The sequence below is a fragment of the Falsiroseomonas sp. genome, from assembly GCF_051860665.1.
In the GTDB taxonomy this organism is placed as follows: domain Bacteria; phylum Pseudomonadota; class Alphaproteobacteria; order Acetobacterales; family Acetobacteraceae; genus Falsiroseomonas.
On record NZ_JBHYDM010000038.1, the window covers coordinates 1 to 43,510 of the forward strand.

Sequence of the window (43,510 nt, forward strand, 5' to 3'; positions counted from 1 at the left end):
GGACGCCTATGAATCACACTGACGACCCGTGCCGGAATCCCCAATCCGATTCCGGCTGAGGTGAAAACGCTCTAGCACGCCCGTGCGCCGATCGCCCGGGCGGGGCGCCATGCGGCGGCGAAACCTGTGGAGCGGCCCCGGGGTATGGTCCGGAAGGCACGGTGAGGCGAGCCGATACGCGATGACCGGCCCAGAATGCTTATTCGTGTAACGATGAGTCAAAGCCCAGGCGGCGTTGGTCACGGCGTTGTCAGAATTGTGTCCAGGGCAAGAAAAAAAAGAGGCGGACCCTGCGGTCCGCCTCCCTTCTTCGGCAAAATCCTGCTCGTCGCCGATGCCTGGCGGGGTTGCCCCCGCCCGGCACCGAAACGGATCAGAAGTCCATGTCGCCGCCCATGCCGCCCATGCCGCCGCCACCGCCGGCCGGGGCCGCGGCCTTCGCCGGACGCTCGGCCACCATCGCCTCGGTGGTGATCAGCAGGGAGGCGACGGAAGCCGCATCCTGCAGCGCCGTGCGCACGACCTTGGTCGGGTCGATGATGCCGGCCTGGACCAGGTCCTTGTACTCGTCCTTCTGGGCGTCGTAGCCGAAGGTGTAGGTATCGGTGCGCAGCACCTCACCGGCCACCACGGCGCCGTCCTTGCCGGCGTTCTCGGCGATCTGCTTGACCGGCGCCTGGATCGCGCGGCGCACGATCTCGATGCCGACCTGCTCGTCGCTGTTCGCGCCCTTCAGGCCGCCCAGATTGGTGGAGGCGCGCAGCAGCGCCGTGCCGCCGCCCGGCACGATGCCTTCCTGCACCGCGGCGCGGGTCGCATGCAGCGCGTCGTCCACGCGGTCCTTGCGCTCCTTCACCTCGACCTCGGTCGAGCCACCGACGCGGATGACGGCGACGCCACCGGCCAGCTTCGCCAGGCGCTCCTGCAGCTTCTCGCGGTCGTAGTCCGAGGTGGTCTCCTCGATCTGCGCCTTGATCTGCTCGCAGCGGCCCTGGATCTCGGTCTTCTCGCCGGCGCCGTCGACGATCGTGGTGTTCTCCTTCTCGATCTTCACCAGCTTGGCGCGGCCCAGCATGTTCAGGGTCACGTTCTCAAGCTTGATGCCGAGGTCCTCGGAGATCACCTGGCCACCGGTCAGGATCGCGATGTCTTCCAGCATCGCCTTGCGGCGATCACCGAAGCCCGGCGCCTTGACGGCGGCGATCTTCAGGCCACCACGCAGCTTGTTCACGACCAGGGTGGCCAGCGCCTCGCCCTCGACGTCCTCGGCCACGATCACCAGCGGGCGGCCGGACTGCACCACGGCCTCGAGCAGCGGCAGCATCGGCTGCAGCTGGGAGAGCTTCTTCTCGAAGATGAGGAGGTAGGGGTTCTCCATCTCCGCGATCATCTTCTCCGCATTCGTGATGAAATACGGGGAGACGTAGCCGCGGTCGAACTGCATGCCCTCGACGACGTCGAGCTCGGTCTGGATGGACTTGGCTTCCTCGACGGTGATGACACCCTCGTTGCCGACCTTCTCCATCGCCTTGGCGATCATCTCGCCGATCTCGGACTCGCCGTTGGCCGACAGCGTGCCGACCTGCGCCACTTCGGCGGAGGTGGTGATCTTCTTCGTCTTGGCCTCGAGCTCGGCCACGACATGCGTCACGGCCTTGTCGATGCCGCGCTTCAGGTCCATCGGGTTCATGCCGGCGGCCACCGCCTTGGCACCCTCGCGGACGATCGCCTGCGCCAGGACGGTCGCGGTGGTCGTGCCGTCGCCGGCCGTGTCATTGGTCTTCGAGGCCACTTCGCGCACCATCTGCGCGCCCATGTTCTCGAACTTGTCGGCCAGCTCGATCTCCTTGGCGACAGTCACGCCGTCCTTGGTGATGCGCGGGGCGCCGAAGCTCTTGTCGATGACGACGTTGCGGCCCTTGGGGCCCAGCGTCACCTTCACGGCGTCGGCCAGAATGTCCACGCCGCGGATCATGCGCTCGCGCGCGGAGGCGCCGAACTTAACGTCTTTAGCTGCCATGGTGAGTAATCCCGTTCAATCCGTTGAGGAAACCAGGCGAAGATGCGGCCGAGCGGCCGGAATGGGCGCGCGCTGCGCGCCCCGTTCCGCCGTCGTCAGGCCGCCTTCGCCACGGAAGGGTTGTCGAGGATGCCCATGATGTCGGACTCCTTCATGATGAGGAGCTCCTCGCCATCGAGCTTCACCTCGGTGCCCGACCACTTGCCGAACAGGATGCGATCGCCGGCCTTCACGTCGAGCGCGCGGAGCTCGCCCTTGTCGTTCAGGGTGCCGGAGCCGACGGCGATCACTTCGCCTTCCTGCGGCTTTTCCTTGGCGGTGTCGGGGATGATGATGCCGCCCTTGCTCTTCTCCTCGGCCGTGACGCGGCGGACGAGAACGCGGTCGTGCAGTGGACGAAAGCCCATGGACTTCTCCTGTCGCTTCCAGTGATTGGCAAGCTCTTCCGGAGATAACAGCGGCCAGCGGCCCCGGTCTTCGGCACCCGCTAGCACTCCCCCCAGAGGAGTGCCAGCGATGTAGGACAAGGGGCAGGAAAGGTCAAGGCTCGGCAGCACTCTCAGAGTGCGAGTGCTAACACCTTGTTTGCGCAGGATTTTCCTTGCAAAGCCTTCACACCTCCATGGCAAGCTTCCCCCGCCCCGCGGCACTGAGGACCGCGGGACCATTCGGGAAAAGGGCCCGGAACGGGCCGGAAAGGAGCAGGATGACCCCGCTTGCCGATCTCACTGGCCTCGAACGCTTCGCCCGCCTCGCCGCCGTGCCGGACTGGCACCTGACCACCGCGGAAATCCTCTATCACATGCCGGACCATCCCGGCCTGCTGCAGACCTTCATCTGGCAGAAGCACGACCTGGCGCCGAGCTTCCCCGCGCTCGGCAAGTTCCTGGCCTTCTGGCAGCGCGAGATCGAGGGGCCGCTGCATTCCGTCCGCGTCGCCTCCACCGCGCTGATCAAGCCGGCCGAGCTGCGCTACGCCAACGGGCAGTTCATCCTGCACTGAGCGCGTCAGACCCGGAAGATCGGCGGCCCGGGTCCAGCGCGGGTCAGGCCCTGGGACCGGGCACCCCCGGCCGGTCCGCCGGCTGCGGGGCGGCCCCCAGCTCCGGCAGCGCCGCGGCCAGCCTGGCCACGAACTCGCTGGCCCGGCCGCGCCCCAGCGCGGTGTTGTAATGCGCCTTCCAATAGGCGCCCATCGCCGCCACGTCGCCCGCCGCCGGCAGCGCCCCCGGTGCGCGGCGGTAGCGCAGCCGGGCCATCACGGCCGCGTAGAGGTGGTTCTGCACCAGCAGCTCCGCCTTCGGCTGCGGGCTGCCGGGTGCCAGCCCCGCCACCGCCAGCACCCGTGCCGCCAGCGGCTTCCGGAAGGCCAGATACGTCGCCCAGATATCGTCATGCGTCGCGGGCTCCATCTGGAAATAGCCCAGCGCCGGGCCGCGGGAGCCGTCCCGGTTGGCCAATTGCCGCAGATGCTTCAGCCCGCTTTCCTGCAAGGCGGTGCCCAGCAGCAGCAACCGCACCCCGGCCCGCCCCTCCGGCTCATCCAGGCCCAGCGCCGCCAGCGCCGGGTCGATCACCTTCTCCAGGAAAGTCCCCGCCGTCCAAACGGCCTCCGACATGGCACGCCTCCCTGCGACAGGAGAGCGACCTATCTCGGATTAGGAAAATAATCAAGAAAACGTTTCAGGCCTGCGACGCCGCCGGCGCATCCATCAGCCGCGAGACGATCGCCCGCCTGACCGGCGCCAGCAGGGACCCGGCGCCGAGCAGGGCCGCGCGCGCCAGCCGCGCCGGGCCGCGATCGTCCGAATAGAGCCGCGCCACCGCATTGGTCGCCAGGAACAGCGGCAGGGTCGCAGCACGGTGCTGGCTGGCATAGCGGAACAGCCCCGCCACCGCCCCCGGATCCTCCCCCCGCCCCAATTCGCGGGCCAGGACCTCGGCGCCCGAAAGGCCGAAGTTGAAGCCATGCGCCGTCACCGGATGCATCCCCACCGCCGCATCCCCCAGCAGCGCGAAGCGCCGCCCGACGAAGCGATGCGCGTAGCTGGCGACCAGCGGATAGAGGTGCCGCGTCCCCGCCAGCGTCATGCGCCCCAGCCGCCCCTGGTAGCGCCGGGTCACCGCCGCCCCGAAAGCCTCGGGCGGCATTGCCATGGCGTCCTGCGCCTCCGCCGGCGGCAGGGTCAGCACGACGGAGGACATGGCCCCGTTCAGCGGCAGCATGGCGATGGTCTGGCCATGGCCGAACCATTCGGTCGCCACCCCCTCATGCGCGCCTTCATGCGCGACGCGCGCCACGATCATGCTGCGGCCGAAATCCAGCATGGCGGCGCCGATCCCGGCCAGGCGCCGGGCCTCGGAGAAGCGCGAATCGGCGGCCACCACCAGCCGGGCGCGCACCGTCTCGCCGCCCTCCAGCCTCACCACCGCACCCTGGGCGCCCAGCTCCAGCCCGACCACCGCCCGGCCCGCAACCAGCTTCGCCTCGGTCGTCGCCACCGTCTCGAACAGCGCCCGGCGGATCAGCTGGTTCGGCACCAGCCGGCCCAGCGGCTCCCCGGCCCCGCCCGGGGCGAAGCGCAGCGCCAGGGGGTTGGCGCCGTTCAGCACCTTCGCCTCCCGCAGCGGCGCCGTCTCGGCGGCCGGGATGCGGTCCCAGGCGCCGATCTCCCGCAGGATGGCCTGGGAGCGATGGGTGAGCGCGATCTCCCGCCCATCGAAGGCGGGATCCGCGATCGCGGCCTCGGGCGCGCGCTCCAGAAGGGTGACCCGCTGCCCGCTGCCGGCCAGCGCCGCGGCCAGGGCCAGGCCGGCGGGGCCGGCGCCGATGATGGCGATATCCGTGTTCATGATCGCTCCTTGCCCCGGGGCATGTCGGGCGTCCTTGATCCGGCGCAAGCCGCGGATCAGTCCTCCCCCGCGGCGCCAGCCGCGATCTAATCCTCGCCCTGCAAGGCCCTGCCCGCCCGGTGCCGGCGCAGCAGCAGCAGCCCCAGCCCGGCCGAGACCGCGAAGAGCGCCACCCCCAGCCCGAGCTGCCAGGCCCCCTCGACCCGAATCCCCTTGCCCAGCAGGGCAAAGACCACCGTCTGCGGCAGGTAGCCCAGCGCCGATCCGGCCAGGAAGGGTCCCGCCGCCAGCCCCGCCATGCCCCCCAGCAGGTTCAGCGCCAGGTTGTTGCCCACCGGCAGCAGCCGCAGCGCCAGCGTCGCCTCGAAGGGATTCGCGCGCAGCGCATCGCGCAGCGGCCGCAGCCGGTGGCCGAAGCGCCCCGCAATCCGCCGCTCCGCCCAGCTTCGCCCCAGCAGCCGTGCCCAGAAATAGCCCGCCGCGCAGCCCAGCAGCTGCGCCGCCAGGGCCAGCGCGGTGCCCAGCACCGTGCCGAAGCCATAGCCGCCCAGGAAGGCGATGCTCTGCCGCGGCACCCCCACCGCCGTCAGCGCCGCGCCGACGAGGACAAAGACCAGCTCGCCGCGCAGCCCGTCGCCCAGGATCTCCCGATCCATCCAGCCGGTGCCGGGCACGCCGCCCATCTGCCGCAGCAGCGCCCCGCCGGCCAGCAGGCCGGCCGCCAGCACCAGCAGCTTTGCCAATGACTTCCAGCGCTCGGGCATGGCTCAGCCTTCCGGCGGGGGTGCGACCCGCTGGGCCACCGGCCGCTTCCAGCGGCGCTGCAGCCAGATCACGCCCAGCATGTCCGAGATGCTGACAGCCAGCCGGTCCAGCGTGCCGTAGTTGGATTTTCCGCGCAGCCGCGGCCGGTGGTTCACCGGCTCGCTCACCACCCGCCCGCCGGCGCGCAGCACCAGGGCGGGCAGGTAGCGGTGCATATGGTCGAAGCGCGGCAGCTCCAGGAACAGGGCGCGGGGAAAGACCTTCAGCCCGCAGCCGGTATCGGGCGTCGCATCGCCCAGCAGTTTCGCGCGGATCGCGTTCGCCAGCCGGCTGGTCACCCGCTTCACGCCGCTGTCCTTGCGGCTGACGCGATGGCCGGCCACCAGCAGGTCGGCCGCCCCCTCCGCCTGGGCCCGCCGCCACAGCGCGGGGATATCCGCCGGGTCGTTCTGCCCGTCGCCATCCAGGGTGGCGATCCAGGGCGCCCGCGCCGCCAGCACGCCGCTGACCACCCCGGCCGATTGCCCGCAGGAGGTGGCATGGCGCAGCACCACCACGGGGTGGCGCGCCGCCGCCTCCAGCAGCCGGGCGCCGGTCTCGTCGGTGGAGCCATCATCGACGCAGAGGATCTCGAAGGCCTGGCCGGCCAGGGCCTGCCCGATCTCCTCGATCAGCGGCAGCACATTCGGCCCCTCGTTCCGCATCGGGATGACGACGGAAATCGCGGGGGCGATCGTCAGGCTGGAGGGGGTCGGGTCGGCGGGGCTGGGCCGGTCCGGCCTCGGGGACAGGTCGGGGGCCATGGGCGGCGGGGGTAGCAGGGGGCGGGGCGGGCGGCAAGCTGGCGGGGCGGCCGCGTCATCTGCGTGCAATCGGCACGGCACATGCTGCATCATGCCGCATCGCCTTATATAACGCCGCATGCCCTTCGATCCGCCCCCGCCCAGCAGCACCGCAACCCTGCGCCGCGATGCGCGCGCCGTCGCTTTCTGGCTGCTCGGCGTGGCGGGGCTGGTCTGGATCATGGTGGCCATCGGCGGCGCCACGCGGCTCACCGGCTCGGGCCTGTCCATCATGGAATGGGCGCCGCTTTCCGGCACCCTGCCGCCGCTCAGCGAGGCCGAGTGGCAGCGGCTTTATGACCTGTACCGCACCATCCCGCAGTACCAGCTGGTCAACCAGGGTTTCGGGATCGAGGGCTTCAAGCAGATCTTCTGGCTGGAATGGCTGCACCGCCTCTGGGGCCGGCTGATCGGCCTGGCCTATGCGGCGGGCCTCGCCTGGTTCTGGCTGCGCGGCCGCATCCCCGCCGGCAGCAAGCCGCGGCTGCTTGGCCTGCTGGCGCTTGGCGGGCTGCAGGGCGCGGTCGGCTGGTACATGGTCGCCTCCGGCTTCGAGGCCGATCGCACCGCCGTCTCCCCCTACCGGCTGGTGATCCATCTGGGCCTGGCGCTGCTGATCTTCTCCGCCCTGCTCTGGACCGCGCTCGGCCTGTTGCGGCCCGAGGGCTCGGCGCCGGCCGAGGCACGGCCGGTGCGGCGGATGCTGAAGGTGGCGGCCTGGACCCTGGTGGCCGCCATGCTGGCCGGCGGCTTCGTCGCCGGCACCCGCGCCGGGCTCAGCTTCAACACCTTCCCGCTGATGGATGGCCAGCTGGTGCCGGATGGCTACTGGCTGCTCTCGCCCGCCTGGACCAACCTGACCGCGAATATCGCCGCCGTGCAGTTCAATCACCGCCTGCTGGCCACGCTCACCGCGCTGTTTGCCGCGGGCGCCGTCTGGGCCGCGCTGCGGCGGCTGCCGGATGGCGGGGCGCGGCGCGCCGTGCTCGGCTTCGGCGCGTCGGTGGCGCTGCAATATGCGCTGGGCGTGGCCACGCTGCTGCATGTGGTCCCCGTGTCGCTCGGCACGCTGCACCAGGCCGTCGCGGTGCTGGTGCTGGCCAGCGCGCTGGTCGCCCTTCATGCGCTGCGGCCCGCGCGGCCGCCCGAGACGGTGCGGCCGGCGTGACCGAGGCGCCGGCCGCGACCAACGACCTGCTGCCGGCGCTGCTCGCCGCGCTGCCGGTCGGGATCGCGGTCTTCGGCGCGGATCATCGCCTGCTCGCCTGCAGCGCGACGAACCTCGCCTGGCACGGCATGGCCGCGGACAGCCTGCCGCCAGGCACCAGCCTGCCCGAGGTGATCCGCCTGCTGGCCTGGAACGGCGCCTTCGGCCCCGGCGACCCGGAGCCGCTGGCACAGGCCATGCTGGCACTGGACCGCACCCGCCCGAGCAGCCGCCTGGTCCGCAGCCGTGCCGACCGGGTCTTCCTGATCGAGACCCGGCCGCTGCCCATGGGCGGCTTCCTGACCTGCGCCACCGATGTCACCGCGCAAAGCCGGGCGGAGGCCGAATCCGCCGCCCATGCCAGGCTGCTGGAGACGGTGCTGGCCCGGCTGCAATCGGGGGTGGCGGTCTTCGACGGCGATCTGCGCCTCGCCCTCTCCAACCCGGCCTATGAGGGGCTGATCGGCCTGTCCGGCGGCAGCATCCGCCCCGGCATGAGGCATGGCGAGATCCTCGGCCTGCTGGCCGCACGCGGCGAGATGGACCCCGAGGAAGTGCGCGAGATCACGGAGCAGGTGACGAATGGCAGCTTCCGCTCCGGCACCCGCCAGCGGATCCGCCCCACCGGCCATGTGCTGCGCGTCGGCAGCCAGCCCCTGCCGCCCGGCGGCTTCATGATCGAGGTCGACGACGTCACGGAGCTGCGGCGCGCCCAGGACGAGGCCAGCCGCCGCGCCGCCCTGCTGGATGGCGTGCTGGAGGCGCTGCCGCATGGCGTCTGCGTCTTCGGCCCGGACCGCCGGGTGGCGCTGTTCAACCGCGCCTATGGCCGCATCATGGCCGGCTCGCCGATCCAGATCGGCGACCTGCTGGACGATCTTGTGGCCCGGCGGCAGGCGGAGGGCGAATTCACCGCCGACGAGGCCGCGCTGGTCCGCCGCCGCCCGACCGATGCCGGCAGCGACGGGCTGCTGCGGCATATCCGGCCCAATGGCACGGCGGTGGAAAGCCGCGTCGCGCGCCTGGCCGATGGCGGCCATATCAGCGTGCTGACCGATGTCACCGCCCTGCACCGCGCCGAATCCGAGGCGAGCCATCGCGCGGCGATGCTGGAGGCGATGCAGAACGCGATCCGCCACGGCATCTGCATGTATGGGCCGGACCACCGGCTGATCGCCACCAGCAGCCGCACCGCGCCGATGATCGGCCTGCCGCAGGACTTCCTGGTCCCAGGCCTCTATGTGAACGACCTGCTGGATGAGCAGGTGCGCCGTGGCGAGATCCCGGCGGAGGCCGCCGCCCGCGCCAAGGCGAATGATCGCACCAAGCCCTACCGCTACCATCGCACCAGCAGCGACGGCCGAATGATCGAGGTGGCCTCCGACCCCACCCCGGATGGCGGCTTCGTCATGACCTTCAGCGACGTGACGGAGGACTACCGGATCCGCGCGGAGCTGGAGCGCGCGCGGGTGGCCGCCGAGGCGGCCTCCGAGGCCAAGTCCCGCTTCCTGGCGACGATGAGCCATGAGCTGCGCACGCCGCTGAATGCGGTGATCGGCTATTCCGAGGCCTTGGCGAGCGAGCGCGACCCGGCCCGGCGCGACGACTACAGCCGCTGGATCAACGAGGCCGGTCGCCACCTGCTGCTGCTGATCGACGATATCCTGGACGTGGCGCGCAGCCAGACCGGCCGGCTGGAGCTGAACGAGACGCCGGTCGCGCTCGGCCCGCTGCTGCAGGGGGCGGGCGATGCGGTGGCGGAGGCCGCCCGCCAGGCTGGCCTGACCCTGACGCTGGAGGTGCCGCCCGGCCTGCCGCGGCTGCGCAGCGATGCCGGCCGGCTGCACCAGCTGCTGGTGAACCTGCTCTCCAATGCCGCCAAGTTCACCCCATCCGGCGGCCGGATCACGCTTTCGGCCAAGGTCACGGCCGAGGGGCTGGCGATCCGCGTCGCCGATACCGGCATCGGCATCGCGCCGGAGGACCGGGAAAGGGTCTTCGAGCCCTTCACCCAGGTGGACAATTCCCTGTCGCGCCGCTTCCAGGGCTCCGGCCTCGGCCTCTTCATGGCCCGCAACCTGGCCGAGGCGCTGGGCGGCAAGGTCGGGCTGGAGGCGCCGGCCGGGCCCGGCACCGTGGCCGTGCTGCGCTTCCCCCCCGAGCGGCTGATCCATCCCGCCGAGCCGGAGCCCGGCGATTTTCCCGGCGATCCGCCGGGGGCGACCCCATATTCCAACCGCTGACCGCCCGCCCGTGAAGGAATTGCCGTGACCGACGCCCTGGCCGCCACCGATGCGCTGTTCTTCACGAAGCTCGACCGCGCCGCGGCGGAGCGCCTGACCCGCGGCGCGACCCAGGGCGCGGAGGATGGCGAGCTGTTCCTGGAGCACCGCGAATCCGAGGCGATCAGCCTGGAGGATGGCCGCATCCGCTCCGCCAGCTTCGACGTGACCAGCGGCTTCGGCCTGCGCTCCGTGGCCGGGGAGGCGGCGGGCTATGCCCATGCGGCCGAGATCTCCGAAGCCGCGCTGGGCCGGGCGGCGGAGACGGTGAAGGCGGTGGCCGCCGGCCATTCCGGCACGCTGGATGTCGCGCCGCGCGCCACCAACACCCAGCTCTATTCCGAGCTGAACCCGCTCTCCGCCATGGCATTCGCCGCCAAGACGGAAATGCTGGCGGAGATCGACGCCTATGCCCGCGCCCGCGACCCGCGGGTGCGCCAGGTGATGGCCTCCATCTTCGGCGAATGGCAGGCGGTGCAGATCCTGCGCCCGGATGGCTCGCGCGTCGCCGACCTGCGCCCGCTGGTGCGGCTGAACGTCTCGGTGGTGGTGGAGAGCAATGGGCGGCGGGAGACCGGCAGCACCGGCACCGGCGGCCGCTTCGCCTATGAGCGCGTGCTGAACCCCGCCACCTGGAAGGCCTCGGTGGAGGAGGCGCTGCGCCAGGCGCTGCTGAACCTCGACAGCGTCCCGGCGCCGGCCGGGGAGATGGAGGTGGTGCTGGGCCCGGGCTGGCCCGGCATCCTGCTGCACGAAGCCATCGGCCATGGGCTGGAGGGCGACTTCAACCGCAAGAAGACCAGCGCCTTCGCGGGTCTGCTCGGCCAGCGCATCGCCTCCCCGGGCGTGACGGTGGTGGATGACGGCACCCTGCCGGACCGCCGCGGCTCGCTTTCCGTCGATGACGAGGGCACCCCCTCCGGCCGCACCACGCTGATCGAGGACGGGATCTTGGTCGGCTTCCTGCAGGACCGGCAGAATGCCCGGCTGATGGGCGTGGCGCCGACCGGCAACGGCCGCCGTCAGTCCCACGCCCATATCCCGATGCCGCGCATGACGAACACCGTGATGCTGAACGGCGACCGCGACCCGGGCGAGATCATGGCCAGCGTGAAGCGCGGCATCTATGCGGTGAACTTCGGCGGCGGCCAGGTGGACATCACCTCCGGCAAATTCGTGTTCTCGGCCAGCGAGGCCTACCTCATCGAGGACGGCAGGATCGGCGCGCCGGTGAAGGGTGCGACGCTGATCGGCAACGGGCCGGATGCGCTGACCAAGGTGGCGATGGTCGGCAACGACATGGCGCTGGACGCCGGCATCGGCACCTGCGGCAAGCAGGGCCAGGGCGTGCCGGTCGGCGTCGGCCAGCCGACGCTGAAGATGACCGGGCTGACCATCGGCGGCACCGCCGTCTGATCAGCCCGCCGCGTCAGGCGCCGCCGGGCAGCGGCGCCTGCGGGTGCACCAGCCCCGCCTGGCGCAGATCGCGCCAGAAATCGACCGGCACCGTCTCCTCCATCGCCGCCCGGTCCTCCGCGATCCGGGACGGCCGGCTGGCCCCCGGAATCACCGCGGCCACCGCCGGATTGGCGAGCGAGAATTGCAGCCCCGCCGCCTTCATGCTCACGCCATGCCGATCCGCGATCGCCTTGATCCGCGCCACCTTGTCCAGGATGGCGGGCGGCGCCGGTGCGTATTCGAAGTTCGGGCCACCAACCAGGGCGCCCGAGCTGTAGGGACCGCCGACCACGATGCCGAGGCCGCGTTCCGCCACCTTTGGCATCAGCCGCTGCAGCGCCAGCTCGTGGTCGAGCAGCGTGTAGCGCCCGGCGAGCAGCGACCCATCCGGCCGCGCCTGCTCCAGCCCCAGCAGCAGTTCCACCGCCTCCACCCGGTTCACACCGAGCCCCCAGGCCTTGATCACCCCCTCGTCCCGCAGCCGGTCGAGCACCTTGAAGGCGCCGGTACGCGCCTCCTCGAACCTGCCGATCCAGGCGTCGCCATAGAAATCCTGGGCCACGTCATGCACCCAGACGATGTCGATATGGTCCGTCCGCAGGCGCTTCAGGCTGTCCTCGATCGAGCGCAGCGTGGCATCGGCGGAGTAGTCGTTGACCACGCGGTTCGGGCGGCCGTGCTTGAAGACCTCGCTTTTCTCGCCCTGGTCCCGCGCGCTGACATCCTCGACCTCATCGAGGATGACGCGGCCGACCTTGGTGCTGATGACGTAGTCCGCGCGCGGCTTGCCCGCGAGGGCCTGCCCCATGCGCAGCTCCGCCAGGCCGGCGCCGTAGAAGGGCGCATTGTCGAAGTAGCGGATGCCGTCGGCCCAGGCGGCCTCGACGGTGGCCAGCGCCTCCTCCTCCGGGATGGCACGGAACATGTTGCCGAGCGGGGCCGCGCCGAAGCCGAGTTTCGTGGGAAGGATCTTGGTCAGTTTCACGGGGGATTTCCTTGCTGTCAGCAGGGGCAACGCCGCGAGCCGCGGGAGTTGCAATCCGCGCGCGGGAAGTGATCCGGTCAGGCCAGTTCGATCCCAAAGGCCTGGCGCAGCCCCGCCTCCCCGGCCCGGGTCACCAGCACGGTGCGGGAGGCCGGCACGCGCTTCACCCAGCCGAGTTCGAAGCAGCGCGTGCAGAGCGCGGCGCCGAGCCCGCCGGCCAGGTGGTGGCGCCGCTCGCTCCAGTCCAGGCAGGGCTTGCAGAAGGCGCGGCGCGTGCCGGGCTGGGGGCGGATGCCCAGGGATTCGAGGAAGTCCTCACCCGCCGGCGTCACCGCCCCGCCATCCGGCGCCAGCTCCAGCTGGCCGCGCGCGACCATGGCCTCCGCGATCGCAACCCCCAATCGGCCGGCCAGATGGTCGTAGCAGGTGCGGGCCCGGCGCATCGCCGCATCCGCCGGGCCGATGCGGGGCGGCCGCGCGGGCGGTGGGGCGGCCCCGGCCACCGTCATGATCGCCTCCAGCATCCGCGCCACGGCGGGCGTCGCCAGGCGGTGGTAGCGGTGGCGCCCCTGGCGCTCCATCGCCAGCAGCCCGGCGGCGGCAAGCCGTGCCAGATGGCCGCTGGCGGTCTGCGCGGTGATGCCGGCCACGCCCGCCAGCTCCCCGGCCGTCAGGGCGCGGCCATCCATCAGCGCGTTCAGCATGGCGGCGCGGGCCGGGTCGCCGACCAGCGCGGCGGTCTCGGCCATGGCGGCATTGGTGGACATGGCGGGGCTCCTTTGCGCGCAGGCTAGGCCGGTTGCTCACAGCCGCCAGCAGGGTTTTGCGACTTCCCGCGCCACCTCGGCCTCGGTCACGCCGAGGTCACGGGTCACGCCGCAGATGCGGCGACAGCTCGGCCAGGTCCTGGCGGCTGTGGTGCCGGGCGAGGCATCCCGAAAGCCAGTCCAGCGCCCTGCGCCAGGGGCGCAGTCGGGGAAGGGCGAGGCGAAGCGGTTGCACGAGGGCAGGCATGGCGGGGCTCCGATACGACCCCGCCAGAATGCCGCCGCGCCGGCGCGCCTTGCTTCGGGCGGCACCGAAGCGCCGTCAGGTCACATGCCGCTCCAGCGCCGCGGTCCATTGCGCGGAATCGCCGTCATGCGCGCTGTCATCCGGCTCCAGCACCGCCAGCGGAAAGCCGGCCTGGTGCGCATCCGGCGTCAGACGATCCGCATAGGCGACGAACAGGAAGCTGTTGCCCGCCGGCCCGAACACCTCCGCCACCGCCGCTGCCACATCCCGCATCCGCTGCGCCGTCAGCCGGAAATCCATCGGCTGTGGCGCACCCTGCGAGACGCCGGGCAGGTTGTTCTGGGTATTGGAGAGGATGAAGACCCGCCTTCGCAGCGCCCGCAGCGCCAGCAGCCGGTCCCAGCGCCGGGCGAGGCGCCCCGCCAGCGCGGTGAAATCCGCCGCCTGCTCCGTCGGATCGTGCCACAGCCAGACGCCATGCCGCGCCCAGAAGGGACGCTCCGCCGGGATCAGCTCGGCCGGCGCGGGCGGCACCCGCACCGGCCCACGCAGCCAGCGCGCCGCGGCGCCGGGCGGCGCCAGCACCCAGTCGAAGGGAAGCGTCCGCCATACCAGGCTCGGGTCCAGCCGCGCCCGCAGCAAGGGCACGTTCAGGCTGATATGCCGCGCGGTCTGGCAGGAGGCGCCAAGGCTGATCACCGCCGCGCTTTCGCCGATCAGGGACATGCATCACCCACTGGCTGTGGCTTCCCTTTTCGCCAGTTTGCGCGGAGAAGGAAAGCGGGGGCGCAGACCCCGGGGAGAGCAGGCAAGATGACACCGCGCGGCCGCCACTTCTTCGCCAATCCGGGCCCCACCAATATCCCGGACAGCATCCTGCAGGCCGTGAGCCACCATACGGTGGATTTCAACGGCCCCGACTTCCTGGAGGTCTACGACGCCTGCCTCGCCGGGCTGAAGCGCGTGCTGCGCACCGAACAGCATCTCTTCATGTACACCGGCACGGGCCACGCGGCCTGGGAAGCCACGCTGGTGAACCTGCTCTCGCCCGGCGACCGTATCCTGGTGATCGAGACCGGGCATTTCTCCGAGGCCTGGGGCCGCATGGCCGCCGATCTCGGCATCGCGGTGCAGACGCTGGCCGCCGATTGGCGCCGCGGGGTGGATTACGCCGAACTTGCCGCGGCGCTGGCCGCCGATACCGGCCAGGCCATCAAGGCGGTCTGTGCCGTGCACAACGAGACCTCCACCGGCATGACGCTGGACCTGCCGCGCATCCGCGCCACGCTGGACGATGCGAAGCATCCGGCGCTGCTGCTGGCCGATATCATCTCCTCCCTCGGCTCCATCGAGTTCCGCTTCGACGACTGGGGCATCGATGCCGCGGTGGGCGGCAGCCAGAAGGGGCTGATGCTGCCAGTGGGCTTTTCCTTCAGCGGCGTCTCGGAAAAGGGGCTGGCCGCGCACAAGGCCAGCACCTTCCCGAAACACTACTTCAACTGGACGACGATGCTGACGCGCCGCCACCGCAGCTTCATCGGCACCGTACCCATCGCGCTGATCTACGGGCTGCGGGAGGCGCTGCGCCTGATCGAGGAGGAGGGCCTCGACCAGGTCCTGGCCCGCCACACGCGCCTAGCGGAAGCCACGCGCCGCTGCGTGCGGCACTGGGCGGGCAATGACGGGCCGCAGCTGTTCTGCCTGTCGCCCGAACGGGTTTCCGATTCCGTCACCTCCGTGCTGATGCCGGAGGGGCATGATGCGGAGGCGCTGCGCCGCCGCGTCGGCACGCTGAACGTCGCGCTCGGCACCGGCCTGTCCCGCCTCAACGGCAAGGTCTTTCGCATCGGCCATCTGGGCGACCTGAACGAGCCGATGCTGCTGGGCACGCTGGCCTCGACCGAGATCGGCCTGCGGCTGCAAGGCGTGCCGCATGCCGGCGGCGGCGTGGAGGCCGCCATCGCCTATCTGGCGGAGACGGCGCCCTGATCCGCCGCGCCACCCTGGCGGAGGCGCCGGCACTGGCCGCCCTGGTGGAGCGCGCCTATGCGCCCTGGCTGCCGGTGACCGGTGCCCGGCCGGCCCCGATGGATGACGACTACGCCGCGCATTGCGAGGCGGGCCGGGCCTTCGTGCTGGAGAAGGACGGGGCCCTGGCCGGGTTGATCGTGCTGATGGATTTCCCGGACCATCTCTGGATCGACAATGTCGCGGTGGAACCCGCCTTGAAGGGCCAGGGCCTCGGCCGGGTTCTGATGGATTTCGCGGAAGCCGAGGCGCGCCGCCGCGGGTTGCCGGAGCTGCGCCTGCTGACCAATGCGCTGATGGCGGCCAATATCGCGATGTACCGCCGCCTCGGCTTCAACGAGACGGAGCGCCGCACGGAAGCGGGCCGCACCCGCGTCTATATGACGAAGCCGCTCTCGGGCTGAAGCGCCACGCCGAGGCTGGCCAGGTCACGCCAGTAATCCGGATAGGTCTTCGCGACGCAGCCGGGATCGAGGACCGTCACGCCGGGCACAAGCAGACCCACCAGCGCCATGCTCATGGCAATCCGATGGTCGCCATAGGTCTCGATCAGCGCCGGCCGAAACGCCTCCCGCGGCTGCGGCGTCACCACCAGGTCGTCGCCGTCTTCCACCGCCAGGCCGGGGGCGACTCGGGAAAGTTCGGTGGCCATGGCGGCGACGCGGTCGCATTCCTTCACGCGCAGATTGGCGATGCCGGTGAAGCGCACCGGCGTCGCATTGAAGGCCGCGAGGGCGGCCAGCGTCGGCACCGCATCCTGCATCTGCGAGCCCTCGATTTCCGGCGGCAAATGCGGGAACTGCCGGATCAGCGCCTGCGCCTGCGCATCCGGCTGGGTGAAGTTCTGCGTACCCAGGTCGATGGCACCGCCCGTCAGCACCTCCGCCGCCCAGAGATAGGTCGCGGCCGAGGCATCCGGCTCCACATGCAGATCGGCCGCGCGATAGCCGCCCGGCTGCACAAGCCAGGCCGCCGCACTCTCCTGCGTCACCACCGCGCCGAAATGGCGCATGGCGGCCACCGTCAGATCGATATAGCCGCGCGCGCCGATCGCATCACCCGCCAGCGAGACCCGCACCGGCTTCGCGCCGCAGGCCGCCAGCATCAGCAGGGCGGAGACGTACTGGCTGGACAGGCCGGCATCCACCGTCACCGCCGTACCGTCAAAGCCGCCGCGGCCCTGCACCGTCACCGGCGGGCAGCCCGTGGGCGCCGAGGCCTCCACGCCAAGCGCGGCCAGCGCCGCCACCAGCGGCGCGATGGGCCGCTTCTGCATATGCGCATCGCCGGTCAGCACCACCGGCCCATCGGCCAGCGCCGCCGCCGCGGCCAGGAAGCGCGTCGCCGTGCCGGCATTGCCGAGGAAGAGCGGCGCGGCCGGCGCGCGCAGCGCCCCGCTGCCGGTCACCACGAAGCTGGTCGCATCCGGCTCCGCCACCGTCACGCCCATGGCGCGCAGGGCCTCGGCCATGTGCCGCGTGTCGTCGCTCTTCAGTGCGCCGGTGATGCGGCTGGTCCCCCGCGCCAGTGCCGCCAGCAGCAGCGCCCGGTTGGTGATGGATTTCGACCCCGGCGGCGCCACGCGCCCGCACAGCGGATTCGCGGGCGGGGTGATGGTCAGCGCGGCCATGGTCAGGCCTCGGCTTCCGCGAAGATGCGGGAGACGTCGCCGCCCCAGGCACCTTCCCAGCGCTGCAGCCAGCGCTCCGCCTGGGTGAGGCCCGATTCCGCGATCTCGGCCAGCGGCGCCAGATAGACCTCCTCGCCCAGCCCGCGCGCCTTCAACCCCTCGCGCGCAATCGCCACCGCATCGCGGGCGATCGCCTGCAGCGTGCGCCCGCGGATCGTCGCCGCCAGCGCCTGCTGCGGCACCGCGTTGCGCAGCAGCTTCATCTCCTCCACCGTCCAGCCGCGGATCAGCCCGGCGGCCGCCTTCTGGGCGGCATCGTCATACAGCAGCCCCGTCCAGAAGGCGGGCTTGGCCATCAGCATCGCCGGGCTGCCGGCATCCGCCCCGCGCATCTCGAGAAAACGCTTCAGCCGGACATCGGTGAAGACGGTGGTGACGTGGTCCGCCCAGTCCCCCATCGTCGCCTCATGCCCCGCCAGCTTCTCCGCACGCCCCTCCAGAAAGGCGCGGAAGGACACGCCCGCGGCGTCGATGTACTGGCCGTCGCGCATGATGAAATACATCGGCACGTCGAGCACGAACTGGGCGAAGCGTTCGAAGCCGAACCCCTCCTCGAAGACCACGCCGGGGATTCCCGTGCGATCCGGGTCGGTATCCGTCCAGACCCGCCCGCGCAGCGTCAGCAGGCCGGAGGGCTTGCCCTCCAGGAAGGGCGAATTGGCAAACAGCGCCGTGGCCAGCGGCTGCAGCGCCAGCGACACGCGCAGCTTCTCCACCATGTCGGCCTCGTCGCCGAAATCGAGGTTCACCTGCACCGTGCAGGTGCGCAGCATCATGTCGAGGCCCATGCCGCCGACCATCGGCATGTAGCGCCGCATGATGGCGTAGCGGCCCTTGGGCATCCAGGGCATCTCCTCCCGCTTCGCCAGCGGGTGGAAGCCCAGCGGCGCGAAGCCCAGGCCGAGCGGCCCGGCCACCTCATGCACCTCCCGCAGATGCTCGGCCAGTTCCACGCGCCCGGCATGCAGATCCTCGACCGGCGCACCCGAGAGCTCGAACTGCCCGCCCGGCTCCAGGCTGACGGAGCCGCCGCCGCGCTTCAGGCCGATGACATTCCCGGCGTCCAGGATCGGCTCCCAGCCCCTGCCCTGCAGCCCTTCCAGCATCGCCTTGATGCCGACCGGCTCATAGGGCGGCGGCGCGAAGCCAGACCGGGCGAAGCCGAACTTCTCGTGCTCGGTGCCGATCCGCCAGGCCGCGCGGGGCTTGGAGCCTTGGGCAAACCACTCGGCCAATTGGCGCGTGGAGGTGATCGGCGTCAGGTCGGCCTCGCCGGGATTCGACATGGATGCGTTCTCTTCCTGGCGTTCCGCCGGGGCAGGTGCCCCGACCGATCAGGCCCAATCGCCCATCAGCGCCTGCAGCGCCGCGAGCCCGGCCACGGCCGCGGTCTCGGCCCGGAGAATCCGGGGCCCGAGTGCGGCCGGCACTACAAAGGGCCGCCGGCGCAGGTCGTCAAGTTCCGCCTCCATGAAGCCCCCCTCCGGCCCCACCAGCAGGGCCAGCGGCACGCCCGGCGGCAGGGCCAGTTCGCGCAGCGGGCGCGCCAGGCTGCGCTCCATCGCCACCACCAGCGGCGCGCCGTCCCAGGCCTCCAGCACCCGGTGCAGCGGCACGGCCTCCGCCACCTCCGGCACCGACAGCCGCTCGCATTGCTCCGCCGCGCCGCGGGCGATGGCGGAGAGCCGCGCGGCATTGGCGCGCTCGGCCACGGTGCGGCGGGTCAGCACCGGCTGGACGAGCGTGGCGCCGAGCTCCGTCGCCTTCTCCACCACCCAGTCCATCGCATCCCGCTTCAGGGCGGCGACCAGCAGGCGGCATTCCGGCTCGGCCGCCGGCGGGCGCGCCTGGGCGCCGATGGCAAACCGGGCGCGGTCCTTGCGGATCTGCTCGATGGTCGCGTTCCATTCCCCGTCGCGGGCATTGAACAGCCGCACCGCATCGCCCGGACCGCGCCGCAGCACCGTGCCGATGTGATGCGCCTGGCCCGGCGCGGCCTCCAGCACCTCGCCCTCGGCCAGGGGCTGATCGATGAAAAGACGGGGGATGGACATCCGGAACCTCCGCGGACAGGTATAGGACCATGACCGGCTGGACCGATATCCGGGCCTCCGGCTGGGTGGCCCGCCTGCCGCCCGGCTGGCGGCCCTATGCCCTGCTCGGCCGCTTCGACCGGCCGATCGGCGCCTGGCTGCTGCTGCTGCCGGGTTTCTGGGCTTTTGCGATGGTGGCGCCGGGATGGGGCGAAGGCCTGCGGCTGGCGCTGCTCTTCACCATCGGCGCCTTCGCCATGCGCGCGGCCGGCTGCGTGGTGAACGACCTCTGGGACCGCGACCTGGATCGCCAGGTGGAGCGCACGCGCGGCAGGCCACTCGCCGCGGGCATGGTCACGCCCTTCCAGGCGCTGGTCTTCCTGGCAGCGCTCTGCCTGGTGGGGCTGCTGGTGCTGGTGCAGCTGCCGCTGGCGGCGATCTTCGTCGGCCTCGGCTCGCTGGTCCTGATCGCGCTCTATCCGCTGGCGAAGCGGGTGACGGACTGGCCGCAGGCGGTGCTGGGCCTCGTCTTCTCCTGGGCCGCGCCCACCGGCTATGCGGCGGCCACCGGCGGGCTCGCCTGGCCCGCTTTGCTGCTCTGGGCCGCCGGCTTCTTCTGGATCCTGGGCTATGACACGATCTACGCGCATCAGGACCGGCTGGACGATGCCAAGGTCGGGGTGCGCAGCACGGCACTGCGGCTGGGGGCCGGCACGGGGCGGTTCCTGATCCTTTGCTACGCCGCCATGCTGGCGCTGCTGGTGGCCGCCGGGCTGCTGGCCGGGCTGCACTGGCTGTTCCTGCCGGCCCTGCTGCCGGCTGCGGCGCTGCTGGCGCGGCAGGTGGTGACGCTCGACATCGACGACCCCGAACGCTGCCTGATGCTGTTCCGCTCGAACCGCGAGGTCGGCTTCGCCATCGCGCTGGCCTTCCTGGCCGGCCGGCTGTGAGCGACCCGGCAGGCTTCATCCTCGCCCATACCGCCATCGCCAGGCCTTCCCTGGTGCCGGAGCTGCGCCTGCACCTGGCCACCGAGATCACGCCCATCTGGCAGGCGACCGAGGCCTGGCTCGCCCAGGAAGGCATCGAGCCCCCCTTCTGGGCCTTCGCCTGGCCCGGCGGCCAGGCCCTGGCCCGCACGGTGCTGGACCAGCCGGCGCTGGTCGCCGGCAGGCGCGTGCTGGACTTCGCCGCCGGCTGCGGCATCGGCGCCATCGCCGCGGCGCTGGCCGGCGCGTCCCCGGTGGAGGCCGCCGAGATCGACCCCCTGGCGCTGGCCGCCACCCGCCTGAACGCCGCGCTGAACGGCGTGGCGGTGGCAACGCCGGAGGGCGATGTGGTGGGCAGCCCCTGCCGCTGGGACCTGATCCTGGCCGGGGACGTCTGCTACGAGGCGCCGATGACGGCCCATATCCTGCCCTGGCTGCGCGCCATGGCCGGCGCCGGTGCGGAGGTCTGGATCGCCGATCCCGGCCGCGCCTATCTGCCGCGCGACGGCATGGCGCTGCTCTCCACCCATCTGGTGCCGACGACGCGGGAGCTGGAGGACCGGGAGACCCGCCAGGTCACCATCCACCGCCTGCTGCCGTGATTCTCGCCGCCGCGCGGCGCTTCCTCGAAACCGTCTGGCCGGCCTGGCATGCCGAGCGCGGCCGCCCCTTGCCCGCCATTCCCTCCACCGGCACCTGCGGCCGCTCCGCCACCTTCCTCCAGCGCGTGCTTGCCGAGGCCGGGCAATCGGCAGAAATCCGCCATGGCTGGTTCCTGGCCCCCGGCCAGCCGCCTTCGCGCCATGCCTGGGTGGAATCCGAGGGGCTGATCCTCGACCTGACCGCCGACCAGTTCGGCGCGCCGCCGATCCTGGCCTGCCCGGCGCCGGATGCCCGCTACCGCCCCGGGCCGGATACCGCCGACCCCGCCTTCCAGGCGGCCCGCGCGATGGCCGTCGCGGCAGTCTGGCCGCGCTGGCAGGCCGCGACATTTCTTCAATCCGGGGACCGCCCGCCCGCCTAGCCTGGGACCACCGAAACCAGGAGGTCCCTCATGCTCTGCCCCTGCCTGCGCTACCAGGACGCCCCGGCGGCGCTGGATTGGCTGGAACGCGCCTTCGGCTTCCGCCGCGGCCTCGTCGTGCCCGACGGCACGGGCGGCATCGCCCATGCGGAGCTGCATTGGGGAGAGGCCGGGCTGGTCATGCTGGGCTCGGTGCGGGAGGACCCGCTCGGCCGCGCCCCCGGCCAGCTCGGCGGCATCACCGGCAGCATCTATCTCCGCACGGCCGATGCCGATGCCGCCCATGCCCGGGCCATGGCGGCGGGGGCGGAGCTGGTGCGGCCGCTGCAGGACACCGACCATGGCAGCCGCCACTTCACGGTGCGCGACCCGGAAGGCCATGTCTGGTCCTTCGGCACCTACTGGCCGGAGCCGCCCGTGTGAAGGTTTCGTTGCACCTGTGCGGGCGGTCTTGCCGCGGCCGGGGCCGCCATGCGACCCGGCGCCGCCACAGCCCAGGGGGCAAGCATCCGATGCGCCTTACCTTCCGCAGCCTGCTGCTCGCCAGCCTCTGTGCCAGCCCGGCCTGGTCCCAGCAGGCGCCGGTCTTCAACCGGGTCGCGACCATCGAGGCGGTGCGCATGCTGCCCGCGGATCGCGACCGCGCCGGCCGCTCGATCGCCGAGATCGTCACCGCCTCCGCCGATGGCCAGACCCTGATTTATGTCGATGGCGGCCAGCATGCGCTGGGCTTCGTCGATATCGCGGATCCGGCGGCGCCGCGCCCCGCGGGCTTCCTGCCGCTCGGCGGCGACCCCACCTCCGTCGCCAGCCGCGGCGCCCACGCCTATGCGGTGCTCGACACCTCGCCCAGCAAGGTCGCGCCCAGCGGCCAGGTGGTGGTGGTGGACATCGCCGCCCGACGGATCACCCAGCGCTGCGAGCTGGGCGGCCAGCCGGACGCCACCGCGATCAGCCGGGATGGCCGCACCCTGGCCATCGTCATCGAGAATGAGCGCGATGAGCAGCGCGACCGCGGCCGCATCCCGCAACTGCCGCCCGGCAACCTCACCCTGGTTCCGATCACCGATGCCGGGCTGGATTGCGAGGCGTTGCGGCGCGTCGACCTCACCGGCCTCGCCGCCGTGGCGCCCAGCGACCCGGAGCCCGAATTCGTCGACATCAACAGCCGCGGCGAGGCCGTGGTGACGCTGCAGGAGAACAACCACATCGCCATCGTCAACCTGGCCGAGGGCCGCGTCGTGGCGCATTTCAGCGCCGGCACGGTCGATCTCGACCAGGTCGATGGCCGCCGCGACAATCTCATCCGCCCGACCCAGCGCCTGGAAGGCCTGGTGCGGGAGCCCGATGCGGTGCGCTGGCTGGATGACGAGCGCTTCGTCACCGCCAATGAGGGCGACATGGTCACCGGCTCCCGCGGCTTCACCATCTTCCGGCGCGACGGCAGCGTGGAATGGGATTCCGGCCATCTGCTGGACCATCTCGCGATCCGCCTGGGCCACTATCCCGAGGCGCGCTCCGCCGCCCGCGGCAATGAGCCGGAGGGCGTGGAGGTCGCCACCTTCGGCGATCGCCGCCTGATCTTCGTGGGCTCCGAAAGGGCGTCGCTCATCAGCGTGTGGCAGGATCGCGGCCCGGGACAGGCGCCGGTCTTCCTGCAGGCGCTGCCCAGCGGCGTGGCGCCGGAAGGGCTGCTGGCGATCCCGGCGCGCAACCTGCTGGTGGTGGCCGGAGAGGGCGACAATGCCGAGATCGGCCTGCGCTCCACCCTCACCCTCTACCGCCTCGGCGAAGGCCCTGCCGCCTATCCGACCCTGGTCTCGGACAATGGCCCCGAGGGCACGCCGATCCCCTGGGGGGCACTCTCGGGCCTCGCCGCCGACCGCAGCCGCCCCGGCCAGCTCTTCGCAGTGACGGACAGCGCCTATGCCGAGGCGCAGATCCTGGCGATCGACGCCACCGCGACGCCGGCCCGCATCACCCGCAGCCTGACCGTGACGCGCAACGGCGCCCCGGCCGCGAACCTGGATATCGAGGGCATCGCCCAGCGCGCCGATGGCAGCTTCTGGCTGGCCTCCGAAGGCAATCCGGAGCGCGCCCAGAACCGCACCGCGAACCTGCTGCTGCGGGTTTCCCCCGGCGGCGCGATCGAGGAGGAGATCGCCCTGCCGGAGGCGCTGGCCGCCACCGCCAGCCGCTTCGGCTTCGAAGGGGTGACCGTGACCGGCGAGGGCGCCGAGGAGGCGGTGTGGATCGCCGTGCAACGCCCCTGGCAGGGCGCCCCGGCCGACCATGCCATGATCCTGCGCTACCAGCCCGCCAGCCGCGCCTGGGGCGTGCTGCATCTCCCGCTGCAGCGGTCCGCCGCCGGCTGGATGGGCCTGTCCGAGATCACCGCGGTGGGGCCCGACCGCTTCGTGGTGATCGAGCGCAACAACCAATGGGGCGAGGCCGCGATCAAGCGCCTGGTGCTGGTCTCGACCGCCGGCCTGACCCCGGCCGCGCCCGGCGCGGCCCAGGTGCCGGTCGTCACCCGCCGCCTGCTGCGCGACATGGTGCCGGACCTGGCGGCCGCGCGCGGCGTGGTGCAAGAGAAGCTGGAGGGTTTCGCCATCGACGCCGCCGGCAATGCCTTCGCGGTGACCGATAATGACGGCGTGCAGGGCACCGCGGGCGAGACGCAGTTCCTGCGGCTGGGGCGCCTACCGCTGGAGTGAGATCGGCGCGCGGTCGATGCGGCTCAGCACCTCGTTCACGCCGCGATAGGTCGCCTCGATCTCCGTCACGCCCCGCGCCGCGAGGCGCCGCGCATGCATGGCGTGATAGGCCTCGGCTGCGGCACGCGTCTCGAAAAGATAGACACCGCCCGCGCGGCCAGCCTCCGGCTCCTCCGTCCAGATCTTCCACAGCAGGCCGTGCTGGCCGGCGATGTCTTCCGCCAAGGGCTTCAGCGCCTCGGTCCGGTCGGGACCGAAGGCGCTGTTGGGGAAGTCGAAGATCAGGACGGTGGCGGCCATGCGGCTTCAGCCCGCCGGCGGGGCCGCCGGGGCGTTGAGGTCGAGGAACTTCAGGGGACGCCAGCCGGAGACGTTGTTCGCCTCGAAGCTCAGCTTCCAGGACCGGCCATTGGCGCTGTCCACCAGCACCACGAACATGCCCGTGCCCACCGGGCAGGCGACGATCTGGTAGCGGCCCTTGTCAGTCTCTTCCGACATCATTTGTCTCCAAATTGCTTCACGCTCCGTAAGCTACCGTATTCTGCACCTGCTCGCCCAGCCCCTGAATCGACAAACGTATCGATTGGCCCGGCTTCAGGAAGACCGGCGGCTTCTTGCCGAGGCCCACGCCCGGCGGGGTGCCGGTGGAGATCACGTCGCCCGGATGCAGCGTGATGAAGTGGGAGACGTAGGAGACCAGGTGCCGCACGCCGAAGATCATGGTGCGGGTGGAGCCGTCCTGCATCCGCACCCCGTCCACATCCAGCGTCATCGCCAGGTCCTGCGGGTCCGCCACCTCATCCCTGGTGACCAGCCAGGGGCCGAGGGGGCCGAAGGTGTCGCAGCCCTTGCCCTTGTCCCAGCTGCCGCCGCGCTCGATCTGCCATTCGCGCTCGGAGACGTCGTTGCAGATGGCATAGCCCGCCACATGCTCCATCGCCGTCTCCTCGGGCACGCATTTCGCGGTGCTGCCGATGATGATGGCGAGCTCGACCTCCCAATCCGTCTTCACCGAATTCTTCGGGATGATGACGTCGTCATTCGGCCCGCAGACCGCGCCGAGCGATTTCAGGAAGACGATCGGCTCCTTCGGGATGGCCGCACCTGTCTCCGCCGCATGGTCGGCGTAGTTCAGGCCGATGCAGACGAAGTTCTTCATGCCTGCGACGCAGGGGCCGAGGCGCGGGCTGCCCGTCACGGCCGGCAGGCTGGCGGGGTCGAGGGATGCGATCTGCGCCAGGCCGGCGGCGGAAAGCGCGACCCCCGCCAGGTCCGGGATCACGCCCGAGAGGTCGCGAATGGTGCCGGAGCTGTCCAGCAGGCCGGGCTTTTCCTGGCCCGCGGGGCCGTAGCGAAGGAGTTTCATGCAGATGCCTATACCCGTGTTGGGGGGGTCGCGGAACTTAAAGGGTCCAGCCGCCATCGATGACAATGGCCTGGCCGGTGACGAAGGCGCTTTCGTCGCTGGCGAGATAGACGGCGAGCGCCGCCATCTCCTCGGCCGTGGCCAGCCTTCCCATCGCCTGGCGGGCGACGAAGGCGGCGCGCGCCGCCGCCTCGCTGCCCGCAGCGGCGGCATTGGCGGCGATCCGCTCGCCGAGGCTCGGCGTATCCACCGTGCCCGGGCAGATGGCATTGCAGCGGATGCCCTGGGCCACGTAGTCGGTGGCCACCGACTTGGTCAGCCCGATCACCGCCGCCTTGGTGGTGCCATAGAGAAAGCGGTTCGGCGCGCCTTTGATCGAGGAGCAGGCCGAGGACATGTTCACGATGGTGCCGCGCCGGCGTTCCAGCATGCCCGGCAGCACCGCCTGCACCATCTTCCACATGGCGCGGACGTTCAGCGCGAAGCCGAAATCCCACTCGTCGTCGGTCGCCGTCAGCACCGTGTTCTGGTGCACGAAGCCGGCGCAGTTGAACAGGATGTCGATCTCGCCGGCATCGGCCACCGCCTCGGCGATCGCCGCGCCGTCGAGCACATCGAGGCCGCGCGTCGTGAGCCCCGGCGCCGCGAGGTCCGCGAGCTTCGCCAGATCGCGGTCGGTGGCGATCACCTGCGCGCCCTCGGCGGCGAAGGCCAGGGCCGTGGCGCGCCCGATGCCCTGCGCCGCCGCCGTCACCAGGCAGCGCTTGCCCGCCAGGCGGTTCGACATTCTTGTCCCTCCCATCGCTTCGCCGCGAAGGTTGGACAGCGCCATCCCCGGCGTCAATGCGGCGGCAAGTGCCAGAGCCGGGCGAAGTGCCGATGCATGCCCGCGAAGGGCTGGCGGCTGGCCTGGAGCCGCCGCACCTCCCGCTCCGCGATGGCCCGCGCCGCGGCGGGAAGCCCGGCCGCGCCAAGGATCTGCCGGAAGGCGTCGAGCAGCAGGTAGTGGGCATGGCGTTCCCGCCGCAGCTCTTCGCGATTGATGCCGAGGCAGTCATCCGCCGCCTGCACGGCCCGGTCCGCCCGCGCCCCGCCGGCGGAGCGCAGCCAGACCTCCTCATTCACCGGATCGACCTCATAGGCGACCAGCGGCTCCGGATCCTCCAGATAGGGGTGGACCAGATGCGCCTCCTCCGCGCCCCAAAGCCGGTGCAGATCGGCATCGGTGACCCGCGTGGAATCGAGGACGAGCAGCGCCACCAGCGCATCCAGCGCCGCGCCCTCCGGCAGGCTCGGCGGCATGGAAGGGGGCGGCAAGGCCGCCGCGCCGATCGGGAACTTGTTGCCCTTGTGGCTCTGGTTGCAGATCTGGCAGGCGAAGACGAAGTTGTCGTAGCTGTGGGCCAGCCACCAGTAGCTGTCCTTGGGGCGGAAATGCTCCACATCGCCATGCGCGACGATCGAGGTGGGTGCGTCGCAATAGGCGCATTTGCCGAAACTGTCCCGCTTCAGCCGGGTCTTCGCCGCCTTCCAGGCGGAGGATTTGAAGGCGAAGGGCCCGGCCGGCGGCGCCGCGAAATAGATGCCGATCAGGTCCCGGGCGAGCCTGGTGAGCCTCTGCCCCTGGAAGGCGGCGGGGATATCACCCGTCCCCCTGCCCCGGGCCAGGCCGATCATCTCAGGCCTTGCGGGTCTTGGCGGCGCGGCGGGGCGCCTCGCCGGCCGCGCCCATCACCTCCGCGATGCGCTCCAGCGCCGCATTGGTGCGGGCCAGATAGGGCTGCGATGCGCGCCAGCTGGGCACATCGCCAAGCTCCTTCTGCAGCGTGCGGATGCGGGCCCGTTCCGCCTTGCTCGGCGCGCCCTCGCTGCGGCCGATCCGCTGCAGGTCGCGCAACTCGTCGCGCGCCGCCTCCACCTGCGGCGAGTCCAGCGTCTCCAGCCCGAAGATCGGGCTTTGCAGAAGCTGATGCAGCATCAGCCGGTTGGGCGCGCCGTCATAGGCCTGCAGCGTGGCGCCGGCCAGAGCATCCCGGCGCAGCACGAAAAGCTCGCCGGCGCCGGCCTGGTGGATCGTCAGCGGCGAATGCGTGGTCACCACCACCTGCACATTCGGCAGGGTCTGCTTGATGAAATCCACCAGGCGGCGCTGCCAGACCGGGTGCAGGTGCAGGTCGATCTCATCCACCAGCAGCAGGCCCCGCGCGGCCAGCGGATTGCTGTAGTCCTGGAAGTTCTCGGTGATCTGCCACAGCAGGTCGCCGCACCAGGCGGCCATCGCCTGATAGCCATCGGAGAGCGCCGACAGGGGCAGGTCGCCATCCGGCGTGGCGAAGATCAGGCGGCGGCCCTCGCGGTCGATGCCGCGGAAGCGCACATCGGGCAGCAGCTTGTCGAGCGCGCTGCGCACCGCGCCCATCCCGGCCTCGCCCTGGCGGTAGTCGAGGTCCATCGCCCATTGCTCCAGCGGCACGAGCGGGACATCGGGGTTGAACAGGGTGGCGGTGGCGCGGCTGCGCGGTGAGCGCGAACGGCCCTGTGCCACGGTGGCCCAGGCAGGGCCCGCGCCGGGCCGCCGCGCCACGCCATAGCCCACGACGAAGTAGTTGCGTTCCGACTTGGCGATGGCGGCGTCGATCTGCTTCAGCGCGGCGCGATTGGTCGCGCCGAATTCGGCCACGCCCATGCCACGGCGCAGCACCAGCCCCGCCTGCCGCGGCGCGCCACGGGCGGTGGCGAATTCGATCTCGATCGAGGCTTCGCTCTCGCCCAGCCGGATCCAGTCATCGGGGCTGCCGACCAGCTCCAGCGCCGCATCGCTGCCGGCAAGGGCGAGTGCGATCGCCCGCAGGACGGAGCTCTTGCCCGTCCCATTCTCGCCCAGAAGATAGGTCCAGGCGCGCCCCTGGCCGGTCGCGGTGCCGAAATCCAGCCGCAGGGAGGCGATGGACCGGAGGTTCCGCAATGCAAGGCGGCGCAGATACACCGGACGTCACCCCTGGGCGGAAGGCTGCGCGGCGAGCCTGCCGCGTCAGTGGTTATGCCGGCTTTCGCCGCGCGTCTCCAGGATATTGAGGAAGAGCGTCGCCGGCTCCAGGCAGCCGCCGGTGCCGAGCTGGCCGACCATGCTGCGGTAGATCTCCTCCCAGGGCGTCTTGTGCAGCAGCACGGGCGCGGTCCAGGCGGCGCGGCGGGCTGCCATCTCCTCCGCCGGGATCAGCACATCGACGCGCCGCGCCTTCAGGTCGATGCGGATCGGGTCGCCATGCTTCAGCAGCGCGAGTCCGCCGCCCACCGCCGCCTCCGGCGTCACATTCAGGATCGAGGGGCTGGCGGAGGTGCCGGATTGTCGCCCGTCGCCCATGGTCGGCAGCGCCATGACCCCGCGCTTGATGAGGGCGGCCGGCGGCTGCATGTTCACCACCTCCGCCGCCCCCGGATAGCCGACGGCGCCGCAGTTGCGCACCACCAGCACGGTGTGCTCGTCGATGCCGAGATCGGGGTCCTCGATGCGCGCATGATAATCCTCCGGCCCCTCGAAGACCGCGACCTTGCCCTCGAAGACATCGGGGTTCTCGGTCAGGAAGCGTTCCCGGAACGCCTTGTCGATGACGCTGATCTTCATCACCGCGCTGTCGAAGAGATTGCCGGTCAGCACGACGAAGCCGGCATGTTCCTTCATCGGGCGGGACAGCGGGCGGATCACCTCCCGATCCGGCTCGGCCAGGCCTTCCAGGTTCTCCGCCACCGTCCTGCCGGTCGCGGTCATGACATCGCCATGCAGCAGCCCGGCCTGCAGCAGCTCGCGCATCACCGCGGGCACCCCGCCGGCGCGATAGAAGGCCTCGCCCAGGAAGCGGCCGGCAGGCTGGCAATCGACCAGCAGCGGGATCTCCGCGCCGACGCGCTGCCAATCGGCCAGGTCGTGCTCCACGCCCATGTGGCGGGCGATGGCGATCATGTGGATCGGGCAGTTGCTCGAAGCGCCGATGGCCGAGGCCACCATCACGGCGTTCTCGAAGGCCTTCTTGGTCATGATGTCGGAGGGGCGGAGATTGGCCTTCACCATCTCCACCGCCCGCACGCCGGTCATATAGGCCATCTGCGCCCGCTGCCGGTAAGGCCCGGGAATGGCGGCGGACCCGGTCAGCGTCATGCCCACCGCCTCGGCCAGCGAGTTCATCGACAGCGCCGTCCCCATGGTCGAGCAATGCCCGACGCTGGTGGAGGACGCCGCCACCATCTCGATAAAACCCTCGTAGTCAATCTCGCCGGCGGCCAACTTCTTCCGCGCTTCCCAGACGATGGTGCCGGAGCCCGCCAGCCGCCCATGCCACCAGCCATCCAGCATCGGCCCGCCCGGCAGGGCGACGGCGGGGATGTTCATGGTGGCCGCGCCCATCAGCATGGCGGGCGTCGTCTTGTCGCAGCCGGTGGTCAGCACGACGCCATCGATCGGATAGCCGTGCAGGATTTCCACCAACGACAGGTACTGAAGATTGCGGTCCAGCGAGGCGGTGGGGCGCTTCAGCGTTTCCTGGATCGGGTGGACGGGGAATTCCAGCGGCACGCCGCCGGCATCCCGGATGCCCGCCTTCACCCGCTCGGCGAGCGCGATGTGGTGGCGGTTGCAGGGGGAGATGTCGGAGCCGGTCTGCGCGATGCCGATCATCGGCCGGCCCGACTGCAGTTCCGCCCGCGTCATCCCGAAATTCAGCTGCCGCTCGATATAGAGCGAGGTCATGCCCGGGTCCTGGGGATCGTCGAACCAGCGCTGGCTGCGGAGCCGGAAGGGCTTCTTGGTCTGGTCGTGGTCGTCCATGGCGGTTCCCCCATCGGCCTTTGCCGTTCGGGGGAGTGAGGCGCCGCACCGCGGTTTCGTCAACCTCTCCCGTCCCCGGCGGGCTTCGCCTTGCGCCGCGCGACGCGCTCCAGCCACTGCCGGGACAGCAGGGACCAGAGCGTGGGTTCGGCGGGACAGGACATCGGGCGTCTCCTCCTGGCGCGCCCCGGTTCTGGCCCGGGACGGTTTCCGGAAGATGTCGCGCGCCGCCGTCGCGCTCCGGGCTTTATTGCGCCGCGTTGCGCGGGCATGCTGCGCGGCGACCGACCCCGCAACGAAGGACCGCCCGCCATGGCGGAGACCGCCGCCATCATCGTCTGCGACGACGAGCCCGACCTGCGCGAGGCCGTGGCCGAATACCTGGCGCGCCGCGGCTTCGCGGTGCGCCGCGCGGCGGATGGCGCGGAGCTGCGACGGCTGCTGGCGGAGCGCATGGCCGATCTCGTGGTGCTGGATATCGCCATGCCGGGGGAGGATGGGCTTTCGCTGGCCCGCGCGCTGCGCGCCGAATCCGATATCGGCATCGTCATGCTCTCCGCCGCCGGCGATGTGGTGGACCGCGTGGTGGGGCTCGAGGTCGGCGCCGACGACTATGTCGCCAAGCCCGTCGACCTGCGCGAACTGCTCGCCCGGCTGCGCGCCGTGCTGCGGCGGCGGGAAGCGCGGGCGGCGCTGCTGACCGCCCTGCCCACCCCCCCGTTCGCCGCCCAGTCTGGCGCCCAGTCTGGCGCCGGGCCCGCCGCCGCCGCGCCGCCGCCCGCGCATCGCATCCGCATGGGCCGCACCTGGCTGGACCTGGAGGCGCGGCGGCTGACCGGCTCGGATGGCCAGGAGATTCCGCTCGGCCCCTCGGAATTCGCCCTGCTGCGCGCCTTCGCCGAACGCCCCAACCGGGTGCTGACGCGGGAGGTGCTGCTGGAGCTCGCCCATCCTCGGGGGGAGGAGCATTTCGACCGCTCCATCGATGTCCGCATCGCCCGCATCCGCCGCAAGGTGGAAGCGGTGCCGGACCGGCCCGCGGTCATCCGCACCATCCGCGGCGCCGGCTATGTCTTCGACCCCAGCGCCCAGGCCTGACGCCGCGCTGCTGGCCGGCGTGCTGGATGCGGTGCCGGCGCCGGTCTGCCTCGTCGCGCGCGACCGCCGCATCCTGCATGCCAACCGGGCCTTTGCCGATTTCGCCCAGGCGCCGGCCGCGGCCATCCCGGGCCAGCCCCTGGCCGAGCTGCTGGGCCCGCACCTGGCCGCCTGGCTCGATCCCTCCGCCGATCGCGCCCTGGCCGGGGAGGTGGTGCAGGCGGAAGGCTGGACCGATGCCCCCGGCCAGCCCCGCCGCTTCCTCGCCTGGACCCTGGCCCCCCAGCCCGATCACCGCGAGGCCTTCGCGCTGTTCCTGCGCGACCTGACCGCGGAACGGCAGCGGGAGGAAGCGGCGGAGACCAGCCGCCAGCAGCTGCGCGCCATCCTGGAAGGGGTCGCCGATGGGGTGAATATCGTCGGCCCCGATGCACGGCTGGTGCTGGCCAATGCCGGCTTCCTGGCGATGTACGACTTCCCGCCGCATCTGGCCGCGCCCGGCACGCCGGTGGCCGATTTCATCCGCAACCGCCTGCGCCGCGCCGACCTGCGCCCCGAGGAGGATCCCTGCGCGCCGGAGGAGGCGCTGGTCCTGGCCCGCGTGGCGGAGATCATGGCCCGCCCCCCCGGGCGGCAGGAGGAGACCCGCCCGGATGGTCGCGTGATCGAGCTGCGCACCGCGCGGCTGGAGGATGGCACGCTGGTCAATACCTACAGCGACCTGACCCTGCGGCGGGAGGCGGAGCGCGCCCGCGCGGCGAGCCGGGAGGCGCTGCGTCGCCACGAGCGGCTCTCGGCCATCGCCTCGCTCCTCGCCGGCGTGGCGCATGAGATCAACAACCCGCTGGCCGTGGTCGCCGCGCAATCCCTGCTGCTGGCGGAGGAGGCGGAGGGCACCGCGCTGGCCGCGCGGGCGGAGAAGGTGCGCCTGGCTGCCGAACGCTGCGGCCGCATCGTCGCCAGCCTGCTCGCCTCCGCCCGCCAGAAGCCGCCAAAGCGGGAGTGGGTAGACCTGGCGCAGGTGGTCGAGACAGGCCTCGACCTGACCGAGCTGGCGCGCGCCGGGGTGGAGCTGGTCAGGGAGGTGGCGGCGCCGCTGCCGCCGATCCGCGGCGATGCCGACCAGCTGGCGCATCTGGTCGCCAATCTGGTGGGCAATGCCTGCGCCGCGCTGGCGGGCCATGCCCCGCCCTCCCGGGATTGGCGGCCGCGGGTGCGGCTGGCCGTGCGGGTGGTGGCGGCTTGGGTGGAGCTGCGGGTCGCCGATAACGGCCCGGGCATTCCGGAAGCGCTGCGCGAGCGCGTCTTCGACCCCTTCTTCACCACCAAGCCGGATGGCGAGGGCACCGGGGTCGGACTCGCGCTGTGCCGCACCATCGCCCAGGCGCATGGCGGCAGCATCGCCGTGGAGGCGTTGCCGGGCGGCGGCGCCGTGCTTGTGGTGCGCCTGCCAGGGAACGAGGCGGCACGAGCGAAGCCGCGCCACCCATAGACGCCGCCTTTGTCACCGGTACGGTTTGGCACCACTACGATGAGCGGCGAAGCGTGTCGTGGGCGGCAGCGCCGACACCGAGAACCTGACCGTCGGCAGCCCGACCGACCAGTACGGCCAGAACGGCGACGATCTTCTGACGGCGGACCGTGCCGGCTCGTTGCTGGCCGGCGGTCAGGGAGACGACACCATCGTCGGCGGCAGCGGCGAGTTCAACGTCAGCAGCGGCAGCGACGTTCTGTTCGGCGGCAGCGGCGACGACACCTTCATCAGCCGGCTCTCGGACATGAACCTGACCGAACTGCAGCACGACATCATCGACGGCGGCTCGGGGACGGACACGCTGCAATTCACCAGCACCTATCTGTCCGGCTACAGCGCCGACCAGGCGGGCTTCCTGCTCGGCGCTTTCGAGGTGACCGGTGGCGAAGGCGCGCCGCGCATCGTGGCGGATGGCGACAGCTTCTATATCGACGTGACCGGCCTGGAAGGGACGATCACGCTCGGCAACTACACGGTGGAGTTCAGCAATATCGAGCGGGTGGTCTTCAAGGCGCCCTGAAGGCCGCGGCGACGCGGGATGGCCGTGGCCAGACCGCGTCGCCGGGATCCTGCACGGAAGGCAGGCGGCGGGCCCTCAGGCCGCCGCCTCCTCCAGGAAGCCCTGCACGGCCTGGAACAGCGCGCCGCGATTGCGCTCCATCCACATGTTGTGGGTGCCCTCGGCCAGCACGACCATCCGCTTGCCGGGCGAGCGGCTGAGCTCGGAAAACACCGCGAAACCCAGCGCGGGCGGCGTCGTGCGGTCCCATTCGCCGAGCACGACCAGCGCCGGCGCGGTCACCTTGCCCGGCTCCCACCAGGGCTTGCCGGCGTTCCAGAATTCCCGCCCATCCGCCACCGGCCCGTTCGGCACGCGCAGGACGGAGGGATTGGCGCGGATGCCATCCGGGTCCAGCGCCCAGGTGACGCCGGCAAAATGCTCGAACCAGCCGGGCGGGATCAGCCCGGCGCGCTGCGCCTCCGGCGCCTGGGCCAGGATGCCTTCGCGCAGCGCGCGCTGGGTCAGCGGCCGCCAGGCGCCGAGCGGCCCGCCGCCGGGATCGGTCCGGCTCGGCCCGTCGCGCAGCCAGGGCGGGGCGAAGAGCACCAGGCGCTCCACCTGCCCTAGCTGGTCCGCGGCGAAACGGCCGACCAGCTTGGTGCCCCAGCTATGGCCGAGCAGCACCAGCTTCTCGAGCGAGCGGCGCTGCCTGATGAAGGCCACCGCCGCGGCCAGGTCCACCATCGCCTGCTCGCCGCGCGCCACCGGCGGGTTCTGGTCGGCCGGCTGGGCCAGCGCCGCGGGCCGGGTGGAGCGGCCGAAGCCGCGGATATCCAGCGTCCAGACGTCAAAACCGCGACTGGCGATATAGTCCATCCAGGACAGGCCGCCGAAGGGCAGGTCGAAGCTGGAGGAGGCCCCGAACCCCGCGCCATGCACCATCAACAGGGTGCGGGAGGGGCCGGTGGTCGCGCCCTCCTGCCGCTTGTTGCGCAGGAAGACCTCGATGCCCTCGCCGCTCGGCACCATGAACTCTTCCGTCAGCACCTGGGGCAGCACCTGGGGCGCGGACTGGGCGCGCGCCGGCCCCGGCAGGGCCGAGGCGGCCGCCGCCAGGGCGGGCGCGGCGAGGATGAGGCGTCGCTTCATGAAGACAGGCTCCGGACGTCAGTTTTCGGGAGTGTAGCCTCCGCCCGCCCGCCCCCCAAGCGCGACGCACAGGAAGATCATGCGACCGCCTGGGCGATCCGGGCTAACACCTCGCCGCCATGTCACACAATGCATTACACACCGCCGGGCGCCTGGGCGCCTGGGGGCCGGAGATTCGCGCGACCCTGGCGCTCGCCTGGCCGCTGGTGCTGACCAATCTCTCGCAATTCGCCCTGTCGCTGACCGATGCGCTGTTCCTGGGCCGGGTGGCGACGGAGGCACTGGCCGCGGCAACCCTCGGCGGCAACCTGTACTTCGCCGCGCTGTCGCCCGCCTTCGGCCTGGCGCTGGCGGCGGCGCCGATGTGCGCGCAGACCCGCGGCCGCGGGCGCGGCCATCTGCGCGGCATGCGCCGCGACGTGCGCGCCGCCTTGTGGGCCTGCGCGGCGGCCACCATCCCGGTCTGGCTGGCGCTGTGGCACACGGAAGGGCTTCTGGTCGCGCTGGGCCAGGAGCCCGCCCTGGCGGCGCTGGCGGCCGAGTATGTCGGCGCGCTGATGTGGGGCATGCCGCTGTTCTGCGGCTTCGTCGTGCTGCGCGGCTTCCTCTCCGCAGAGCAGCGGCCGATTCCGGCGCTGGTCGTGTCCTTCGTGGGCGTCGCGCTGAACATCCCGCTGAACTACTGGCTGATCCATGGCGGGCTGGGCCTGCCGTCGCTCGGCGTGGTCGGCGCCGGCATCGCCTCCGCGCTCTGCAACCTGGTGATGTTCGCGGGGCTGGTGGCGGTGATCGCGCGCGACCGGCACCTGCGGCGCTACCACCTGTTCGGCCGCCTGTGGCGCTACGACCTGGCCCGGCTGCGGGAGGTGGCGCAGATCGGCCTGCCGATCGCGGGCTCCATGGCGCTGGAGATTTCCGTCTTCGCCTTCGCCGCCATCGCCATGGGCTGGTTCGGCGCGGTGGCGGTGGCGGCGCATGCCATCGCCGTGCAGGTGGCCTCGGCCACCTTCATGGTGCCCATGGGCATCGGCCAGGCGGCGACCGCGCGCGTCGGGCTGATGACCGGCGCCGGCCGGGCGCGGGAGGCTGCGCGGGCGGGCTGGATCGGCATCGCGCTCGGCGCCGGCTTCATGGCGGCCTCCGCCACCGCCCTGGTGCTGCTGGCCACGCCGATCGCCTGGCTGTTCCTGGCGCCGGGCAATCCAGGGGCTGTGGAGACCGCATCGCTCGCCGCGCTGATGCTGGTGATGGCCGGCTTCTTCCAGCTGTCCGACGGCGTGCAGGCGGTGGCCGCCGGGGCGCTGCGCGGGCTGAAGGATACGCGCGTGCCCATGCTGCTGGCGGGACTCGGCTATTGGATCATCGGCCTGCCGCTGGGCCTGGTGCTGGCGCTGGGCTGGGGCATCGGGCCGATCGGGATCTGGGTCGGGCTTTCGGCCGGGCTGCTGCTGGTGGCCGGGATGATGCTCGCGCGATGGATGCGGCTTTCCGCCAGCGGCGGCTTGACGCTGCGCCGCCGGCTGCGCTGACTGGCGCCGATCCTCTGACGGAAGCTGCGATGACCCTTTGGAAACGCGATTGGACGCCGGCGCAGATCAATGCGCGCATGGCGGACAATATGGCCGGGATGCTGGGCATCGAGGTGACGGAGATCGGCGCCGAGGCGCTGCACGCCACCATGCCGGTGGATGCCCGCCACGCCCAGCCCTTCGGCCTGCTGCATGGCGGCGCCAGCGTGGTGCTGAGCGAGACGCTGGGCTCGCTCGCCTGCATGATGACGCTGGATGAGGGCAAGCGCGCCGTAGGCATCGAGGTGAATGCCAACCACATGGCCGGCGTGAAGCGCGGCGAGGTGGTGACCGCCACCTGCCGCCCGTTGCACACCGGCTCCCGGACCCATGTCTGGCAGACCGAGATCCGCCGCGCCGACGGCAAGCTCGCCTGCGTCTCCCGCCTCACCTGCGCGGTCGTCGACGCGTGATGGAGAAGATCCCTTTGAACAAACCCAAAGTCGCGGTCATCGGCACCGGCGGCACCATCGCCTCCCAGGGCCTGCACGGATTGGATGTGCAGGACTATGCCTCCTCCGGCCGGCCGATCCTGGATGCCGCGGCGCTGGTGGCCGGCGTGCCGGACCTGGCCCGCGTGGCGGATGTCTTCGCCGTGCCCTTCACCGCCATCCCCTCCACCGCCATCGGCTGGTCCGACTGGCGGGCGCTGGTGGCGAAGATCGTCGAGCTGGAGGCGGCGCATCCGGACCTCGCCGGCATCGTCATCACCCATGGCACCGCGACGCTGGAGGAGACGGCCTATCTGCTGTCGCTCACCTTGCCGACCGACCTGCCCGTGGTGGTGACGGGGGCCCAGCGGCCCTTCACCGGCCTGTCCTCCGACGCCCAGATGAACCTGGTGGCGGCGGTGCGGGTCGCCGCCGACCCACAGGCGCGGGGCCTCGGCGTGCTGGTGGTGCTGAATGACGAGATCCACGCGGCGCGGGAGGTGACCAAGACCTCCACCGGCCGGATGCAGACCTTTCGCAGCCCCGATCTCGGCGCGCTCGGCCATGTGGATGCGGACCGCAACAGCTTCTGGCGCCGGCCGACCCGGGTGCTGCCCGTGGCGGAGCGCTTCGATATCCTGGGCATCGAGCAGCCGCCGCGCGTCGACGTGCTCTATTCCGTGGCGGGTGGCGATGGCGTGGCAGTGCATGCCTTCCTGGCCGCCGGCGCCGCCGGGATCGTCGCCGCGGCGCTCGCGCCCGGCTTCCTGACGCCGGCCGAGCGCAGCGCCATGGTGGAGGCGATCGCCCAGGGCTGCGTCGCCGTGCTCTCCTCCCGCGCCGGCTCGGGCCGCACCTTTCCGACCAAGCGCTATGGCGAGGAAGGTTTTCTCAATGCCGACAACCTGAACCCGCAGAAGGCGCGCATCCTGCTGATGCTGGCGCTGACCCGCGGGCGGGACCGGGCGGAGATCGCCCGGTTGTTCGAGACGGCGTGATCAGCAGCCGCCGGGCAGGGGCGAGAGCTCCAGCGCCTGCCCGGTGACGGAAAACTCGCCGAAATCCATCACGATCTCATCGGCGATGCCATTGTCGTAGTAGCGCAGCCCGACCTCGTATTCGGGCTGGGAGGCGCCATTGCCGCCGGCGCCGCGCTCGAAAAAGGCGATGCGCATGTGGCCGGAGGCCGCGCCCGACATCAGCGGGAAGCGCGGCGTGCCGCTGGGCTGGGTCCAGCTCGGGATCACCGTGGTGGTGTCCTGCGCACCCTCAGCGCTGGTGCCGTCGAACAGCGGTGCGGCCAGCAGGCGCTGGCCCGCGCGCGCGGCTTCCACGGCCAGCACCGTGTGGCGCATCGGCAGCAGCGTGCCCGCCGGCAGCGTCTCCTCCTGCCCCGCGGGCTCGCTGAAGCGCACGGTGCCGCTGCCATCCGGCTGCAGCGCCGCCTCGCCCGAGACGCGCTGGCTGACGGCACCCTGGGTGGTCTGGGTGAGGGAGAAGCGCAGGCTGGAATTGTCCTTCGCCTCATAGGTCGCGTAGTCGGAGACGGTCTCGATCTCCTGCCCCTCGCGGTCCACCACCGTCATGGTCATGCGCTGCCGCGTGGCCCAGCCCTCGCAGGCATCGGCCACGTCGAAGACCATGGCGCCGCGCACCGCGGTGATGCCGGAGCCCCGCGCCTCGCCGAGGTCGAGGCGATAGGCGGCGCGGTGCGGCAGCATGCGGGCGATGCCGGCGCCCAGCGCCTCCGCCGAGACCCCGGCGCGAGGCCCGGCGGTGATCGGCGCCGGCTGCTGCGCCGCCGCCGGCAGGGCGAGGCAGCAGAAGGCGGCGAGAAGGCTCAGGCGGCGGGTGGCTTGCATGGGAAGTCCTGGATGCGTGCTGCGTTGCATCTAGGCAGTCTTGGGCGCCGCCGCACCACCTTTCTCGGGCGCCGCCGCACCACCTTTCGGCGGCGGCAGGTCGAGCTTGATCGAAAGCTCCTTCAGCCGCGCGGCATCCACCGGTGCCGGCGCACCCATCATCAGGTCCTCGGCCTGCTGATTCATGGGAAACAAAATTACTTCACGAATATTCGGCTCATCGGCCAGCAGCATGACGATGCGGTCGATGCCAGGGGCGGAGCCGCCGTGAGGCGGGGCGCCGTAGCGGAAGGCGTTCAGCATGCCGCCGAAGCGGTCTTCCACGGTCTGCGCCGTATAGCCCGCGATCTCGAAGGCGCGGATCATGACGTCCGGGCGATGATTCCGGATGGCACCGGAAGACAATTCGATGCCGTTGCAGACGATGTCGTACTGATAGGCCTTGATCTGCAGCGGATCCATGGTGTTCAGCGCCTCCAGCTCCCCCTGTGGCATGGAGAAGGGGTTATGGCTGAAGTCGATCTGGCCGGTTTCCTCGTTCAATTCATACATGGGGAAGTCGGTGACCCAGCAGAACCGGTACGAATCCTTCTCGATCAGCCCGAGTTCATTGCCGAGGCGCGTGCGCGCCTGGCCCGCCAACTTGGCGGCGACATCCACCTTATCCGCGGCGAAGAAGACCGCATCGCCATCGGCCAGCTTGCAGGCGGCCTTGATGGCGGCGACGCGCTCCGGCTGCAGGTTCTTGGCGATCGGGCCGCCGGCCTCGCCATTGGCGAAGGTGATATAGCCCAGGCCGCCGGCGCCTTGCTCGCGGGCCCATTCGTTCATCTTGTCGAAGAAGCTGCGCGGATTGCCCGCCGCCCCCGGTGCCGGGATGGCCCGCACCACCGCGCCCTTCTCCACCGCCCGGGCGAACAGCCCGAAGCCGCCGCCCGCGAAATGCTCCGTCACATCCGCGATGCGGATCGGGTTGCGCAGGTCCGGCTTGTCCGAGCCGAATTCCAGCATCGCCTGGTCATAGGGGATGCGCGGGAAGGGCGCCGGCGTGACCGACCGCTTGGTGCCGGAAAACGACGAAAACTCCTCGAAGACGCCGGACAGCACCGGCTCGATGGCGGCAAAGACGTCTTCCTGCGTCACGAAGGACATCTCGAAGTCGAGCTGGTAGAACTCGCCCGGCGAACGGTCAGCCCGGGACGCCTCGTCCCGGAAGCAGGGCGCGATCTGGAAGTAGCGGTCAAAACCCGCCACCATCGCCAGCTGCTTGAACTGCTGCGGCGCCTGCGGCAGGGCGTAGAACTTGCCGGGGTGATTGCGCGCCGGCACCAGGAAGTCCCGCGCGCCCTCGGGGCTGCTCGCCGTCAGGATCGGTGTCTGGAACTCGGTGAAACCCTGGTCGATCATGCGCCGGCGGATGCTGGCGATCACCGCGCTGCGCAGCATCAGGTTGCGGTGCTGGCGGTCCCGCCTCAGGTCGATGAAGCGATACCGCAGCCGCAGGTCCTCGGGAAACTCCTGCTCGCCCGCCACCTGAATCGGCAGGACTTCGGCCGCCGACTGCACCGTGACCTCGGCCACGCGCAGCTCGATCTCGCCGGTCGGCAGCTTGGTGTTGATGGTGGCACCCTCGCGCGGGACCACCTCGCCCGTCACCGTCACCACCGATTCGGGCCGCGCCCCGTCCAGGATCGCGAAACCCGGGGAGGCCTGCGCCACCACGCACTGGGTCAGCCCGTAATGGTCGCGCAGGTCGACGAACAGCAGACCGCCATGGTCGCGCTTGCGGTGCACCCAGCCCGAAAGGCGGACGGTCTTGCCGGCGTCGGCGGCGCGGAGCGCGCCGCAGTGATGGGTGCGATAGGCGTGCATGGTGGGGGACTGACCTGGCGGTGATGTGCTGAGGCGGCAAACCGCCCGACCGGGCCCCGGATGTCAAGGCCAACGCCTTTCGCCGCGCCCCGCCGGGCGCTACAGAACAGGATATGAGCCGCCGCACCGCGGGCGCCGAAGCGGCGCCATACCTGATCACCGACACCGAGGCGCTGGTCGCCCTCTGTACCCGCCTGCGCGGCGAGAGCTTCGTGACGGTGGACACGGAGTTCATGCGGGAGCGGACCTATTGGCCCGAGCTCTGCGTCGTCCAGCTGGCCGGCGAGCATGAGGTGGCCGTGGTCGATGCCCTCGCCCCCGGCATCGACCTCACCGCCCTCGGCGACCTCCTCGCCGATACCGCGGTGATGAAGGTCTTCCACGCCGCCCGCCAGGATGTGGAAATCTTCCTGCTGAAATACGGCGCCGTGCCCACCCCCATCTACGACACGCAGATCGCCGCCACCGTCGCCGGCTTCGGCGACCAGGTGAGCTACGACCAGCTCGCCCGCTCGCTCGCCAATGCCCAGATCGACAAGGCGCACCGCTTCAGCGACTGGGCCGCCCGCCCCCTCTCCCCCGCCCAGATCGCTTATGCGGCCGCGGACGTCACCCACCTCCGCCGCATCTACACCGCACTCACCACCAAGCTGGAGCGCGAGGGCCGCGGCAGCTGGGTGGCGGAGGAAATGGCCGCCCTGGCCGAGCCCGCCACCTATCGCCAGGACCCCGAGACCGCCTGGGAAAGGCTGCGCCCCCGCACCCACAACCGGCGCTTCCTCGGTGCCCTCCGCGCCGCCGCCGCCTGGCGGGAGAGGGAGGCGCAGCGCGTGAACATCCCCCGCCAGCGCCTGGTGAAGGACGAGACGCTGCTGGAGATCGCCGCCACCGCCCCCGAGACGGTCGCCGACCTGTCCCGCGCCCGCGGCATCTCCGAAGGCTTTGCCAAGGGCAAGTCCGGCGCCTCGCTCCTGCTCGCCATCCAGGAAGCCAAGGCCCTGCCCGATTCCGCCCTGCCCGAGGCGCCGAAGGAACGCGCCAGCGGCGCCAACCCCTCCCCCGCCCTCGTCGCGCTGCTCAAGGTGCTGCTGGCCGCCAAGAGCGAGGAACACCAGGTGGCCCCCCGCCTTCTCGCCAATTCCGAGGAACTGGAACGCCTCGCCGCCGGAGAAACGGAACTCGCCGCCCTGCAGGGCTGGCGCCGCGAGGTCTTCGGCGCCGCCGCGCTGGACCTGCGGGCAGGGCGCGTCGCACTCGGCGTCGACGGCCGGCGGGTGCGGCTGATCCAGGCCTGACACGCCGTTACACAAATCTCCCCGCCCCCGTTGCAACCGGAACGGAGGCGGCGACGTTCAGGCGGCATCTGGACCTTGGAGCCCGAAAGATGCCGATCGACCGCCGCACCCTGACCCGCCACGCCGCCCTGGCCCTGACCGGCGGCAGCCTGCTCTCCACCCTGCCCCGCCCGGCCCACGCCGCCAGCCGCGCCGAGATCGACGCGAACACCACCGCGGCCCTCGCCACCCTGCGCGGCATGCCGAACACCGCCCCCCTCTTCGAACGCGCCCAGGCCGTGCTGGTCTTCCCGCGCATCGTCAGCGGCGGCCTGATCGTCGGCGGCCAGTACGGCGAAGGCATCCTGTTCCGCGGCAACGAACGCCAGGGCTACTACCGCATCGCCGGCGCCTCCTTCGGCCTGCAGGCCGGCGCCCAGGTGGCGGGGCTGGCCATGTTCTTCATGACCGACGCGGCGCTGCGCGCCCTGCAGGCGGCGGATGGCTGGGAGATCGGCACCGGCCCCTCCGTCGTCGCACTCGACCGCGGCGTGCAGGCGAACGTGACGGCCACCACGCTGCGCGAGCCGGTCTACGCGGTGACCTTCGCCCAGGAAGGGCTGATGGCGGCGCTCGCGATCAACGGGACGAAGATCACGGCGTTCAATCCGGTCTGACGCGGTTTCTGACCGGGTCAGGTAGATCTCCCCTCTCCCAACCCTCTCCCCGCTGGGGAGAGGGCTTTTTCTGTTGGGGCTACACCCGGCGGACGGGGCGGAGGACCAGGTGGCGGGGGCGGCGGGGGGCCTTTTCGACCAGGGGCGGTAGCGCGGGGATGTGCAGCCGCGGCGGCGGCAGGCCGCGCAGGGTGCGGCGCGGAATGCGGGGCATCCGCGGCACCTCGTAGGGCGCATCCGGCCGGCCGGGCTGTGGCACCGGGGCCTTCGGCAGCAACTCCGCCGGCCCCGGCAAGGCACTCTCCATGCCGAGGTCCCGCGCCATCAGCAGGGCATAGGGGCTGAGCTGCCGCGCGGCGCGCCGAAAGGCCCGGCAGATGCGCCATTCCAGGCTGGCCATGTCCGGCCGGGAGAAGGGATGACGCGAAACCGCGAGCAGCAGCCGCTCCAGCGTGCCATTGCGGGCCTGGTACATCAGCGCGCTATGCGCGGTGCCATAATCGCAAAAATCCCTGGGCAGCGCCGCCCAGGGATCGGTGCCACAGGCCACCCAGAAGATGGCATTCCAGATTTGCCTGCGATCCCGCGGAGGTCTGCCCCGGCCGGTGGGGAGGAAGTCGCAGAGGGCCGCCCACTCGCTGTCCGTCAGGGGAAACCAGTCATGCGGGGCGGTGGGGCGGAGGGGGAAGTGGAGCCGCATGGGGGTGCTCCGGGCGCGGGTTTATGGGGAAGCATTCCTATAGGAATTATTCCCGATGCGCAAGGCTTTTTCGCAGTATCGCTGCCAGCCGTCAAAAGCCTCTGGTGCGGACCGCGCCGCAAAAACTTCTTTGTAACGCCCTTGTCTACACGGCGCAGGCTACGGCTTGCACCGATGCTCGTGACGTGCCGCAGGGGCGGCGGCTACTCACAAACTGGGTTTAGCCAGACCCTGGCAAGAACCCTAGCCCACTACCGAGCGATTCGACTGCGCGCACCCCTTTACCGACTCGATCAGCGGCATCTGCCGCCTTCAGGATGCCCATACCGACCGTCTTAAACTTCGATAGAAGTCCGGCTTCGGTCGTGGGCTCTTCATCCTCCTCGGGTGAGACGGCGCGCTCAGCGCGGCGCGCTGCCATGAGTGCGCCACCGAGGACATCATACACGCCATCCAGGCCGAGCAAATCCGTATTGACCAAGGCAAAAGCCATAAGCGAAGCATTCCGCCTTAAAATTGCGCGCAAATCCTCAGAAACGTCCGCCTGTTCAATCGTCTGAATAAGTTCATTCACCTGGTCCAGCAGCGCATCTCGATCTTTCTTAACCAAAATGCCAACAGGGAATTCATATTGAAACGATGCCCCAATCAGAGATAGTGATCCGATTCGACTAGAGCATTTTCACATCAGGCGTGGATATCCTGAGTTGGCGAGGTAGTTGGCGCACTCGGCTGCGGGGAAGCGGCC

The 43,510-nt window shown here is 71.1% G+C and carries 44 protein-coding genes; 19 read left to right on the plus strand and 25 right to left on the minus strand.

Annotation, left to right across the window (positions count from 1 at the left end; genetic code table 11):
* Positions 1-373: 373 nt before the first annotated feature.
* The gene (gene groL / locus ACTIF1_RS23545; RefSeq protein WP_439598893.1) at positions 374-2,020 is read right to left on the minus strand and encodes a chaperonin GroEL; all 1,647 of its coding nucleotides are present in this window, start codon (positions 2,018-2,020) and stop codon (positions 374-376) included.
* Positions 2,021-2,115: 95 nt separating this feature from the next.
* Positions 2,116-2,427 carry a co-chaperone GroES gene (gene groES / locus ACTIF1_RS23550; protein ID WP_216837617.1) on the minus strand — a complete coding sequence of 104 codons (312 nt, stop codon included), beginning with the start codon at positions 2,425-2,427 and terminating at the stop codon, positions 2,116-2,118.
* Between the two features lie 299 nt (positions 2,428-2,726).
* Between groES and ACTIF1_RS23555 the strand changes: the two genes are divergently transcribed.
* Complete coding sequence (locus ACTIF1_RS23555) at positions 2,727-3,023, plus strand: usg protein (protein ID WP_439598894.1); 297 nt, start codon at positions 2,727-2,729, stop codon at positions 3,021-3,023.
* A gap of 43 nt (positions 3,024-3,066) precedes the next feature.
* On the opposite strand, the gene ACTIF1_RS23560 is transcribed toward ACTIF1_RS23555, so the two are convergent.
* The 4 genes from ACTIF1_RS23560 to ACTIF1_RS23575 all read right to left on the minus strand — a co-directional run bounded on the left by ACTIF1_RS23560 (position 3,067) and on the right by ACTIF1_RS23575 (position 6,441).
* Positions 3,067-3,639: a hypothetical protein gene (locus ACTIF1_RS23560; RefSeq protein ID WP_439598895.1), complete on the minus strand. Its 573-nt coding sequence runs from the start codon at positions 3,637-3,639 to the stop codon at positions 3,067-3,069.
* A gap of 64 nt (positions 3,640-3,703) precedes the next feature.
* Positions 3,704-4,873 carry a 5-demethoxyubiquinol-8 5-hydroxylase UbiM gene (gene ubiM / locus ACTIF1_RS23565; RefSeq protein ID WP_439598896.1) on the minus strand — a complete coding sequence of 390 codons (1,170 nt, stop codon included), beginning with the start codon at positions 4,871-4,873 and terminating at the stop codon, positions 3,704-3,706.
* Between the two features lie 86 nt (positions 4,874-4,959).
* The gene (locus tag ACTIF1_RS23570) at positions 4,960-5,637 is read right to left on the minus strand and encodes a TVP38/TMEM64 family protein (RefSeq protein WP_439598897.1); all 678 of its coding nucleotides are present in this window, start codon (positions 5,635-5,637) and stop codon (positions 4,960-4,962) included.
* A gap of 3 nt (positions 5,638-5,640) precedes the next feature.
* Positions 5,641-6,441: a glycosyltransferase family 2 protein gene (locus tag ACTIF1_RS23575; protein ID WP_439598898.1), complete on the minus strand. Its 801-nt coding sequence runs from the start codon at positions 6,439-6,441 to the stop codon at positions 5,641-5,643.
* Between the two features lie 118 nt (positions 6,442-6,559).
* On the opposite strand from ACTIF1_RS23575, the gene ACTIF1_RS23580 reads away from it, so the two are divergent.
* The 3 genes from ACTIF1_RS23580 to tldD are packed head-to-tail and all read left to right on the plus strand — an operon-like array spanning position 6,560 to position 11,385.
* Positions 6,560-7,648: a COX15/CtaA family protein gene (locus ACTIF1_RS23580; RefSeq protein WP_439598899.1), complete on the plus strand. Its 1,089-nt coding sequence runs from the start codon at positions 6,560-6,562 to the stop codon at positions 7,646-7,648.
* Positions 7,645-9,930 (plus strand): PAS-domain containing protein, encoded by a 2,286-nt coding sequence (locus ACTIF1_RS23585; protein WP_439598900.1) that lies wholly within the window; start codon positions 7,645-7,647, stop codon positions 9,928-9,930. Before ACTIF1_RS23580 ends, ACTIF1_RS23585 begins: the two co-directional genes overlap by 4 nt.
* Positions 9,931-9,954: 24 nt before the next feature.
* A complete protein-coding gene (gene tldD, locus ACTIF1_RS23590; RefSeq protein WP_439598901.1) occupies positions 9,955-11,385 on the plus strand; it encodes a metalloprotease TldD in 1,431 nt (476 codons plus the stop codon).
* Between the two features lie 13 nt (positions 11,386-11,398).
* Here the strand turns inward: tldD and ACTIF1_RS23595 are convergent, their stop codons facing one another.
* The 4 genes from ACTIF1_RS23595 to ACTIF1_RS23610 form a co-directional block, all read right to left on the minus strand.
* Complete coding sequence (locus tag ACTIF1_RS23595) at positions 11,399-12,412, minus strand: aldo/keto reductase (RefSeq protein ID WP_439598902.1); 1,014 nt, start codon at positions 12,410-12,412, stop codon at positions 11,399-11,401.
* A gap of 77 nt (positions 12,413-12,489) precedes the next feature.
* Complete coding sequence (locus ACTIF1_RS23600) at positions 12,490-13,179, minus strand: ArsR/SmtB family transcription factor (RefSeq protein ID WP_439598903.1); 690 nt, start codon at positions 13,177-13,179, stop codon at positions 12,490-12,492.
* Between the two features lie 97 nt (positions 13,180-13,276).
* Complete coding sequence (locus ACTIF1_RS23605) at positions 13,277-13,426, minus strand: hypothetical protein (protein WP_439598904.1); 150 nt, start codon at positions 13,424-13,426, stop codon at positions 13,277-13,279.
* A gap of 75 nt (positions 13,427-13,501) precedes the next feature.
* Complete coding sequence (locus ACTIF1_RS23610; protein WP_439598905.1) at positions 13,502-14,152, minus strand: hypothetical protein; 651 nt, start codon at positions 14,150-14,152, stop codon at positions 13,502-13,504.
* 87 nt (positions 14,153-14,239) lie between these two features.
* Between ACTIF1_RS23610 and ACTIF1_RS23615 the strand changes: the two genes are divergently transcribed.
* A complete protein-coding gene (locus ACTIF1_RS23615) occupies positions 14,240-15,415 on the plus strand; it encodes a pyridoxal-phosphate-dependent aminotransferase family protein (protein ID WP_439598906.1) in 1,176 nt (391 codons plus the stop codon).
* 98 nt (positions 15,416-15,513) lie between these two features.
* Positions 15,514-15,858: a GNAT family N-acetyltransferase gene (locus ACTIF1_RS23620; protein ID WP_439598907.1), complete on the plus strand. Its 345-nt coding sequence runs from the start codon at positions 15,514-15,516 to the stop codon at positions 15,856-15,858.
* On the opposite strand, the gene ACTIF1_RS23625 is transcribed toward ACTIF1_RS23620, so the two are convergent.
* The 3 genes from ACTIF1_RS23625 to ACTIF1_RS23635 are packed head-to-tail and all read right to left on the minus strand — an operon-like array spanning position 15,831 to position 19,198.
* Positions 15,831-17,084, minus strand: coding sequence for a 3-phosphoshikimate 1-carboxyvinyltransferase (locus ACTIF1_RS23625; protein ID WP_439598908.1), 1,254 nt, complete (start codon positions 17,082-17,084; stop codon positions 15,831-15,833). The two genes, ACTIF1_RS23620 and ACTIF1_RS23625, sit on opposite strands and share 28 nt — an antisense overlap.
* A gap of 2 nt (positions 17,085-17,086) precedes the next feature.
* A complete protein-coding gene (locus ACTIF1_RS23630; RefSeq protein WP_439598909.1) occupies positions 17,087-18,430 on the minus strand; it encodes a glutamate--cysteine ligase in 1,344 nt (447 codons plus the stop codon).
* Between the two features lie 48 nt (positions 18,431-18,478).
* A complete protein-coding gene (locus tag ACTIF1_RS23635; protein ID WP_439598910.1) occupies positions 18,479-19,198 on the minus strand; it encodes a 16S rRNA (uracil(1498)-N(3))-methyltransferase in 720 nt (239 codons plus the stop codon).
* Between the two features lie 29 nt (positions 19,199-19,227).
* Between ACTIF1_RS23635 and ubiA the strand changes: the two genes are divergently transcribed.
* The 5 genes from ubiA (at position 19,228) to ACTIF1_RS23660 (ending at position 23,907) form a co-directional block, all read left to right on the plus strand.
* The gene (gene ubiA / locus ACTIF1_RS23640; protein ID WP_439598911.1) at positions 19,228-20,127 is read left to right on the plus strand and encodes a 4-hydroxybenzoate octaprenyltransferase; all 900 of its coding nucleotides are present in this window, start codon (positions 19,228-19,230) and stop codon (positions 20,125-20,127) included.
* Entirely contained in the window at positions 20,124-20,768 is a 645-nt protein-coding gene (locus ACTIF1_RS23645; RefSeq protein ID WP_439598912.1) for a class I SAM-dependent methyltransferase, read from the plus strand. Before ubiA ends, ACTIF1_RS23645 begins: the two co-directional genes overlap by 4 nt.
* Positions 20,765-21,190: a hypothetical protein gene (locus ACTIF1_RS23650; protein WP_439598913.1), complete on the plus strand. Its 426-nt coding sequence runs from the start codon at positions 20,765-20,767 to the stop codon at positions 21,188-21,190. Before ACTIF1_RS23645 ends, ACTIF1_RS23650 begins: the two co-directional genes overlap by 4 nt.
* A gap of 30 nt (positions 21,191-21,220) precedes the next feature.
* Positions 21,221-21,613 (plus strand): VOC family protein, encoded by a 393-nt coding sequence (locus ACTIF1_RS23655; protein WP_439598914.1) that lies wholly within the window; start codon positions 21,221-21,223, stop codon positions 21,611-21,613.
* Positions 21,614-21,702: 89 nt separating this feature from the next.
* A complete protein-coding gene (locus tag ACTIF1_RS23660; RefSeq protein ID WP_439598915.1) occupies positions 21,703-23,907 on the plus strand; it encodes an esterase-like activity of phytase family protein in 2,205 nt (734 codons plus the stop codon).
* On the opposite strand, the gene ACTIF1_RS23665 is transcribed toward ACTIF1_RS23660, so the two are convergent.
* The 7 genes from ACTIF1_RS23665 to ACTIF1_RS23695 all read right to left on the minus strand — a co-directional run bounded on the left by ACTIF1_RS23665 (position 23,893) and on the right by ACTIF1_RS23695 (position 30,095).
* Positions 23,893-24,207 carry a monooxygenase gene (locus ACTIF1_RS23665; RefSeq protein WP_439598916.1) on the minus strand — a complete coding sequence of 105 codons (315 nt, stop codon included), beginning with the start codon at positions 24,205-24,207 and terminating at the stop codon, positions 23,893-23,895. The two genes, ACTIF1_RS23660 and ACTIF1_RS23665, sit on opposite strands and share 15 nt — an antisense overlap.
* Positions 24,208-24,213: 6 nt before the next feature.
* Entirely contained in the window at positions 24,214-24,405 is a 192-nt protein-coding gene (locus ACTIF1_RS23670; RefSeq protein WP_439598917.1) for a hypothetical protein, read from the minus strand.
* Between the two features lie 19 nt (positions 24,406-24,424).
* Positions 24,425-25,273, minus strand: coding sequence for a fumarylacetoacetate hydrolase family protein (locus ACTIF1_RS23675; RefSeq protein WP_439598918.1), 849 nt, complete (start codon positions 25,271-25,273; stop codon positions 24,425-24,427).
* 37 nt (positions 25,274-25,310) lie between these two features.
* A complete protein-coding gene (locus ACTIF1_RS23680; RefSeq protein WP_439598919.1) occupies positions 25,311-26,060 on the minus strand; it encodes an SDR family oxidoreductase in 750 nt (249 codons plus the stop codon).
* A gap of 53 nt (positions 26,061-26,113) precedes the next feature.
* Complete coding sequence (locus ACTIF1_RS23685; protein ID WP_439598920.1) at positions 26,114-26,950, minus strand: HNH endonuclease; 837 nt, start codon at positions 26,948-26,950, stop codon at positions 26,114-26,116.
* Position 26,951: 1 nt separating this feature from the next.
* A complete protein-coding gene (locus ACTIF1_RS23690) occupies positions 26,952-28,238 on the minus strand; it encodes an AAA family ATPase (RefSeq protein WP_439598921.1) in 1,287 nt (428 codons plus the stop codon).
* A 66-nt stretch (positions 28,239-28,304) separates the two neighbouring features.
* Positions 28,305-30,095 (minus strand): IlvD/Edd family dehydratase, encoded by a 1,791-nt coding sequence (locus tag ACTIF1_RS23695; protein ID WP_439598922.1) that lies wholly within the window; start codon positions 30,093-30,095, stop codon positions 28,305-28,307.
* A 312-nt stretch (positions 30,096-30,407) separates the two neighbouring features.
* Here ACTIF1_RS23695 and ACTIF1_RS23700 point away from each other — a divergent pair, with 312 nt between their 5' ends.
* From ACTIF1_RS23700 to ACTIF1_RS23710, 3 genes are read left to right on the plus strand one after another with little or no spacing between them, the layout of a single operon-like run.
* Positions 30,408-31,193: a response regulator gene (locus ACTIF1_RS23700; RefSeq protein ID WP_439598923.1), complete on the plus strand. Its 786-nt coding sequence runs from the start codon at positions 30,408-30,410 to the stop codon at positions 31,191-31,193.
* On the plus strand, positions 31,165-32,685 hold the full coding sequence (locus ACTIF1_RS23705; protein WP_439598924.1) for a PAS-domain containing protein: 1,521 nt from the start codon (positions 31,165-31,167) through the stop codon (positions 32,683-32,685). The genes ACTIF1_RS23700 and ACTIF1_RS23705 overlap by 29 nt, the downstream gene beginning before the upstream one ends.
* A 58-nt stretch (positions 32,686-32,743) precedes the next feature.
* Positions 32,744-33,247: a hypothetical protein gene (locus tag ACTIF1_RS23710; RefSeq protein ID WP_439598925.1), complete on the plus strand. Its 504-nt coding sequence runs from the start codon at positions 32,744-32,746 to the stop codon at positions 33,245-33,247.
* Positions 33,248-33,322: 75 nt separating this feature from the next.
* On the opposite strand, the gene ACTIF1_RS23715 is transcribed toward ACTIF1_RS23710, so the two are convergent.
* Positions 33,323-34,378 carry an alpha/beta hydrolase gene (locus ACTIF1_RS23715; protein WP_439598926.1) on the minus strand — a complete coding sequence of 352 codons (1,056 nt, stop codon included), beginning with the start codon at positions 34,376-34,378 and terminating at the stop codon, positions 33,323-33,325.
* A 119-nt stretch (positions 34,379-34,497) separates the two neighbouring features.
* On the opposite strand from ACTIF1_RS23715, the gene ACTIF1_RS23720 reads away from it, so the two are divergent.
* From ACTIF1_RS23720 to ACTIF1_RS23730, 3 genes are read left to right on the plus strand one after another with little or no spacing between them, the layout of a single operon-like run.
* On the plus strand, positions 34,498-35,907 hold the full coding sequence (locus ACTIF1_RS23720; protein WP_439598927.1) for an MATE family efflux transporter: 1,410 nt from the start codon (positions 34,498-34,500) through the stop codon (positions 35,905-35,907).
* 29 nt (positions 35,908-35,936) lie between these two features.
* The gene (locus ACTIF1_RS23725) at positions 35,937-36,359 is read left to right on the plus strand and encodes a hotdog fold thioesterase (protein ID WP_439598928.1); all 423 of its coding nucleotides are present in this window, start codon (positions 35,937-35,939) and stop codon (positions 36,357-36,359) included.
* 14 nt (positions 36,360-36,373) lie between these two features.
* A complete protein-coding gene (locus ACTIF1_RS23730) occupies positions 36,374-37,375 on the plus strand; it encodes an asparaginase (protein WP_439598929.1) in 1,002 nt (333 codons plus the stop codon).
* Here the strand turns inward: ACTIF1_RS23730 and ACTIF1_RS23735 are convergent, their stop codons facing one another.
* Together ACTIF1_RS23735 and aspS are read right to left on the minus strand one after the other, a co-directional pair.
* Positions 37,376-38,239 (minus strand): EipB family protein, encoded by an 864-nt coding sequence (locus ACTIF1_RS23735; protein ID WP_439598930.1) that lies wholly within the window; start codon positions 38,237-38,239, stop codon positions 37,376-37,378.
* 30 nt (positions 38,240-38,269) lie between these two features.
* Positions 38,270-40,111, minus strand: a complete 1,842-nt coding sequence (gene aspS, locus ACTIF1_RS23740; RefSeq protein WP_439598931.1) for an aspartate--tRNA ligase — start codon at positions 40,109-40,111, stop codon at positions 38,270-38,272.
* A gap of 113 nt (positions 40,112-40,224) precedes the next feature.
* On the opposite strand from aspS, the gene rnd reads away from it, so the two are divergent.
* Together rnd and ACTIF1_RS23750 are read left to right on the plus strand one after the other, a co-directional pair.
* The gene (gene rnd / locus ACTIF1_RS23745; protein WP_439598932.1) at positions 40,225-41,406 is read left to right on the plus strand and encodes a ribonuclease D; all 1,182 of its coding nucleotides are present in this window, start codon (positions 40,225-40,227) and stop codon (positions 41,404-41,406) included.
* A gap of 89 nt (positions 41,407-41,495) precedes the next feature.
* Positions 41,496-42,062, plus strand: a complete 567-nt coding sequence (locus ACTIF1_RS23750; protein WP_439598933.1) for a YSC84-related protein — start codon at positions 41,496-41,498, stop codon at positions 42,060-42,062.
* Between the two features lie 79 nt (positions 42,063-42,141).
* On the opposite strand, the gene ACTIF1_RS23755 is transcribed toward ACTIF1_RS23750, so the two are convergent.
* Both ACTIF1_RS23755 and ACTIF1_RS23760 read right to left on the minus strand, forming a co-directional pair.
* On the minus strand, positions 42,142-42,762 hold the full coding sequence (locus tag ACTIF1_RS23755) for a transposase (protein ID WP_439598934.1): 621 nt from the start codon (positions 42,760-42,762) through the stop codon (positions 42,142-42,144).
* A gap of 220 nt (positions 42,763-42,982) precedes the next feature.
* Entirely contained in the window at positions 42,983-43,372 is a 390-nt protein-coding gene (locus tag ACTIF1_RS23760; RefSeq protein ID WP_439598935.1) for a hypothetical protein, read from the minus strand.
* Between the last annotated feature and the right edge of the window lie 138 nt (positions 43,373-43,510).

Coding starts and splice junctions, on each gene's coding strand:
- groL (WP_439598893.1), bottom strand. CDS start 2,020: ATGGCAGCTAAAGACGTTAAGTTCGGCGCCTCCGCGCGCGAGCGCATG.
- groES (WP_216837617.1), bottom strand. CDS start 2,427: ATGGGCTTTCGTCCACTGCACGACCGCGTTCTCGTCCGCCGCGTCACG.
- ACTIF1_RS23555 (WP_439598894.1), top strand. CDS start 2,727: ATGACCCCGCTTGCCGATCTCACTGGCCTCGAACGCTTCGCCCGCCTC.
- ACTIF1_RS23560 (WP_439598895.1), bottom strand. CDS start 3,639: ATGTCGGAGGCCGTTTGGACGGCGGGGACTTTCCTGGAGAAGGTGATC.
- ubiM (WP_439598896.1), bottom strand. CDS start 4,873: ATGAACACGGATATCGCCATCATCGGCGCCGGCCCCGCCGGCCTGGCC.
- ACTIF1_RS23570 (WP_439598897.1), bottom strand. CDS start 5,637: ATGCCCGAGCGCTGGAAGTCATTGGCAAAGCTGCTGGTGCTGGCGGCC.
- ACTIF1_RS23575 (WP_439598898.1), bottom strand. CDS start 6,441: ATGGCCCCCGACCTGTCCCCGAGGCCGGACCGGCCCAGCCCCGCCGAC.
- ACTIF1_RS23580 (WP_439598899.1), top strand. CDS start 6,560: ATGCCCTTCGATCCGCCCCCGCCCAGCAGCACCGCAACCCTGCGCCGC.
- ACTIF1_RS23600 (WP_439598903.1), bottom strand. CDS start 13,179: ATGTCCACCAATGCCGCCATGGCCGAGACCGCCGCGCTGGTCGGCGAC.
- ACTIF1_RS23605 (WP_439598904.1), bottom strand. CDS start 13,426: ATGCCTGCCCTCGTGCAACCGCTTCGCCTCGCCCTTCCCCGACTGCGC.
- ACTIF1_RS23610 (WP_439598905.1), bottom strand. CDS start 14,152: ATGTCCCTGATCGGCGAAAGCGCGGCGGTGATCAGCCTTGGCGCCTCC.
- ACTIF1_RS23615 (WP_439598906.1), top strand. CDS start 14,240: ATGACACCGCGCGGCCGCCACTTCTTCGCCAATCCGGGCCCCACCAAT.
- ACTIF1_RS23620 (WP_439598907.1), top strand. CDS start 15,514: ATGGATGACGACTACGCCGCGCATTGCGAGGCGGGCCGGGCCTTCGTG.
- ACTIF1_RS23625 (WP_439598908.1), bottom strand. CDS start 17,084: ATGGCCGCGCTGACCATCACCCCGCCCGCGAATCCGCTGTGCGGGCGC.
- ACTIF1_RS23630 (WP_439598909.1), bottom strand. CDS start 18,430: ATGTCGAATCCCGGCGAGGCCGACCTGACGCCGATCACCTCCACGCGC.
- ACTIF1_RS23635 (WP_439598910.1), bottom strand. CDS start 19,198: ATGTCCATCCCCCGTCTTTTCATCGATCAGCCCCTGGCCGAGGGCGAG.
- ubiA (WP_439598911.1), top strand. CDS start 19,228: ATGACCGGCTGGACCGATATCCGGGCCTCCGGCTGGGTGGCCCGCCTG.
- ACTIF1_RS23655 (WP_439598914.1), top strand. CDS start 21,221: ATGCTCTGCCCCTGCCTGCGCTACCAGGACGCCCCGGCGGCGCTGGAT.
- ACTIF1_RS23660 (WP_439598915.1), top strand. CDS start 21,703: ATGCGCCTTACCTTCCGCAGCCTGCTGCTCGCCAGCCTCTGTGCCAGC.
- ACTIF1_RS23665 (WP_439598916.1), bottom strand. CDS start 24,207: ATGGCCGCCACCGTCCTGATCTTCGACTTCCCCAACAGCGCCTTCGGT.
- ACTIF1_RS23670 (WP_439598917.1), bottom strand. CDS start 24,405: ATGTCGGAAGAGACTGACAAGGGCCGCTACCAGATCGTCGCCTGCCCG.
- ACTIF1_RS23675 (WP_439598918.1), bottom strand. CDS start 25,273: ATGAAACTCCTTCGCTACGGCCCCGCGGGCCAGGAAAAGCCCGGCCTG.
- ACTIF1_RS23680 (WP_439598919.1), bottom strand. CDS start 26,060: ATGTCGAACCGCCTGGCGGGCAAGCGCTGCCTGGTGACGGCGGCGGCG.
- ACTIF1_RS23685 (WP_439598920.1), bottom strand. CDS start 26,950: ATGATCGGCCTGGCCCGGGGCAGGGGGACGGGTGATATCCCCGCCGCC.
- ACTIF1_RS23695 (WP_439598922.1), bottom strand. CDS start 30,095: ATGGACGACCACGACCAGACCAAGAAGCCCTTCCGGCTCCGCAGCCAG.
- ACTIF1_RS23700 (WP_439598923.1), top strand. CDS start 30,408: ATGGCGGAGACCGCCGCCATCATCGTCTGCGACGACGAGCCCGACCTG.
- ACTIF1_RS23705 (WP_439598924.1), top strand. CDS start 31,165: ATGTCTTCGACCCCAGCGCCCAGGCCTGACGCCGCGCTGCTGGCCGGC.
- ACTIF1_RS23715 (WP_439598926.1), bottom strand. CDS start 34,378: ATGAAGCGACGCCTCATCCTCGCCGCGCCCGCCCTGGCGGCGGCCGCC.
- ACTIF1_RS23720 (WP_439598927.1), top strand. CDS start 34,498: ATGTCACACAATGCATTACACACCGCCGGGCGCCTGGGCGCCTGGGGG.
- ACTIF1_RS23725 (WP_439598928.1), top strand. CDS start 35,937: ATGACCCTTTGGAAACGCGATTGGACGCCGGCGCAGATCAATGCGCGC.
- ACTIF1_RS23735 (WP_439598930.1), bottom strand. CDS start 38,239: ATGCAAGCCACCCGCCGCCTGAGCCTTCTCGCCGCCTTCTGCTGCCTC.
- aspS (WP_439598931.1), bottom strand. CDS start 40,111: ATGCACGCCTATCGCACCCATCACTGCGGCGCGCTCCGCGCCGCCGAC.
- rnd (WP_439598932.1), top strand. CDS start 40,225: ATGAGCCGCCGCACCGCGGGCGCCGAAGCGGCGCCATACCTGATCACC.
- ACTIF1_RS23750 (WP_439598933.1), top strand. CDS start 41,496: ATGCCGATCGACCGCCGCACCCTGACCCGCCACGCCGCCCTGGCCCTG.
- ACTIF1_RS23755 (WP_439598934.1), bottom strand. CDS start 42,762: ATGCGGCTCCACTTCCCCCTCCGCCCCACCGCCCCGCATGACTGGTTT.